Annotated in this window: 40 protein-coding genes, 2 pseudogenes and 1 riboswitch; of the genes and pseudogenes, 17 read left to right on the forward strand and 25 right to left on the reverse strand. The window is 72.7% G+C overall.

The window, feature by feature from the left end:
* The 3 genes and pseudogenes from G5C51_RS12540 to G5C51_RS12550 all read right to left on the reverse strand — a co-directional run.
* Positions 1 to 584: pseudogene (locus G5C51_RS12540) on the reverse strand (ArgS-related anticodon-binding protein NrtL); the annotation flags it as partial.
* Positions 585 to 641: 57 nt separating this feature from the next.
* Positions 642 to 1061: a response regulator gene (locus tag G5C51_RS12545; RefSeq protein ID WP_420824801.1), complete on the reverse strand. Its 420-nt coding sequence runs from the start codon at positions 1059 to 1061 to the stop codon at positions 642 to 644.
* Between the two features lie 119 nt (positions 1062 to 1180).
* Positions 1181 to 2086, reverse strand: coding sequence for a serine hydrolase (locus tag G5C51_RS12550; RefSeq protein WP_165236492.1), 906 nt, complete (start codon positions 2084 to 2086; stop codon positions 1181 to 1183).
* Positions 2087 to 2327: 241 nt separating this feature from the next.
* Positions 2328 to 2481: riboswitch (cyclic di-AMP (ydaO/yuaA leader) on the forward strand.
* Between the two features lie 2 nt (positions 2482 to 2483).
* On the opposite strand from G5C51_RS12550, the gene G5C51_RS12555 reads away from it, so the two are divergent.
* The gene (locus tag G5C51_RS12555) at positions 2484 to 3386 is read left to right on the forward strand and encodes an aggregation-promoting factor C-terminal-like domain-containing protein (protein ID WP_165236494.1); all 903 of its coding nucleotides are present in this window, start codon (positions 2484 to 2486) and stop codon (positions 3384 to 3386) included.
* Between the two features lie 25 nt (positions 3387 to 3411).
* On the opposite strand, the gene G5C51_RS12560 is transcribed toward G5C51_RS12555, so the two are convergent.
* From G5C51_RS12560 to G5C51_RS12585, 6 genes are all read right to left on the reverse strand, one after another.
* On the reverse strand, positions 3412 to 4011 hold the full coding sequence (locus G5C51_RS12560; protein WP_206313754.1) for a hypothetical protein: 600 nt from the start codon (positions 4009 to 4011) through the stop codon (positions 3412 to 3414).
* An 82-nt stretch (positions 4012 to 4093) separates the two neighbouring features.
* Positions 4094 to 4468 (reverse strand): fluoride efflux transporter CrcB, encoded by a 375-nt coding sequence (crcB, locus tag G5C51_RS12565; RefSeq protein WP_165236498.1) that lies wholly within the window; start codon positions 4466 to 4468, stop codon positions 4094 to 4096.
* Positions 4465 to 4815, reverse strand: coding sequence for a DUF190 domain-containing protein (locus G5C51_RS12570; RefSeq protein ID WP_165236500.1), 351 nt, complete (start codon positions 4813 to 4815; stop codon positions 4465 to 4467). The genes crcB (G5C51_RS12565) and G5C51_RS12570 overlap by 4 nt, the downstream gene beginning before the upstream one ends.
* Positions 4812 to 5315, reverse strand: a complete 504-nt coding sequence (gene crcB, locus G5C51_RS12575) for a fluoride efflux transporter CrcB (RefSeq protein ID WP_165236502.1) — start codon at positions 5313 to 5315, stop codon at positions 4812 to 4814. Before crcB (G5C51_RS12575) ends, G5C51_RS12570 begins: the two co-directional genes overlap by 4 nt.
* 66 nt (positions 5316 to 5381) lie before the next feature.
* Complete coding sequence (locus G5C51_RS12580) at positions 5382 to 6836, reverse strand: carboxylesterase/lipase family protein (protein WP_165236504.1); 1455 nt, start codon at positions 6834 to 6836, stop codon at positions 5382 to 5384.
* The gene (locus tag G5C51_RS12585) at positions 6833 to 8317 is read right to left on the reverse strand and encodes a long-chain-fatty-acid--CoA ligase (RefSeq protein ID WP_165236506.1); all 1485 of its coding nucleotides are present in this window, start codon (positions 8315 to 8317) and stop codon (positions 6833 to 6835) included. The genes G5C51_RS12580 and G5C51_RS12585 overlap by 4 nt, the downstream gene beginning before the upstream one ends.
* A 159-nt stretch (positions 8318 to 8476) precedes the next feature.
* On the opposite strand from G5C51_RS12585, the gene G5C51_RS12590 reads away from it, so the two are divergent.
* Positions 8477 to 9679, forward strand: a complete 1203-nt coding sequence (locus G5C51_RS12590) for a PucR family transcriptional regulator (RefSeq protein ID WP_165236508.1) — start codon at positions 8477 to 8479, stop codon at positions 9677 to 9679.
* 148 nt (positions 9680 to 9827) lie between these two features.
* Positions 9828 to 10691, forward strand: coding sequence for a poly(ethylene terephthalate) hydrolase family protein (locus tag G5C51_RS12595; protein WP_165236510.1), 864 nt, complete (start codon positions 9828 to 9830; stop codon positions 10689 to 10691).
* Here the strand turns inward: G5C51_RS12595 and G5C51_RS12600 are convergent.
* From G5C51_RS12600 to G5C51_RS12620, 5 genes are all read right to left on the reverse strand, one after another.
* Positions 10688 to 11578, reverse strand: a complete 891-nt coding sequence (locus tag G5C51_RS12600; RefSeq protein WP_165236512.1) for an alpha/beta hydrolase — start codon at positions 11576 to 11578, stop codon at positions 10688 to 10690. The two genes, G5C51_RS12595 and G5C51_RS12600, sit on opposite strands and share 4 nt — an antisense overlap.
* An 83-nt stretch (positions 11579 to 11661) precedes the next feature.
* Positions 11662 to 13389: a PrsW family intramembrane metalloprotease gene (locus tag G5C51_RS12605; RefSeq protein ID WP_165236514.1), complete on the reverse strand. Its 1728-nt coding sequence runs from the start codon at positions 13387 to 13389 to the stop codon at positions 11662 to 11664.
* Between the two features lie 50 nt (positions 13390 to 13439).
* Complete coding sequence (locus G5C51_RS12610) at positions 13440 to 13784, reverse strand: DUF4190 domain-containing protein (protein ID WP_165236516.1); 345 nt, start codon at positions 13782 to 13784, stop codon at positions 13440 to 13442.
* 198 nt (positions 13785 to 13982) lie between these two features.
* The gene (locus G5C51_RS12615; RefSeq protein ID WP_338118112.1) at positions 13983 to 15470 is read right to left on the reverse strand and encodes an MDR family MFS transporter; all 1488 of its coding nucleotides are present in this window, start codon (positions 15468 to 15470) and stop codon (positions 13983 to 13985) included.
* Positions 15471 to 15650: 180 nt separating this feature from the next.
* Positions 15651 to 17258 (reverse strand): serine/threonine-protein kinase, encoded by a 1608-nt coding sequence (locus G5C51_RS12620; protein ID WP_165236518.1) that lies wholly within the window; start codon positions 17256 to 17258, stop codon positions 15651 to 15653.
* A gap of 102 nt (positions 17259 to 17360) precedes the next feature.
* On the opposite strand from G5C51_RS12620, the gene G5C51_RS12625 reads away from it, so the two are divergent.
* Entirely contained in the window at positions 17361 to 18494 is a 1134-nt protein-coding gene (locus tag G5C51_RS12625) for a serine hydrolase domain-containing protein (RefSeq protein WP_165236520.1), read from the forward strand.
* A gap of 16 nt (positions 18495 to 18510) precedes the next feature.
* Here the strand turns inward: G5C51_RS12625 and G5C51_RS12630 are convergent, their stop codons facing one another.
* Positions 18511 to 19197, reverse strand: a complete 687-nt coding sequence (locus tag G5C51_RS12630) for an SDR family oxidoreductase (RefSeq protein WP_165236522.1) — start codon at positions 19195 to 19197, stop codon at positions 18511 to 18513.
* 97 nt (positions 19198 to 19294) lie between these two features.
* Between G5C51_RS12630 and G5C51_RS12635 the strand changes: the two genes are divergently transcribed.
* Together G5C51_RS12635 and G5C51_RS12640 are read left to right on the forward strand one after the other, a co-directional pair.
* Positions 19295 to 19861 (forward strand): TetR/AcrR family transcriptional regulator, encoded by a 567-nt coding sequence (locus tag G5C51_RS12635; protein WP_165236524.1) that lies wholly within the window; start codon positions 19295 to 19297, stop codon positions 19859 to 19861.
* Between the two features lies 1 nt (position 19862).
* A complete protein-coding gene (locus tag G5C51_RS12640; protein WP_165236526.1) occupies positions 19863 to 20864 on the forward strand; it encodes an NADP-dependent oxidoreductase in 1002 nt (333 codons plus the stop codon).
* Between the two features lie 6 nt (positions 20865 to 20870).
* Here G5C51_RS12640 and G5C51_RS12645 read toward each other — a convergent pair whose 3' ends face one another.
* Positions 20871 to 21503, reverse strand: a complete 633-nt coding sequence (locus G5C51_RS12645) for a TetR/AcrR family transcriptional regulator (protein ID WP_165236528.1) — start codon at positions 21501 to 21503, stop codon at positions 20871 to 20873.
* Positions 21504 to 21554: 51 nt separating this feature from the next.
* Here G5C51_RS12645 and G5C51_RS12650 point away from each other — a divergent pair, with 51 nt between their 5' ends.
* The 7 genes from G5C51_RS12650 to G5C51_RS12680 all read left to right on the forward strand — a co-directional run bounded on the left by G5C51_RS12650 (position 21555) and on the right by G5C51_RS12680 (position 32299).
* Positions 21555 to 22790, forward strand: a complete 1236-nt coding sequence (locus G5C51_RS12650) for a sensor histidine kinase (RefSeq protein WP_165236530.1) — start codon at positions 21555 to 21557, stop codon at positions 22788 to 22790.
* On the forward strand, positions 22787 to 23461 hold the full coding sequence (locus G5C51_RS12655; RefSeq protein ID WP_165236532.1) for a response regulator: 675 nt from the start codon (positions 22787 to 22789) through the stop codon (positions 23459 to 23461). Before G5C51_RS12650 ends, G5C51_RS12655 begins: the two co-directional genes overlap by 4 nt.
* Before the next feature lie 133 nt (positions 23462 to 23594).
* Entirely contained in the window at positions 23595 to 24413 is an 819-nt protein-coding gene (locus G5C51_RS12660) for an ABC transporter ATP-binding protein (RefSeq protein ID WP_165236534.1), read from the forward strand.
* On the forward strand, positions 24410 to 26896 hold the full coding sequence (locus G5C51_RS12665; protein ID WP_165236536.1) for an ABC transporter permease: 2487 nt from the start codon (positions 24410 to 24412) through the stop codon (positions 26894 to 26896). Before G5C51_RS12660 ends, G5C51_RS12665 begins: the two co-directional genes overlap by 4 nt.
* Before the next feature lie 89 nt (positions 26897 to 26985).
* Complete coding sequence (locus G5C51_RS12670) at positions 26986 to 28383, forward strand: MFS transporter (RefSeq protein ID WP_165236538.1); 1398 nt, start codon at positions 26986 to 26988, stop codon at positions 28381 to 28383.
* Entirely contained in the window at positions 28380 to 29591 is a 1212-nt protein-coding gene (locus G5C51_RS12675) for an FAD-dependent monooxygenase (RefSeq protein WP_165236540.1), read from the forward strand. Before G5C51_RS12670 ends, G5C51_RS12675 begins: the two co-directional genes overlap by 4 nt.
* A 62-nt stretch (positions 29592 to 29653) precedes the next feature.
* Positions 29654 to 32299: a PEP/pyruvate-binding domain-containing protein gene (locus G5C51_RS12680; RefSeq protein WP_206313755.1), complete on the forward strand. Its 2646-nt coding sequence runs from the start codon at positions 29654 to 29656 to the stop codon at positions 32297 to 32299.
* Between the two features lie 33 nt (positions 32300 to 32332).
* On the opposite strand, the gene G5C51_RS12685 is transcribed toward G5C51_RS12680, so the two are convergent.
* The 3 genes from G5C51_RS12685 to G5C51_RS12695 all read right to left on the reverse strand — a co-directional run bounded on the left by G5C51_RS12685 (position 32333) and on the right by G5C51_RS12695 (position 34190).
* Positions 32333 to 32587: a hypothetical protein gene (locus tag G5C51_RS12685; protein WP_165236544.1), complete on the reverse strand. Its 255-nt coding sequence runs from the start codon at positions 32585 to 32587 to the stop codon at positions 32333 to 32335.
* Positions 32588 to 32658: 71 nt separating this feature from the next.
* A complete protein-coding gene (locus tag G5C51_RS12690; RefSeq protein WP_165236546.1) occupies positions 32659 to 33279 on the reverse strand; it encodes a sigma-70 family RNA polymerase sigma factor in 621 nt (206 codons plus the stop codon).
* A 287-nt stretch (positions 33280 to 33566) separates the two neighbouring features.
* On the reverse strand, positions 33567 to 34190 hold the full coding sequence (locus G5C51_RS12695) for a hypothetical protein (protein WP_165236548.1): 624 nt from the start codon (positions 34188 to 34190) through the stop codon (positions 33567 to 33569).
* A 194-nt stretch (positions 34191 to 34384) separates the two neighbouring features.
* On the opposite strand from G5C51_RS12695, the gene G5C51_RS12700 reads away from it, so the two are divergent.
* Positions 34385 to 35839 (forward strand): PepSY-associated TM helix domain-containing protein, encoded by a 1455-nt coding sequence (locus G5C51_RS12700; protein WP_165236550.1) that lies wholly within the window; start codon positions 34385 to 34387, stop codon positions 35837 to 35839.
* A 149-nt stretch (positions 35840 to 35988) separates the two neighbouring features.
* On the opposite strand, the gene G5C51_RS12705 is transcribed toward G5C51_RS12700, so the two are convergent.
* From G5C51_RS12705 to G5C51_RS12715, 3 genes are all read right to left on the reverse strand, one after another.
* Positions 35989 to 36900 (reverse strand): YihY/virulence factor BrkB family protein, encoded by a 912-nt coding sequence (locus tag G5C51_RS12705; protein ID WP_165236552.1) that lies wholly within the window; start codon positions 36898 to 36900, stop codon positions 35989 to 35991.
* 93 nt (positions 36901 to 36993) lie between these two features.
* Positions 36994 to 37407 carry a DUF2267 domain-containing protein gene (locus G5C51_RS12710; protein WP_165236554.1) on the reverse strand — a complete coding sequence of 138 codons (414 nt, stop codon included), beginning with the start codon at positions 37405 to 37407 and terminating at the stop codon, positions 36994 to 36996.
* A 50-nt stretch (positions 37408 to 37457) separates the two neighbouring features.
* Positions 37458 to 38333, reverse strand: a complete 876-nt coding sequence (locus G5C51_RS12715) for a SigB/SigF/SigG family RNA polymerase sigma factor (RefSeq protein WP_165236556.1) — start codon at positions 38331 to 38333, stop codon at positions 37458 to 37460.
* A gap of 284 nt (positions 38334 to 38617) precedes the next feature.
* On the opposite strand from G5C51_RS12715, the gene G5C51_RS12720 reads away from it, so the two are divergent.
* A complete protein-coding gene (locus G5C51_RS12720) occupies positions 38618 to 39520 on the forward strand; it encodes a SigB/SigF/SigG family RNA polymerase sigma factor (RefSeq protein ID WP_165236557.1) in 903 nt (300 codons plus the stop codon).
* A gap of 60 nt (positions 39521 to 39580) precedes the next feature.
* A complete protein-coding gene (locus G5C51_RS12725) occupies positions 39581 to 39964 on the forward strand; it encodes a DUF3662 domain-containing protein (protein WP_165236559.1) in 384 nt (127 codons plus the stop codon).
* 269 nt (positions 39965 to 40233) lie between these two features.
* On the opposite strand, the gene G5C51_RS12730 is transcribed toward G5C51_RS12725, so the two are convergent.
* A complete protein-coding gene (locus tag G5C51_RS12730; RefSeq protein ID WP_206313756.1) occupies positions 40234 to 41226 on the reverse strand; it encodes a phosphotransferase family protein in 993 nt (330 codons plus the stop codon).
* Between the two features lie 81 nt (positions 41227 to 41307).
* On the opposite strand from G5C51_RS12730, the gene G5C51_RS12735 reads away from it, so the two are divergent.
* Entirely contained in the window at positions 41308 to 41871 is a 564-nt protein-coding gene (locus G5C51_RS12735; protein ID WP_165236561.1) for a VanZ family protein, read from the forward strand.
* Positions 41872 to 41957: 86 nt separating this feature from the next.
* Here the strand turns inward: G5C51_RS12735 and G5C51_RS12740 are convergent, their stop codons facing one another.
* Positions 41958 to 42770 (reverse strand): M23 family metallopeptidase, encoded by an 813-nt coding sequence (locus tag G5C51_RS12740; RefSeq protein WP_165236563.1) that lies wholly within the window; start codon positions 42768 to 42770, stop codon positions 41958 to 41960.
* A 19-nt stretch (positions 42771 to 42789) separates the two neighbouring features.
* A pseudogene (locus G5C51_RS42990) lies at positions 42790 to 42928 on the reverse strand (M23 family peptidase); the annotation flags it as partial.

Here is a 42928-nt window from a genome sequence, read left to right on the forward strand (position 1 = left end):
GTCTCGGTGCGGGCCGGGTGGGGCGGCTCGCGCAACGTCCCGGGCCAGCCCGTCCCGCCTTGCGGGATGCCCTCCCCCGGAGGGGCCTGGACGACCCGCTGCGCGGGTCGATCGTCCGGAGTTGCGGCCTCGGCGCCTGCGGTTCGCAGGACGTTCGCCAATGCCTCCGCCGCAGTCTTCGCTCGTACGTCCCCGGGTGTCGGCCGCAGAACGAAGGTCTCGCCCGCCAGGGTCTTTGAGTCCGCGTACGCGCCGCCCTCGCGCAGGGCCGCTGCGACCGCTTCCGCGTGTGGGTTCGCCGACAGGGTGAAGTTCAGGAAGCCGGGGCCTGTGATCTCGATCTTCGTGATGCCGGGTGTCTGTTCCAGGCGGTGCTGGAGGATCTCCGCCACTGCGCGTGGGGGGCGGTGGGCCGGGCCGGAGAGTTGTAGTGCGACGTTTGTCGCGAGGTCGCCTGCGCCGCCGGGGCGTGGTGGGGCCACCAGGACGTGGTCCGGCAGTGCGCCGGGAAGGGTGAGCTCGCCGTCCGCGATGGCTGCGCGCAGCGCGCAGCGCACGGTGCGGGAGAGCTCGGCGGGGGTCACGGGACAAGCGTATTTCAGGGACCCGGGGGCGGGGCCAACCGGTTTCGGCAGGTGGGATCAGCGGAGGGCGGTTCCGGCGGACTCCGCGTCGTCGGCCGCGGCGTCCTCCGCCGCTGCGCCGCGGCCCTCGCCTGCCAGGACCGTCAGCCGGCGGACCACCCTGACCAGCTCCGCCGGTTCGAACGGCTTCGACAGGAAGGCGTCGACCCGCGCCGCCCTGCCGACCTCGGCCTCGAGCTGGGTGCAGGCGCTGATGATCGCGATCGGCAGGTCCCGGGTGCGGGGGTCGGCGCGGAGCCGGGTGGCGGTGCAGAGGCCGTCGAGGCGCGGCATCGCGATGTCGAGCGTGATCACATCGGGCCGTACGCGGTGCACGACCTCCAGGCATTCGGCACCGTCAGCCGCGGTCACGACCTCGAAGCCCTCCAGCTCGAGATTGACCCTGATCAACTGCCGGATGACCTTGTTGTCGTCCACAACAAGGACCCGACCGGACAAGCCAGGCACAGGGAAAAGGGTAGGCGCGGGAGAGCCGCCGCGTCCCGGCTTTGCGCACTTCCCCGCGCGCGGGGAAGCCGGCGTGGAACCGTTTACTGCTATGTCGCTTCTGTATCGGCTGCCGCGTCGACGGCCGCGTCCGCGACCCGCTCGACCGTCTCGATGCCGGCCCCCCGGGTCGCATGCCCGTCGGACAGCACCGCGACCAGGTAGGTGTGGCCGTCGCGTTGGGCGCGGCCGATGCTGTTGACGTCCCAGCGGCCGGTGGTGGTGCGCGGCAGCCAGCCGTTCTTGAGCGCTACGGAGCCGTCCGCAACTCCCGCGACCGCCGCGGAGATTCCCCAGCGCTGCTCGGAGACGACGCGGCACATGAGGTCGTCGAGGACGGCGCGCGAGTCGGCCGACAGCGGGGAGTCGGCGGTGAACACGGCCTTCAGCAGGCGGAGCTGGTCCGCCGCGGTGGTGCGGGTCAGGCCCCAGTGACCGCCGCTGCCCGGGTCCGTATCGGTCAGGCCCAGGCGCTTGTTGGCGGCGGCGAGGCCCGCGGCGCCGCTGATGGAGCGCCAGAGGGTGTCGGCGGACGCGTTGTCGCTGCGGGTGATCATCGCTTCCGCGAGCCGCTTCTCCGAGGCGGTGAGCTTGCGGTGGTCGTCCTGGGCCTTGAGCAGCAGCGCGGCCAGGATGTCGACCTTGGCGATGCTGGCGGTGTCGTACGTGCCGGTGCCATGCCCGGCCTGCTCGCCGGTGGTGAGGTCCGTAACGGCTATGGCGTATCGGCCTGATGGGTCGGGGAGGGCCGCGAGGGCGGCGTCCACGGCCGCGTCGAGGTCGGGTGTCGGAGTGGGGGTCGGGGTCGGCGTCGGAGTCGACGAGCGCGTGGGCGAGGTCGTCCGGGACGGCTCCGCCGCCTCGGCCGTGCGGCCCGGTGACTGGCATGCCGCACTCGCCGCGAGAGCCAGCAGGGCGGCGGTGGTCGCTATCGGGATACGAGGTGAGCGGGTCACGTCGCGAAGCTAGGCAGCGCACTTCACAGACTCATGGGAGCTACCTCAACATCGGCTTAAAAACGGAAAGTCGGGAACGTGGGGACGGATGCGTACCCGAGTAGCGACAGAGGGTCAAGGGTCTGATGTTTGTCCGTGATGTGCTTGTGATCTACCGTCGCGATCTCTTAGTGTCGCGGCAGTTCGCACACGCGAGCACCGCGTCCCCCGATCCGCCGAATCCTGCCCGTCGGGGGCCGGCACCGTCGTCTTGCCACCGCAGGGCAGGAGCGGGGGAACCAACGTTCTCCGTCGGGGACTTTCCCGACTAGGGGTGCAGCCGCACCGATTGGCGCGGCCGGGCAGCTCCAGCCCGAACCCGACAGCTCACCTCGCAGGCGCCGGAGAAAGTCCCAGCATGGCCGGTACCGGCACACGCCGCGCTCCCAAACAGCACATCGCCGCCCGCCGCGTCGTCACCGTCGCGGGCATAGGCATCGCCCTCCCCGCCCTCGGCACGCTCGCGGCGTCGGCCGCCAACGCGTACACGGTGGAGAAGGGCGACACCCTCTCGGACATCGCGGCGGACCACGGGTACGGGTCCGACTGGCAGAAGTTGTACGAGGCCAATAAGAAGACGGTCGGCGACGATCCGGATCTGATCCTGCCCGGGCAGAACCTGGACATCGAGGGCCAGGCCAAGTCCGGCGCCGGTTCCGGCGGGACGGCCGATCAGACCGCGGACAAGGCCGCCGATTCCGACCAGCGTTACGTCACGCACACCGTCGCGGCCGGCGACTCGCTCGGGAAGATCGCGGAGAAGTACGACGTGCCGGGCGGCTGGCAGCGCGTCTACGCGGACAACAAGGACACGATCGGCTCGGATCCCGCCGCGCTGAAGGTGGGCACGAAGCTGAAGATCGACACCGAGGGCGGGAAGGTCGCGAACCCCGTTCAGCAGGCGTCGGATTCCTCGGGCTCGGACTCGGGCTCGGGCGGCTCCGGCTCCGGCTCCGGCTCGATCCCCACCACCGAAGCGGGCATCAAGGCCGCCGCGCAGAAGATGATGCCGGCGGATCAGTTCACCTGCTTCAGCAACATCGTGGAGCGCGAAAGCAGCTGGAACTACAAGGCGACGAACCCGACCTCGGGCGCGTACGGCCTGGTGCAGGCGCTGCCCGGCTCCAAGATGGCGTCGGCGGGCGACGACTGGCGGACGAACCCGATCACGCAGATCAAGTGGGGTCTGACCTACATGAACGAGCGCTACGACAGCCCGTGCGGCGCCTGGGAGTTCTGGCAGGCGAACCAGTGGTACTGAGTGAGCGCCTGACCCCTCGTACGCGCTACTCGTCGAGGTAGGCGTCCAGCGCCTCGTCCAGTGAGGTCGTCCACTCGTTGAGGGCGGCCTTGCTGGACGCGGTCACCTCGGCCGGGTATTCGCGCCGGCGGCGGGTGTGCACGGTGACGGTGAGCCGGCGGCCGAAACGCGCGGTGGCGTACTCGACGGCGCCGATCTCGTCCCAGCCGAAGTCCGCCTCGGTGTCGTCGAGGGTGAAGCGGACGCCGGTGGCGTCGATGGTGACGGAGCCGCGGCGGTCGGAGGCCTCGAAGACGGGACCGTCGCCGGGCTCGGCGTCGTCCTCGTCGTCCGTGGAGTCCTCGGCGTCCTCGCCCGCTTCGTCCTTCGCCTCGTCCGCGCCGCTGTCGTCCGCGCTCTCCGCGGCGGCATCGGCCTCGGCATCAGCCTCGGCATCAGCCTCGGCGCCGGTGTCCTCCGCGTCCGTGTCGACGTCCGTCTCCACGTCCGCGGCCCGCGCCTCGTCCGCCCCCTCGGGCCCGGCCTCCCGCTGTGCGGGCACGAGCCCCGGCACCGCGGCCGGGTCGGTGGCGGCGGCGTTCACGGTCGGTATGTTGGTGCCCTTCTTCGCGTCCACGGGGCGCATTATTGCGGATCACCCGCCCGTCCCGTCCAGCCCGGTCCGAATCGGGGACACCGCGCCTGGTCACGGAGGCGGGGACGCGGCGTCATCCCCAGAAGGACCGCGCCACCGCCACCCCGATAAACACCGCGCCGAGGCCCGCCACCACGCTCGCGACCGCGTTGGCCGCCGCGTAGAAGCGCGCCCCCTCCTCCGCCAGCCGCAGCGTCTCGTAGGAGAAGGTCGAATACGTGGTGAGGGCCCCGCACAGCCCGGTGCCGAGCAGCAGCTCCACCCGGTCCCCCGCCGCGCCGGCGACCGCCGCGCCCGTCAGCACGCCGAGGACGAGGCAGCCGGTCACGTTCACCGCCAGCGTGCCCCACGGGAAGACCGAGTCGTGGCGCAGCTGCACCGCGCGGTCGGTGACGTAGCGGAGGGGGGCGCCGACCATGGCGCCGGCGATGACGAGCAGCCAGTTCAACGGGAGTCCTCGCCGCGGCCGACGTAGCGGACCACCTCGACCTCGTCGAGGATGACGAGGCCCTCCCCCACCAGCTCGTCGAGCTCGGGCAGGAAGGCCCGTACCCGCTCCTCGGCGTCCACGATGATGATCGCGACCGGCAGGTCCTCGCTGAGCGAGAGCAGCCGGGAGGTGTGTATCACCGAGGAGGCGCCGAAGCCCTCGATGCCGCGCATGACGCTGGCGCCGGCGAGGCCTGCGGTGTGGGCGCGGCGGACGATTTCGGTGTAGAGCGGCTTGTGCCGCCACGTGTCGCTCTCGCCGATGAAGATCGTCACCCGCAGGGCGGGGCCGGTGAGCCTGGTCATCGCGTGCTTCCTCGGGGTCGCTTCGCGCGCCAACGGACCGCCCGGCGGGTGCCCGTCGCCGCCAGCCACGCGGCGAGCAGCGCGGCCACCAGTGTGAGCCCGAGATACGCCAGGCCCAAGGCGGCGCGGCCGCCGTCCACGAGGCGCTCGATGTCCACGGCGTACGTCGAGAAGGTGGTGAAGCCGCCGAGGACGCCGGTGCCGAAGAACGGGCGGACGAGGCGGTGCGCCGCCCACACGTCGGTGATCACGACCATGAAGACGCCGATGACCGCGCAGCCGACGACATTGACGGCGAGCGTGGTCCAGGGGAACGCGTCCGGCGGCGCCGTCGGCCACAGCAGCGAGGCCCCGTACCGGGCGGCGGCGCCGAGGCCGCCGCCGAGGGCGACCATGGCGATGACGGGACCCTGCCCGCGCCACGCGTGCCGGCGCGGGGCGGCCGGGGGCGTGTCGGGGTCGATGGGCTCCGCCAGATGCGGCCTCGGGGCGGCCGTCATGCGCTGTCTCCTCCTGCCCGCCGGTTGCCGTCGCGGCGATGCGGGGTGCGTCGGCAGGGCTTCAGGCTACGCAGCGCGGCGCGGGGCCACCAACCGCCGCTCGTCGTCCCGGGGCGCCCGCACCACGCGGGCGCCGTCGCGGCCGAAGGTCATCACCGGCCGGTCGCCGTTCCACCGGGCCCAGCCGGGGTCGCCGGTGGCCGCGAACGACACCCAGGCGGCGTGCATGGCGGCGGCCAGCTCCTGCGGGGCGTCGGGGCCCGCCAGCGCGTGCGCGTCCGGGGTGTCGAGGTTGTCGAAGACGAAGCCGATCTCCAGGGCGTGACAGGCGCCGAGCCCCTGGACGGGTGACGGCCAGGCGAACTCGTAGACGAAGGTGTGTCCTGGACCGGCGGACCGGGCGTCGGCCAGCCGATTGGCCGGGACGCGCAGCAGCAGGTCGGTGGCGAGGGCGCCGAGGATCTCCCCCGGCGAGGCGCCGGGCCGGGCGGCGCGGTAAATACGGGCGGCGCGCCACGGCACCCGGAACTTGACCATCGCCGCGCGCAGCGCGAGGCGGCCGATCCGCTCGACGTGGCCGCCGGGGACGAACCACAGCCGGTACTCCTCGGTGTTGCAGCCCACCAGCAGGTCGACGGCGTCGCCGGGGCCGCCCGGCGGTGCGGTCGCGGGGTCCCGCGGCAGCACGTCGCCGTCGACGACGAGGTGGAATCCCGCCCGCCCGGTGAGCGGGTTGCCGCCGGCGGTGACGGCGGCCTGCGCCGCGAGGAGGGCGGCGCGGTCGGCGGCGGCGAAGGCCTCGGCGGTCGCGTCGATGCCGAGGCGGCGGGCGATGGCGGTGGTCGTGGTCCTGGCCTTCGCGGGCGGGACCGCCATCGGGGCGCCGCTCTGGATCACCGCGCGGTGGAAGAGCCCCTCCGCGTACGGGCTGGTGAGCAGGGCGGCGATGCAGATGGCGCCCGCGGACTCGCCGAAGACCGTGACCTGGTCCGGGTCGCCGCCGAAGGCGTGGATGTTCTCCCGGACCCAGGCGAGTGCGGCCAGCTGGTCGCGCAGGCCGAGGTTGGCGGGGGCGTCGGGGAAGACGCCGAAGCCCTCGATGCCGAGGCGGTAGTTGAGGGAGACGAGGACGACGCCGTCGCGGGCGAAGGCGCGGCCGTCGTAGACCGGGAGGGAGGCGGAGCCGTTACGGAGGGAGCCGCCGTGGATCCAGACCATGACGGGCAGCGGGCTCGAACCGCCGCCGGGCGCCGGGGTCCAGACATTGAGGTTGAGGCAGTCGTCGCCGGGGATGTCCGGGTCGGGCAGCAGCGCGTCCATGGGCGGCCGGTACGGGTTCTTCGGCGCCGTCGGGCCGAAGGCGGTGGCGTCGCGGATCCCTTCCCACGGGGTGACCGGCGCGGGCGGGCGGAAGCGGTGTTCGCCGACCGGGGCGGCCGCGTACGGGATGCCGCGGAAGACGGCGATGCCGTCCTCGTCGGTGCCGCGCACTTTGCCGTGCGCGGTGGCCACGACCGTCATGCGCAGGCCTCCCTGAGTTCGCGCTTGAGGACCTTGCCGCTGGGGCCGAGCGGCAGATCGTCCAGGAGCCGCACGATACGCGGGTACTTGTGCTTTCCGAGCCGCTCGCGCGCCCAGTCGGCGAGATCGCCGGGGGTCGCCGCGGCACCCTGGCGCAGCACGACGGCGGCGCAGATCTCCTCGCCCCTGGACTCGTCGGGCAGGCCGATGACGGAGACCTGGGCGATGGCGGGGTGCCGGGCGAGGACCTCCTCGACCTCGCGGGGGTAGACGTTGAAGCCGCCTCGGATGATGAGGTCCTTCTTGCGGTCCACGATGCGCAGGAAGCCGTCCGGGTCGCGGACGCCGAGGTCGCCCGTACGGAACCAGCCGTCGACGACCGCGGCGGCGGTGGCGTCCGGGTCGTCGAGGTAGCCGGCGAAGATGTTGTGGCCGCGCAGCACCACCTCGCCGGTCGAGCCGTCGGGCAGCAGCGCGATCCGCTTGTCGTCGGCGGCGTCGGCGATGCCGGCCTCGACGCCCCAGACGGGGTGGCCGACGGTGCCGGGGCGGCGCCCGGTGGCGTGCTGGTTGAAGGTGGCGACCGGGGAGGTCTCGGTGAGGCCGTAGCCCTCCAGGATCACCGTGTCGAAGGCCGCCTCGAAGCGCTCCAGCAGCGCCACGGGCAGCGCCGCGCCGCCGGAGACGGCCACCCGGAGCGCCGCGGGCCTGCGCGGCTCCGCGGCCGCGGCCTCGGTGAGCGCGTGGTACATCGTGGGCACCCCCATGAAGACCGTGACCTCCTCCTCGGCCAGCAGCCGCAGGGCGCCGGGGCCGGTGAAGCGCGGGGTGAGGACGAGGGTGGCGGCGGCGCGCAGGGCGGCGTTCATGGCGCAGGACTGCCCGTAGCTGTGGAAGAGCGGGAGGCAGCCGAGGACGACGTCGTCGGGGGTGAGGCCGAGCAGGTCCTGGGCGCAGACGGCGGCGTTCATGGTCAGGTTGAGGTGGGTCAGCTGCGCGCCCTTCGGCCGCCCGGTGGTGCCGCTGGTGTAGAGGATCGCGGCGATGTCGTCGGGGCGGCGCGGCTCGGGCAGCGGGAGCGGCGCGCGGTCGGTCCTGACGTCGAGGACGTCGATGCCCACGGCCGCGGCGGCCTCCTCGGCGACCGGGCGCAGCGGCCCGCCGCTGACGACGGCCGCGCAGCCGCTGTGCCGGAGCACGTACGCCACCTCGTCGGCGACCAGCAGCGCGTGCACCGGGACGACCGTGCCGCCGGCGACCAGCACGGCGTAATAAGCGCGCGGGAAGTCGGCGGTGTTGGGCAGCAGCACGGCGACCCGGTCCCCCGGCCGTACGCCCCGGGCCCGCAGCTCGGCGGCAAAGCCGAGCACCTCCTGCCACAGCTCGCGGTAGCTGATCCGGTCGCCGTCCTCGACGACCGCCGTGCGGTCGGGATGGCGGGTGGCGGAGTCCTGCAGGATGGTGGCGACGCTCAGCTGCATGGCGGCTCCCATGGGCGGCGAGGGGGCGGTGGCTGCCGCCAGCATCAGCCATCCGGCCCGCCGCGGACCATGTGCAGATGCCCATCCCGTACGGGCCCCACCTGGGCAGCAGCACGCGGAGCTTCCCCGGCCGCGGTGCAGCGGCCTAATCTGCGCCCCATGACAGCGACAGGGACGGGCGCGCCGGCCGAAGCGGAGCGCGCGCTGCGCCGCCGCCTGGCGCAGACGCTGCTCGCGGACATCGACGCGCTCACCGGCCGGGTGGTCGCGGACATCCGCGCGCACAGCCAGGCCTACGCCTCCGGGCGCCCGGTCTCGCTCAGCGACCTGCACGGCATCTGCCGGGAGAACCTGGTCCTCGCCCTGGAGGACTTCGGCGAACTACCGGCCAGCGCCGGCGACATCACGGCCGCCGCCACCGAGACCGGCCGGCGGCGGGCCGAGCAGGGCATGCCGCTGGCCACCGTGCTGCTCGCGTACCGCCGCGGCGGCCGGGTGCTGTGGCAGGCCATGACCGAGCCGCTGCGCGGTCGGTCCGCGGCCGAGCAGGATCTGGGCCTGGAGGTGGCCGGGGCGCTCTGGGAGACCATCGACCGGTTCTCGACGGTGATGTCCGACGCGTACCGCCGCACCCAGCTGGAACTGCACCACCGCCAGGACTCCCGCCGCGGCGCCCTCTTCGAGGCGCTGCTGGAGGGCCGCGGCAGCGATCCCGCGGTGGCGGCGGACGCGGCCGCGGCCCTGGGCATCCCGCCGCGGGACCGGTACGCGGTGGTCGTCGTGGACCAGGACCCGGCGGCGCCACCGAATCCGGGTCCGGCGCTGCGCGATGCGGGCATGTGGTCGTTCTGGCGTCCGCGGGCGGAGCGGTATGCCGGTGTCGTACGGCTCGGCGGCCTGGAACCGGACGAGCTGGCGGCGGTGCTGCGCAAGGAGCTGGGCGGCACCGCGGGGGTCTCGCCGCCGTTCGAGGAGCTGGCGGAGGCGGATACGGCGCTGCGGCTGGCGGAGCGTGCGCTGCGCACGCTGCCGCCGGGCAGCGGACGGGTGGCGGCGCTGGACGAACGCCTCGTGGAGGCGGTGCTGACCCGCGACCCGGAGATCGCCGAGCGGCTGCTCTGCCGCTATCTCGACGGCGTGCTGCGCAGCGGCTCCGAGGGCCCGGTGCTGCTGGAGACGCTGCGGGTGTGGCTGGACGCCGGCTGCTCGGCGTCCCGCGCGGCCGAGCTGCTCTACTGCCACCGCAATACGGTGCTCAACCGGATCGCCAGGGTCGCCGAACTGACCGGCAGGCCGCAGGAGTCGGGCGAGGCCCGGCTCGGCTGGGCGCTGGCGCTGCGGGCGGCGGAGGTGCCGCGCTGACGGTCGCGGCTTGGCCAACGGCTTGGGCCAACGCCCAAGCGGGCCGGGGCGGTTCCTGTGCAGCTGCCGCCGGACGGCGCCGCGGGCTCGCTCCGGCGCGGGTGATCAGCCACATTCGGTGCGAGCCGCCTGACGCCTGGGAGCCCCGATGCCAAGGACAACCCGCCGCACCCTCCACAGCCTCATCCTCGCCGCACTCCTCGCGGTCGGCGCCGTCCCCGGTACGGCGGGCGCCGCCGCCGAGACCGAGATCGCCTCGATCCCGTCGGTCGGTACGGCGTGGGGGCAGCCCGGCCCGTACGAGGTGAAGGTCGATATCGAGGTCGCGCACACCTTCTACTACCCGCGGACCATGGGGCAGTCGGGCGAGCGCCACCCGGTGATCATCTGGGGCAACGGCACCGGCGCGGTGCCGGGGATCTACAGCGACCTGCTGCGCCACTGGGCGAGCCACGGCTTCATCGTGGCCGCCGCCAACACCCCCACCTCCAACTTCGCGATCAGCATGCGCGCCGGCATCGACGTCCTGGAGCGCCGCAACGCCGACGGCGCCAGCGCCTTCCACCAGAAGGTCGACCTCGAGCACATCGGCTCCGCCGGCCACTCCCAGGGCGGCGCCGCCGCCATCAACGCCGCCGCCGACCCGCGGGTGGACACGGCCGTCCCCATCCAGCCGGGGCCGCTCGCCGATCCCGACCGGATGGACGAGCCGGTCTTCTACCTGGCCGGGGAGCGCGATCTGACCGTCCCACCGGTGCTGGTACGGGCGTTCCACGACGACTCGGACCATGTGCCGTCCGTCTACGGCGAGATCCGCGGTGCGGGGCATCTCGGCTCGATCGGGGACGGCGGGGCGTTCCGGGCGCCGGCCACGGCGTGGCTGCGCTTCTGGCTGATGGGCGACGCGAACGCCCGCGCCGCGTTCTTCGGGCCGCAGTGCGGCTACTGCACGGACACCACGCTGTGGTCGGACTGGCGGCGCAACGCCGGGGCGGAGGCGCTGCCGGGCTAGGCCGCTCGCAGCAGGCCCCGCACCGTGGCCAGCGCCCGGCGCGCCTCCGGGGTGCGTACGGCGCCGGGGTAGACGTGGATGCCGGTCGGTGCGTAATGGAAGCTGCCTTTGTTCCCCGCCTCGGTCAGGCGGGCGGCGAAGGTGAAGGTGTCCGGGGCGAGGATGTCGCGGCCGCCCTGGAAGAGGTGGACCGGGGGCAGCCCGGCGGGGTCGGCGTGCAGAGGGCTGAGGCGGGGGTCGCGGAGGTCGTTGCCCGCCGCCCACAACGTGCCCGCGCCGACGAGGCGTTCGGCCTGCAGCATGACGTCGTGCGGCTGCACCGCGGCGATCCCGGGGTGGGTGAGGGAGAGGTCGAGCCACGGGGCGAGGGCCACCACCTGGCGGGGCGGCGGCAGGCCGCGGTCGCGGTAGGCGACCGCCTGGCCGACGGCGAGCCCGCCGCCGGCGGAGTCGCCGGCCAGGGTGACGCCGCGGTCGCCCGCCTCGGCGGCGGTCTTCTCGTAGACGGTCTGCAGGAAGTCGTACGCCTCGTCGACACTGCCCTCCGGCGCGAGCCGGTAGAGCGGGACGGTGACGGTGGCGCCGGTGTCCCGGGCGATGCCCTCCACGATCCGCCAGTGGGCGGCCTGGAGCGCGAGGACGTAGCCGCCGCCGTGGGTGTAGATCATGTGGTGGCCGGTCGCGCGGGCGGCGCCGCGGGGCGTGAGGCGGAGGACCGGGCGGTCGGCGACGGTCGTCTCGGTGATGTCGTACTGGCGGCGCAGTGCGGGCGGGATGGGTGCGGGCTCGGGGTATTCCCGGTTGAAGAGGTCGACGGGCCCGCGGAGCTGCGCCCGCCAGGTCTTCAGCCGGATCAGCGCGCTGGTGGCCCCCATGGACAGACTCATCCGTCGCTCCTGCTCTCTGTGTACGGCACCGCTCGATCCTGCAGCCTTTTGATCGCTGTGACCAGGGGGGATGCCGGACTTGATCAGTCCGCGGAGCGGTCCCGTACGCCGATGCCGTCCTTGGGGCGGGTCTCGTCCGGTACGGAGTCGGAGTACTCGAAGAAGAGCAGCATCCCGATCGCGGACAGCACCACGGCGGCGCCGCCGAGGCCGACGGCGGTGCGACTGACGCCGCGGGCCGTGGAACGTCCGGCGCGCACCCGGGCGATCGCACCGGCGCCGAAGCCGAGGGCGGCGGCGCCGAGCGGATAGGCGAGCCAGAAGAGCTGCATGGCGGCACCGGCGAGGACACCGGCGATGCCGAGGACGAGGGCGGTGGTGGCGAGCGCGTCACCACGACCGGCCGGCTTCGCGAGCGGCGGCTGAGTCGGCGGCTGCATCGGCGGCGCGGCCCCAGGCCCCGGACCGCCGACCGGCACCGGAACCCAGCGCCCGCGGCGGCTGGCCGCGTAGAGCAGCGCGGGCCGGATGAGATGGCGCCGCTGGTAGATGGCGTCGAGGTACTGCCGCTCCTGGCGGGCGAGCTCAGGCACCGCCACGGCGCCGTTGACAGCTACGGCGGGCACCCCTGCGGAGGTGGACTCCCCGCCGGAGGCGTCCGGGGCCGGAGCCGCCTCCCCGAAGTGCTGTGCTCCGCCGGCGTCCGCCCGTGGCACCGCCTCGCCGAAGGCCTCCGCATGTCCCGCCCGCAGTCGCGCCAGCCTGGTCGCCGCGCGGACGTACGCGTCGTACTCCTTGCCCGCCTGCTTGCCGTGCCAGCCCGTGATGAACTCGCGGCCCGTGCGGCGCGCCGCGCGGGAGCCCAGGGCGGCTATCTCCATCGGTTCGAGCCAGCCCGCTGCCGCGTAGCGCGGGAGTTGCTCGCGGACCGCCGCCAGCACCCGCTGCCGGTCCCAGACCGCGAGCCAGATCACGCCGCCCAGCGTCGGCGCGAAGAGCAGCGCGTACAGCAGCATGAAGGCGGCCTGGTGCACCATCGCGCCGGCGTTCCACAGCGCGTGCAGCAGCATCGCGCCGCCGAGGCCGGCCAGCGGCCACAGCACCCGGCCCGAGCGCCGCCGCGAGCGCACGGCCAGCGCGATGCCGATGCCGGTCATCGCGGTGAAGAGCGGATGCGCGAACGGCGACAGGGCCCCGCGCGCGAAGAAGATCAGCAGCGCGCCCGGCGCCTGGCCCTCCTCGTCCCCGGCCTCGTTCACGTCGTCGACGAAGCCGGAGCCGATGTAGAGGATGTTCTCCACGAAAGCGAATCCCGCCGCGGACGCGCCCGCCAGCACGATGCCGTCCGTAATGCCGCGCAGCTCCCGCCGCCGGAACCACAGCACCAGCAGCACCACGACGGCCTTGCCGGTCTCCTCCACCACCGGCGCCCCGACGATCGCGGTGAGCCGGTCCGCGTCATGCGCGGACACCGGCGACAGGTCCGCGATCTGCACCCGGAACCACGAGTTGAGCAGCATCGCGGTCAGCGTCGCCGCGCAGGCGCCCCAGGCGAAGGAGAGCACCACATTGCGTACGGGCCCGGGGTCAGGCCGGTCGAGCCACACCAGCCCCCACAGCACCAGCGGCACCGGCACCGCGGCAAAAAGCATGCCGCCGATGAAGCCGCCGAGGCCGACCTCGCTCTGCAGCACGTAGAGCGTGGTGGCGCCGGTGGCACACAGCACGACGATGAAGAGGACGAGCCAGACCTTGGGACGGCGCCACAAGGCGGGCCGCTTCGGCGGGGCGGCCGGGATGACGTGGTCCATGGGCGGCGCCTCTGCCTCTGCCTCTGCGGATGAGGGCTGATAGGCCGGGGTCATCGGCTGCCGCCCGATTCGGCTTCGTTCAGCAGGTCGGGGTGGAGCACGAGGTAGATGATGACCGCCAGCCAGATCGCGCTCACGAGCACGCCGATCGCCCCGACGATGATGGCGGCGAGGGCCATCCCGCCGTTGGTGGCCGTGCCCCGCCGCGCCTGCCGGCGGGCGACGGCGCCGCAGATCACGCCCGCGGCGGACAGCGGCAGCCCGGCGAAGGCGATCAGCCACAGCACCAGACCGGAGATGGAGAACACCAGCCCGGCGATCCCGAGCCCATTGCGCGCGGGCTCCCGCAGCTGCCAGCTCCAGGGCTGCGGCGGCACACCCCACGAGGCTGTCATTGACCGCACCCCTTCCCTGCCTGGATCTACGTCGAACAATTATCCAATACCGGTCACCCACTCCACTCAGCGCTGTGCGCGACCAAGACATCACACTGCTCAGAATCCGAGTAGCACCGCACGTGGACGTAAAAACGGGTCCCCCGGCGCACATCACACGCGCCGGGGGACCCGTTTTCCTACGTCATCCGCACCCCGTCACGGCTGGCCGGCCTTGACCGGCTCGTCGTCCTCGTCCGTGGTGTCGTGGCCAGGCCCCTCGGCCGGCGCGACGCGCTGCGGGAGGCGGGCCGCCAGGGCGACCGTCACCAGGGCCAGCGCCGCCGCCACGATGAAGGCCAGCCGCAGGCCGCTGACCTGCGCGGCCGCGGGGGCGGCGCCCGCCTCGATCTCGCTCGTGGTGCGCGCGGTCATCACCGTCACCATCAGCGCGGTGCCGAAGGCCGCGGCGACCTGCTGCAGGGTGCCGAGCATCGAGCTGCCGTGGGAGTACAGCTGCGGGGGCAGCGCGCCCATGCCGAGCGAGAAGAGCGGGGTGAACGTCGTCGCCAGGCTCACCATGAGCAGCACGTGCAGCCCCAGGATCTGCCAGTACGGCATGTCCATCGAGATCTGCGTGTAGCCGACCAGCGCGATCACGATGCCGATCGAGCCCGGCAGCACCAGCGGCCGACTGCCGACGCGGTCGAAGATCTTGCCGACCTGCGGCCCCAGCACACCCATCGCCAGACCGCCCGGCATCACCAGCAGGCCGGTCTCCAGCGGGCTGAGCCCGCGCAGGTTCTGCAGGTAGAGCGGCAGCAGGATCATCGCGCCCATCATGGTCAGGAACCCGATGGACATGAGCGCCAGCGACAGCGCGTACGTGCCGTGCCGCAGGGTGCGCAGGTCCATCAGCGGCGTGCCGCCCCGCTGCAGCTTGAGCTGCCGCAGCACGAAGATCCCGATCATCAGCAGCCCGGCGACGCCGATGCCGATGCCGAGCGCGCGCTTGTCCTCGCCCTCGCCGAAGAGGCTCAGGCCGTAGACCAGACCGCCGAAGCCGAGCGCGGCCACGCCGACGCTGAACCAGTCGATCTCGCTGACCTGCGGCTCACCGATGTTCTCGACCTTGCGCAGACCGAAGTACGTGACCAGCGCCGCGATCGGCAGCACCACGACGAACAGCAGCCGCCAGGAACCCATCTGCAGGATCACGCCGGACACGGCGGGGCCGAGCGCGGGCGCCACCGAGATGGCGAGGGTGACGTTGCCCATCACGCGGCCGCGGTCCTGCTCCGGTACGACGACCATCAGCGTGGTCATCAGCAGCGGCATCATCACCGCGGTGCCCGCGGCCTGGATCACGCGGCCGACCAGCAGCACGGAGAAGAGCGGCGCGACGGCGCACAGGACCGTACCGACGAGGAAGATCCCCATGGCTATGCCGTACGCCTGCTTGGTGGTCACCCGCTGCAGGAACCAGCCGGTGACCGGAATCACAGCGGCCATGGTGAGCATGAAGACGGTGGACACCCACTGCGCCGACTGCTCGGTGACGTCCAGCGACTCCATCAGCCGCGGGATGGCGTTGACCATGATGGTCTCGTTGAGGATCACCACGAACGTGGCCAGCACCAGCAGCCGCACCACCAGCGGCGTGCGGCCCGGTTTCGCGAGCGTGGGTTCCGGGGTCGCAGCAGACACGACAAGCTCCTAGCTGAGGTTTCTGGTCGCAGTCGCCTCACAGCCAGGGGGCCGCCGGCGCGGACGTCGGTTGGTTACACGAGTGCAGACCGACGCTTCTGCCATAACTCATCGGTCGGCCCGGATGCTTCCTTATCCGCGTTCGATTCTCCACGCATTTTCCGGCGGCACCGACCACTCTCAGTACAGCTTGAGGCCCTTCAGCACGTCGTCGTACAGCTCCTCCCCCTTGGGCCGCGCCCAGCCCTCGGCCGGCATCGACACCCGGATCCGCCAGTACTTGGAGCCGTCGGGCACCAGCAGCTCCTGCCAGCGATACCGGTACGTATCGTCCGAGGTGCTGCTGTAGGGGACGTAGTCGACGTTGGTCACCCAGCCCTCCCTGCCGTCGACGGTCGCCTTCTCCTGCGTCACCTTCGCGTCCTTGATCTCCGTACCGTTGCTCCCGCCCTTGCGGTAGTGGTCGGCCCACTCCGGACCCTTGGGCTTGAGCGCGTCGGTGTCTTCCGCGGTGTCGTACCGCTCGACCATGACCGTGAAGACCGCGCTCGGGTCGCGGAAATTGATCAGGCCGTCGTGAGAGGTGCTCACCTCGCGTTTGTAGTCCTTCGGCACCGCCACCTCGGCCTGCAGCGCCTCCCGCTCGACGCGGACCTCCCAGCCCTCCGGCAGCCCGCCGCCGCCGAACGGGTTCGCGAAGATCAGCACCAGCGCGACCGCGACGGCGACGAGGCCGCCGAGGAACCCGTACTGCCGCTTGCGGCTGCCGGCCAGCACCGGCGGCACCCACTGGCTGCCGGCGACGGTGGGCGCCAGCCCGGGGTCGTACGCCATGGTGGGCGCGGGCGCCGCCAGCGACCGCAGCGTGCGGCGCACCTCGGCGGCGTCCGGGCGGGCCGCCGGGTCCTTGCGCAGCAGCTGCATGATCACGCCGGCCAGCGGCCCGGCGGCCCTGGCCGGCGTCTGCGGCTCGGTGGAGAGCACGGACTGCAGGGTGGCCGGGGTGTTGGTGCGGCGGAACGGCGAGACGCCCTCGGTCGCGGCGTACAGCACCACGCCCAGCGACCACAGGTCGGACGCGGGCCCGGGGCGCTGCCCGAGCACCCGCTCGGGCGCGATGAACTCCGGCGACCCGACGAACCCGCCGGTGTCGGTCAGCGACGTCTCGCCCTCGATCTGCGCGATCCCGAAGTCGGTGAGGATGACGCGGTCGTGCCGCCCGAGCATGACGTTGTCCGGTTTTACGTCCCGGTGCAGGATGCCCGCCGCGTGCGCGGCCTCGAGCGCGCCCAGCACCTCGGCCCCGATCCGGGCGGCCTCGACCGCACTGACCGTGCCCTCCCGCAATACGTCCCCGAGCGAGCGCCCCTGCACGAACTCCATGACGATCCAGGGCTGCCCGTCCTCGACGGCCACGTCATGGACGTTGACCACCGCGGGATGGTCGAGCCGGGCCGCGGCGCGCGCCTCGCGCCGCATCCGCTCGAACATCTTCTCCCGCTCCCGCTCGGTGAGATGGTCCGGAACCCGCGGCTCCTTGACCGCCACCTCCCGGTCGACGGTCTCGTCCTGCGCCCGCCACACGGTCCCCATGCCCCCGTGCCCGAGCTTGGCGAGCAGCCGGTACCGCCCGGCGATCAGCCGCCCGGTGCCGGGCGCGGGCGGCTCCTGCGGCACGACCTGCGTCGGCACGTGCGCCGCCTGCTCGGTGGGCGCATCGGGCTCGTACGGAACCTGCCCTAACTCCCCGGGCTGCGGCGGCTGTTGCGGTCCCCCATGGTTCGTCATGCGCACATCCTTACGCAGCCTTCACCGGTGGCCGCAGGTGGAATACGGGAGCGATACACCTCCGTGACACGGTCGCCGCAGGGGGATTAAGGTCCGGGATCCATGACAGTCCAGGGCACGGTGGCGGCCGGTTTCGAAGCGGTGCGGGACGAGCTCGCCGCCTTCCTCGCGGGCGCGGAGCACGCGCCGGGCGCGCAGCTGGTGGTGCACCGCGGCGGCGAGCGGGTGGTGGATCTGTGGTCGGACGGGGTGAGCGGGGAGTCGCTGCTCGGGGTCTTCTCGTCGACCAAGGGCGCGGCGTATCTGGTGACCGCGCTCCTCGTCCAGGACGGCGTGCTGGATCTGGACCGGACCGTAGCCTCGTACTGGCCGGAGTTCGCCGCCGAGGGCAAGGGTGGGGTCACGCTGCGCGAGCTGCTCGCGCACCGGGCCGGGGTGGTCGGCCTTGACGCCGGCTTCTCCCAGGAGGAGCTGGCCGACGACCGGGCGATCGCGGCGCTGCTGGCCGGGCAGCGGCCGTTCTGGCAGCCGGGGCGGTTCTTCGGCTATCACGGGTACGTGATCGGGGCGCTGGTCGGCGAGGTGGTGTTCCGGGCCACCGGGCGCACGCTGCAGGAGTGGTACGAGGAGCGGATCCGCGCCCCGTATGGCCTCGATCTGTGGCTCGGCCTCCCGGAGTCGGAGGAGCCGCGCTTCCTCTCCACGCTGCCGATGCTGCCGACGCCGGAGCAGCGGGCCGAGATCAAGGCAGCGGCGTACACCCCGTACAGCCTGACCGGTATCGCCTACAACGAGCACGCGCCCGGCAGCGTAGCCCTGGAGGACTTCCCCAACTCCCGTACGGTGCGGGCGAACGGCCAGGCGTCGGTGGGCGGCATCGGCTCCGCGCGCGGGCTGTCCGGCATGTACGCGGCGGCCGTCTTCGGGCTGGATGGCCGGGACCCCTTCCTGAAGCCGGACACCGCCGCCGAGTTCGCCCGCATCCACTCCGAGGGCAAGGACCTGGTGAGCGGCACCCCGAAGGCCTTCGGCCTCGGCTTCCACAGCTTCGCCACCCACTTCTCCTCCATCGCCGCCGACGCCTTCGGCCACAGCGGCGCCTCAGGCTCCCTCGCCTTCGCCGACCCGCGCCAGGGCTTCACCTACGCCTATACGCGCCGCCGTTACGCCTATCCGGGCGGCGCGGCACCGGAGAACGAGCGTCTGTTGTGGGCGGTGGTGAGGTCGCTCGGCTGACGAAAGCGGGCGTGCCTCACGCCGCGTTCGACCCGGCGGACAGCGTCTGCTTGACGTACCGCGTCGTCTCGTCGGCGAGGATCTCGCCCAGGCCCGTCTCCAGGCCGCGCAGGGCCTGGGCCGCGACCTCGGCGGGGTCGGCCTTCTGGTCGGCGGGGACGGCCGCGGCCATGTCGGTGTCCATGTAACCGACGTGCAGCGCCGAGATGTTGATGCCGCGGGGTGCCAGTTCCTCGCGGGTGGCGTTGGTCAGCGCCCAGGCCGCGGCCTTCGCGGCGGCGTAGGAGCCGAGGCCTGCCGGGTGCAGCCAGGACAGGACGGAGAGGACGTTGAGTACGTCGCCGCCGCCGTTGCGCTCGATGACGGGGGCGAAGGCGCGGGTCACGGCGAGCGGGCCGAAGAAGTTCGTCTCCATCTCCAGCCGGACCGCGGCCGGGTCGCCCGCGATGAGCGGCGTGGCGGTGGAGATGCCCGCGTTGTTCACCAGCAGCGTCGCGTCGGCGGCGGTACGGGCCGCGGCCAGGATCGACTCCTCGTCGGTCACGTCCAGCCGCAGCGGCGTGACGCCCGGCAGGTCCACTGTCCCGGGACGGCGGGCCGCCGCGTAGACCTTCGCGCCGCGCTCCACGAGCTGGGCGGACAGGTGCCGGCCAAGCCCCCGGTTGGCGCCGGTGACCACCGCTACCGCGTTCTTGAGCTCCATGATCACGTGCTCCATTCACTTTTAGATGATGGACACCATCTAAAACCCGGTCTAGAATAGATGTCAAGTGACATCCAATCGAGAGGTGGCCGGGCTCATGGGACGCGTATCGCAGGCGCAGGCGGAGGAGAACCGCCGACGGGTGGTGGAGACCGCGTCGCGGCTGTTCCGCGAGCAGGGCACCCACGTCAGCGTCGCCGACCTGATGAAGGCGGCCGGGCTGACCCACGGCGGCTTCTACAAGCAGTTCCCCTCCAAGGAAGCGCTCGTCGACGAGGCCACCACCCACGCCTTCGACGAGCTCACCCGGCTCCATCAGGACGGGCTCGAACGGCACGCCGGACGGCGCGACACCGCCCAGCGGGCGCTGATCGACGCCTACCTCTCCACCGAGCACCGCGACAGCGTGGCGGACGGGTGCCCCGTCGCCGCGCTCGCCACCGACATGGCGCGCGACGGCGGAGACCGCGCGGCCCGCCGCGTATACACCGAGGGGGTGGGCGACTTCGCCGAGCTGCTCGCCACCGACGACGAGGACGGCATCACGCGGCTGTGCACCATGCTCGGCGCCCTGGTCCTGTCCCGCGCCACCAAGGGCTCCCCGCTCTCCGAGGAGATCCTCACCGCCGCGCACGCGGCGCTGACCGCACAGAAAGCCGGCTGACATGAAGGCATTCGTCGTCGACTCGTACGGCAAGGACGGCCTGCACGCCGCCGACGTACCCGAACCCGCGGTCGGGGCCGGGGACGTCCTGGTCCGGGTACGGGCGGCCGGCATCAACCCGCTGGACAAGATGGTCCGCGACGGCGAGTTCAAGCAGCTGCTGAAGTACCGCACCCCGTTCGTGCTCGGCCACGACGTCGCCGGCGTCGTGACCCGAGTCGGCGCCGATGTCCGGGACTTCAAGGCAGGTGACGAGGTCTACGCCCGCCCCCGCGATCTGCGCATCGGCACCTTCGCCGAGTACATCGCCATCGACCGGGCCGACGTCGCCCTCAAGCCGAGCTCACTCACCATGGAAGAAGCCGCCGCCGTCCCGCTGGTCGCGCTCGCCGCCTGGCAGGCACTGGTCGATGTCGCGCAGATCAAGCCCGGCCGGCAGGTCCTCGTCCACGCCGGCGCGGGCGGCCTGGGCTCGACCGTGATCCAGCTCGCCAAGCACCTCGGCGCCTCGGTCACCACCACCGTGAACGGCAAGGACGCGGACAAGGCCCGCACCCTCGGCGCGGACCACGTCATCGACTACACGACGACCGACTTCGCCGAGCAGCCCGCCGCGTACGACCTTGTGCTCGACTCCCTCGGCGGCGAGAACCTGACGAAGTCCCTGACGGTCCTCAAGCCGGGCGGCCTGGCGATCAGCGTCGTCGGCCCGCCGGACCCCGCCTTCGCCGCGCAGGTCGGCAAGCCGCTGCTGAAGCCGGTCATGGGACTGCTGAGCCGCAAGGTCCGGGCGCGGGCCAGGAAGCTCGGGGTCCGCTACGCGTTCTTCTTCATGCGCGCCGACGGCGCTCAACTGAAGGCGCTCGCCGCGCTGTACGACGCGGGGACCCTGGTCCCGGTACTCGACCGCACCTTCCCCTTCGACGAGACCCTCGACGCCATGGCGTACGTCGAGAACGGCCGCGCCAAGGGCAAGATCGTCGTCACCCTCCCCACCAGCTGACGGTCTCTACGCGCTCCGGTACGCCCGCAGAAAGGTGTGCACGCCCGCGACGATGAGCGGCCGGACGCGGGCGTCCTCCGCGGCGTTCGCGGAGCCGAGCCGGTCCAGCGCGACGCCGAAGGTCAGCGCGATGAACTGGTCGGCCGCGAGCCGGGGGTCGGGCACCTCGAGCAGCCCGGCCGCGGCAAAGGCGGCGAACCGCTCGGCGAGCGCCTCGTCGGGGGCGTCGGCCATCGAGCTGTAGCCCTGCCGCTGCAGCCGGCCGGACTCCGCCCGGACCAGCCGCTGCAGCGTCGCGTACTCCGCCGAGCCGAGCATGTCGGTCGCGATCCGCATCGCGAACGTGACCAGGGCGTCCTCGAGACCCGCGGCCCGGGTGCGGTCGGTCAGGGTGTCGTCGAGGGTGCGCCGGATCGTGGTGATCAGCGACTGGCCGACGTCGTCGACGACCGCTTTGAGCAGCGTCCGCTTGTCGCCGAAGTAGTCGTAGACGGTCCGCTTGGACACCCCGGCCTTGGCGGCGACCGCGTCGACGCTGGTCCGGTCGAAGCCGTCGGCGAGAAACAGGTCCCGGGCCGCGGAGAGGATGGCGGCCCGTTTCCGCGTGGACCCCTCGCGCAGTGTCTTCGTGGCCGGCATGGTCACATCGTAACCGAACTACACTGCACGGTGTAGTGTAATCTGGAAGTCATGACGTCACTGGAGAAGGAGGCTCCGCGGGCGCTGCTCGCGGGGGCTTCGCGCCGGTGGATACGTCTGCTGCCGTGGGGCCTGGCCTTCGTGCTGTGCGTCGCGCTGCTGCCCACCACCATCCAGGTGCTCAGCGTCGATTACGGCCTGAACGGCGGCCTCGCGAGCGCCCTGGCGGTGGCGCAGGCGGCGCCGCTGCTGCTCGCCGTCGTCCGCCCGCTGCAGGCCTGGTACGTGATCTTCGCCGCGGATGTGGCCGGGGCGCTGGCCCTGCTCACCGTCGATCTGGCGGCACCTCAGGTGTGGCCGTTCCCGCCGATGGAGATCGTCGGGTACGTCGGCCTCTGCCTCGCCCTCGGTCTGCGCGAGCCGCGCCGGCGGCTGGTGCTGGTGTGGCTGGCGACGGCGGGCGCGGGCGTCGGCCTGGAGTTCGTCGCGCCCGACGGCACGCGGGGCAACGGCACGCTGCTCACCATCCTCAGCGGCGTCGCCCTCGTGCTGGCGGCCGCGCTCCGCGAGCGCTACGAGGCGCAGCGCAGGCTGGCCGAGCAGGAAACGATCAGCGAGGCCGAGCGCGGCCGGCGGACGCTGCTGGAGGAGCGCGCCCGTATCGCGCGCGAGCTGCACGACGTGGTGGCGCACCACATGTCCGTCATCACGGTGCAGGCGGACACCGCCGCGTACCGCCACGACCTCGGCGGCCTGCCGCCGGACGTGCGGGCGGAGTTCACCTCGATCGCGGCGACCGCGCGCGAGTCGCTCGGCGAGATGCGGCGGCTCCTCGGCGTCCTGCGCAACGAGGAGACGCGCGGCGAGCTCGCGCCCCAGCCGGGCCTGCCGCAGATCGCGCAGCTGGTGGAGGCGACCGCGAGGGCCGGCGGGTCCGTGGAGTTCACCCCCTGCGACGCCGACGTGCCCGAGGCGGTGGGCCTCTCCGCGTACCGCATCGTCCAGGAGGCGCTCGCGAACGTCGTCCGGCACGCGCCGGGCGCCCCGACCCACGTGTCAGTGGCGGCGGACGGCGAGCGGCTCACCGTCCGCGTCGTCAACGGGCCGCCACCGAAGCCGCCCGCCGCGCCGCTCGAGGAGCGCGGCACCGGGCACGGCCTGGTCGGCATGCGCGAGCGGGTGCGGCTGGTGGGCGGCGAGCTGGACACCGGGCCGCTGCCGGACGGCGGCTTCCGGGTGGCGGCGCGGCTGCCGGTGACAGCGAACGACAACGAGGGGACGCCATGACGATCCGGGTGATCATCGTCGACGACCAGGCCATGGTGCGGGCCGGCTTCGCCGCGCTGCTGGCCGCGCAGAGCGACATCGACGTGGTGGGCGAGGCCCCCGACGGCGTGCGGGGCGTCGAGCTGAGCCGGCGGACGCATCCCGACATCGTGCTGATGGACGTCCGTATGCCGGAGATGGACGGCCTGGAGGCCGCGCGCCGCCTGCTTACGCCACCGGCGGGCGTGACGCACCGGCCGCGGGTCCTGATGCTCACCACCTTCGACGTCGACGACTACGTCTACGAGGCGCTGCGGGCGGGCGCCAGCGGCTTCCTGCTCAAGGACGCGCCCCCGGACGATCTCATCGCGGCGGTCCGCGTCGTGGCCTCGGGCGACGCGCTGCTCGCCCCCTCGGTGACCCGCCGCCTCATCGCGGACTTCGCCCGGCAGACCCCGGCCGCCCGGGGCAAGCCCACGCTGCGGCTCAAGGCCCTGACGCAGCGCGAGACCGAGGTCCTCACCCTGGTGGCCCGCGGCCGGTCCAATACGGAGATCGCGGAGAGCCTGGTGCTGGCCGAGCAGACAGTGAAAACGCACGTCAGCCGCGTCCTCACCAAGCTCGGCCTGCGCGACCGCGCCCAGGCGGTGGTCTTCGCGTACGAGTCGGGGCTGGTGGCCGCGGGCGAGTAGGGGTGGGGCCTGCCCCTCCTCCGCCCCCTACCCCGGTAGCACGTCCACATCGGCTCCCCCGTATGACGACTGGCGTACAGCCGTCCTCGCACACTCCATCCCATCAGCAGGAGAGATCGCGAAAGGGCGGATCATGAGGCTACGCAGCGGCAGGCGACAGAAGGCGGACCAGGGGCCGGAGGTCGTGGGTGACCCCGGTTTCGCCGTCGAGCTGCGGGGTGTCCGGCGGCAGTACGGGCGGGGCGCGGGCGTCGTGCACGCCTTGGCGGGTGTTGACCTGGCGCTGCCGCGAGGCACCTTTACGGCCGTGATGGGTCCTTCGGGGTCGGGCAAGTCCACGTTCCTGCAGTGCGCGGCCGGGCTGGACCGGCCGACTGCCGGGTCGGTGCGGCTGGGTGGCACGGAGATCACCGGGATGAGCGAGAACGAGCTCACTGAACTCCGGCGCAGCCGACTCGGGTTCGTCTTCCAGGCTTTCAATCTGCTGCCGTCGCTGACAGTTGAGCAGAATGTGCTGCTGCCGATGCGGCTGGCCGGGCAACGGCAGGACCACCGCCGGGCGGCGGAGGTGCTGGGCCGGGTCGGGCTCGCCGACAAGGCGCGGCGGCGTCCCGGCGAGCTGTCCGGTGGTCAGCAGCAGCGCGTCGCCATTGCCCGCGCGCTGGTGACCAGCCCCGATGTGGTCTTCGCCGACGAGCCGACGGGTGCCCTCGACACCGGCACCGCCGCCGAGGTCCTCGGCCTGCTGCGGCACGCCGTCGACCAGCTCGGCGCCACCGTGGTGATGGTGACGCACGACCCGGCCGCCGCGGCCTGGGCGGACCGCGTGCTCTTTCTCGCCGACGGCACCTTCGCCGGCGGTCTGGAGCGCGGCTCCGCGGAGCGGATCGCGGCCCGGATGACGGCACTGACCGCCCGTAACACGCACGCCATGGCAGGGGTGGCGGCATGAAGCTCAAGCCCAATGGACTCGCCCGCGCGGCGGTCCGCTTCAAGCCCGCGTCCTTCGCGGGGACCTTCATCGCGCTGATGATGTCCGCGCTGATCGTCACGGCCTGCGGCATTCTCCTCGAGACCGGCCTGCGCGCCTCGGTGCCCGCGGAGCGGTACGCCAAGGCGCCGGTCGTCGCGGCGGCCGACCAGTACAAGTACGTCGTCACGGGCAGCGGCGAGGACCGCGAGAAGGAAGCGGTGCCGCTGCCGGACACCGCCCGGGTCGACGCCGGGCTGGCCGCGAAGGCCGCCCAGGCGCCGGGCGCGAAGGCGGCGGTGGCCGACTTCACCTTCCCGGTACGGACCGGGGACGGCTCGCTCACCGCGCACGGCTGGGGCTCGCACGCCTTCACCGGCAGCGCGCTGACCAACGGCTCCGCGCCGGGCGCGGGCGAGGTCGTGCTCGACGCCGACGCGGCGCGCTCCGCGAAGGCGGCAGTCGGCGACACCGTCGCACTGCAAACCGCCGCCGGGCAGCGGGACTTCCGCGTCGCGGGCATCGCCAAGGCCGGACCCGGGGACACCGCCCGGGATGCCGGCCCCACCGCCTGGTTCGCCGACGCCCAGGCCCCCGCCCTCGCCGGACACCCCGGCAAGGCGGACGCCATCGCCGTGCTGCCCAAGGACGGCACGAAGACCGACGCCCTTTCCGACTCCGTGCAGAAGGCCCTGTCCGGCTCCGGCGCCCAGGTGCACACCGGCACCGACCGCGGCGCCGTCGAGGACCCAGGTCTCGCCTACGCCAAGGACACGCTCTTCGGGATCGGCGGCCCCTTCGGCGGCATCGCCGCCATCGTGGCGGTCTTCACCGCGGCCGGCACCGTGGCCCTGTCGGTATCCCAACGGGCCCGCGAATACGCGCTGCTGCGCGCCATCGGCGCCACCCCGCGGCAGATCCGCCGCGCCGTCGCCTCCGAAGCCCTGCTCGTCGCGCCGCTCGCCGGCATCCTCGGCACCCTGCCCGGCATCGGGCTCGCGCACTGGTGGTTCGGGCAGCTGCAGGACCGCGGCGCCATCCCCGACGCCGTCCAGGTGCACGTCTCAGGTATCCCCCTGCTCATCGCCGTCGGTGCCGGACTGCTCACCGCGCTCGGTGCCGGCTGGATCGCCGGACGGCGGCCCGCGAAGATCAAGCCCGGGCAGGCGCTGTCGGAAGCGTCGGTGGAGCGGCTGCGGCCGGGCATCATCCGTACCGGACTCGGCCTGCTGGCCCTCGTCGGCGGCGCGACGCTCACCGGCGTCGCGGCCGGCTCGACCGGTGACAATGCCGCCGGTGCCGCCCTCGGCGTCGTCATGTGCTTCATGCTCGCCGTCGGGCTGCTCGGTCCGCTGGTGGCCAGGCTGTGCGCGGGCCTCTTCGGCCTGCCGCTGCGCGGCGCGGGGCCTGCCGCCTCACTCGCGGCGGCCAACTCCCGTACCAACGCCCGCCGTCTCGCCTCCGCGATCACCCCGATCGTCCTCGCGACCGCCTTCGCCTCGACGTTGGTCTTCATGAATACGAGCGAGCGCCACGTCGCCGACAAGCAGCTGCGGGCGGGCATCACCGCGGACCATGTCATCACCGACCCGGCCGGGGACGCGGCGGAGCGCGCCGCCCGGGCACCGGGTGTGGACACGGCCGTCGGCGTGCTGAATGCGCAGGTGCTCGTGCCGACCGGCTCCGGCGAGTTCAAGGCGCTGCAGGGCGCGGCGGCCCAGGGGGTCAGCGGCTCGGCCGCCGAGCTCGCCGAGGTGCAGGACCTGGACGTGACGGAAGGCAGCCTGGACCGGCTCGGCAGCGGCCGTATCGCCGTCGACAAGACGCTGGCGGCCTCGGCGGACGTCGGCGTCGGTGACCGGATGCCGCTCTACCTCCCCGACGGCACCAAGGAGAGCCCCGAGGTCGTCGCGGTCTACGGCCGCGGGCTCGGCCTCGGCACGGTGACCATGGACCGCGCGTCGCTGGCCGGGCACGTCACCTCGGAATTCGACAGCACGCTGCTGGTGAGCGGCGGCTCGGACAAGTCGCTGGCCGCCCTCGGCCAGGTCACCGACGCCTCCGGCTACGCCACCGAGCAGAGCCTCGACGCCAAGACCGGCGCGTGGATGAACAACACCATGGCCGCGGTCCTCGGCGGCTTCGCCGCCGTCGCCGCGCTCAACACCCTGGTGATGACCGTCCTCGACCGCCGCCGCGAGCTGGGCACGCTGCGCCTCGTCGGCTCCACCCGGCGCCAGGTCATGCAAATGCTCCGCTGGGAAGGCCTGCTGGTCTCCGCCGCGGGCGTCATCCTCGGCACCGCGATCGCCGCCGCCACGCTCATCCCGATGATGCACGGCATGACCGGCGAGGCGCCGTACGTGCCCCCGCTGCTCTACGGCTCCTTCGCGGCCGCCGCCGGCGGGCTGACGCTGCTGGCGATCACGCTGCCGGCGCGCGGAGCGCTGCGCCGCTGGTCCTAGCGCACCGGTACGGGGCGGCGAGTCCGGCATCGCGCCGGCCCCCGCCCCGTACGACCCCCAACTCGCCCGGAAACGACGGAAGGACGTCCATGACCACCACCCTGGCTCCCCCGGCCCGTATCGGGAGAGCCGCTGTCGGGGCCCTCGGCCTGCTGGCGGTCGCCACCGGTGCCCTGGAGTCGGTGGTGACGCCGACGCTGCCGCTCCTGCAGCGCGAGCTGGACCTGAGTCCGGCCGAAGGGGCGCTGCTCAGCATCGTGCTCCTCATCACCGGGGCGCTCATCACGCCGGTCGCGGGCAAGTTCGGCGACCGCTACGGCGGGAAGCGGGTCCTGATCCGGCTGATGGCGGTGGTCTCGGCCGGCGGACTGGTGTCCGCCCTGGCGCCGAATCTGCCGGTGCTGCTGCTCGGCCAGGTGCTGCAAGGGGCGATGGTGGGCGCGCTGCCCCTGTCGTTCATCCTGGTGCGCAAGCACCTCCCCGCGGGCGATTCCAAAGTGGCCATCGGGGTGGTCAGCGGTCTGTTCGTGGGCGGCGGGATGGCGGGCACGCTCGCGGCCGGGCCGGTGGCGGAAGGGCTGTCCCGGCACTGGATGTTCGCGCTGCCGACGATCGCGGTCATCGGCTCCACCCTGCTGGTGAACCGGCTGATGCCGGACGATCCGCCGGGCCGGGCGGACGGTTCCGGGATCGACTGGCCCGGGCTGGTGCTGCTGAGCGGGACGCTGGTCACGCTCATGCTGGTGCTCGCGCTGGCGCCCGACATCGCCTCGCAGCCGCTCGTGCTCGGTGGCCTCGTGGTGGTGCTGGCCGCCTTCGTGACCGGATGGATAGCCGTCGAGCGGCGGGCGGCCGCGCCGATGGTCGATCTGCGCATGCTGGCACGGCCGGCGATCTGGAAGGCGTGCGTGCTGACCTTCGTGATCTGCGTCGGTACGTCGATGGCGGTCTATCTCGTCCCGCAGCTGTTCGCGGTGCCCACCGGCGCGTACGGCTTCGGGGCCGGTGCCACCGAGATCGGCTTCTTCCTGCTGCCCGGCGCCGTGGCCGCGTCGCTGGCCGGGCCGATCGGGGGGCTCGGGGCGCGGCGCTTCGGCTCGCGCGCCGTGGTCACCGCCGGGGTCCTCATGATGGCCGGCGCCCTGCTCGTACTGGCGGCAGTGCACTCCGAGGTCTGGCACCTGATCGTCGGCAAGGCGCTGATCGCGCTGGCCAACGGCCTGTGCGTCACGGCGATGATGACCAGCACCGCCACCTCCGTAGACCAAGGCGACACCGGCATCGCCACCAGCCTGGTCCTGGTCACGCGCGTGGTCGGCTACGCCGTGGGCGCGCAGGCCGGTGGCGCGCTCCTCACCGCCGGGACCCCCTCCGGGTCGGATGTCCCGGCCCCATCGGCCTTCGTCACCGGCTTTATCGTCGCCGGCGCCGTCACGGCGCTGTCCCTGCTGGTCACGCGCACCATGAGCAAAGGAGTCAAGGAATGAACCGCACCACGCCGCGGCGCACGGTCCTGATATCCGGGGCCGGCGTCGCCGGGCCGGCCCTCGCGTACTGGCTGAACCGCCACGGATTCGCCGTCACGGTGGTCGAGAAGACGGCCGCCTTGCGCAGCGGTGGTTACCCCATCGACGTGCGCGGCACCGCGCTCGAGGTCATCCGGCGGATGGGAATCCTGCCGCGGCTGCGGGACGCGCACATCGACTCGCGCCGCCTGACCTTCCTCGACGGGGACGGCAGCGAGATCGCCGCGCTCAACCCGCACACCGTGGCCGGCAGTGTCGCGGGACAGGATCTCGAGGTGCGACGCGGGGATCTGACCGACGCTCTGCACACGGCGGTCCGGGACGACGTGGAGTTCTTGTTCAACGACTCCATCGACACCCTCGATCAGTCCGGGCACGGGGCCGACGTCACCTTCCGCGGGGGCGGCCGGCGGACGTTCGACATCGTGATCGGCGCGGACGGGATGCACTCCCGCACCCGCGAGCTGCTGTTCGGCGCAGAAAAGCAGTTCCACCGGTACCTCGGCTACTGCTTCGCCGTGTTCACCATGCCCAACACCTTCGGGCTCTCCCACGAGGTCACGATGTGGAACACCCCCGGCAGGGCCGCGGCCCTCTACGCCGTCGGGGACAGCGACGACGTGCACGCCTTCCTGAACTTCGCCCGGCCGGCGCCGCCCCTCGACACCTTCCGGGACCCCGGCGCTCAACGGGACCTGGTCGCCAAGGTCTTCGCCGACGCGGGGTGGGAAGTCCCCGGCATGCTCGACGCGATGCACACGGCGGACGACCTGTTCTTCGACGCCGTCGGCCAGATCCGCATGCCGCGCTGGTCCAGCGGGAGGGTCGCGCTGGTGGGCGACGCCGCGTACGCGCCCTCGTTCCTCACCGGCCAGGGCACCAGCCTCGCGCTCGTCGGCGCCTACATGCTCGCCGGTGCGCTGGCCGACCACGACGGCGATCACACCGCGGCCTTCGCGGCCTACGAGCACACCACCCGCGAGTTCGTGACCATGAACCAGGACCTGGTCGGCGAGGGCGGCGCCGCCCTCTTCCCCACCACCGCCCGGGCCCTGGAACAGCGCAACGCCAGGCTGCGCGGCCTCAGCACCATGCCGCCCGCGGAAGGCAAACCGGCGCACTCCGCCCTCACCCTGCCCGACTTCACGTCAGGCCCCCGCCAGCGGTGACGTTCCTTCGTCCGGGCGTCCTCGCAAGGCGCCCGGGCCCGGCGCGCCGGATGATCACAGCTATGGGAAATGCGCTGGTGCTCCCCTTTGCCGAGATCACCGATGACATGCTGCCGCTGGTCGGCGGCAAGGGTCTCAATCTCGGGCTGATGACCCGGGCCGGGCTGCCGGTCCCGGACGGCGTCTGCGTCACCACCGAGGCCTACCGGCGGGTGGCGGAGAACGCCGGCCTCGGGCCCGTACTCGACGAGCTGGCGGCGGCCGGGCCCGACGATCTGGCGCCGCTTGCCGAGCGGGCCAGGGACCTCGTCCGTAAGGCCGAGGTGCCGGCGGACATCGCGGCCGCGGTCCGGGAGACGGCCGGGCACGGGCCGGTGGCGGTACGCTCCTCCGCCACCGCCGAGGACCTGCCCACCGCCAGCTTCGCCGGCCAGCAGGACACCTACCTCAACGTCCTCGGGCCCGACGCGGTGCTGCGGGCGGTGCGCGACTGCTGGGCGTCGCTGTGGACCGACCGGGCCGTGGCCTACCGCGCCGCGAACGGCATCGACCACGCCGCGGTGCGGCTGTGCGTCGTGGTGCAGCAGATGGTGCCGGCCGAGGTCGCCGGGGTGATGTTCACCGCGAACCCGGTCACCGGGCGCCGGCACGAGACCGTCATCGACGCCGCACCGGGACTCGGCGAATCGGTGGTCTCCGGCGCGGTCAACCCCGATCACTTCGTGGTGGACACCGCCACCGGCCGGATCACCGAGCGGCGGGTCGCCGACCGCACCACCCTGATCCGCGGCCTGCCCGAGGGCGGCACCGAGCAGATCGCCGCGGACGCGGGCGGCGGTGCCTGCCTCACCGACGAGCAGCTGGTGGCGCTGGCCGGACTCGGCGCCCGGGTGGAGGAGCACTACGGCGCGCCGCAGGACACCGAGTGGGCGATCGACGCGGACGGCGGCCTCTGGCTGACCCAGGCCCGGCCCATCACCACGCTCTACCCGGTCCCGGCGAGCGACCTGCCGGGCCTGCGGGTGTATCTCTCGGTCAACGTCGCGCAGGGCATGTACCGGCCGTTCACCCCTATGGGCATCGAGGCCTTCGGCTTCCTGACCCGCCAGGGCAGCGGCGCCGGCGCGACCCAGAACCTGGCCGGGGCCCTGCGCGCCCCCGGCCTCGCCGTCGCCGGCCGCCGGGTCTTCGTCGACGTCACCGGGGCGGTGCGCAGCGGCGTCGGCCGCCGCGTGCTGCCGCGGCTGCTCGACGTCGGCGAAGCCCGCTCCGCCACCGTCATCCGCGGCCTGCTCGACGACCCCAGGCTGCGCCCGCAGCCCGTCTCACCGCGGGCGATCCTGCGCGCGCTGGCCCAGTCGGCGGCCGGCGGCCACCGGGTGCCGCTGCAGATCGCGCAGACGATCGCCGACCCCGCCGCCGCGCTGCGCCGGGCCCAGCGCCTCCGCGACCAGCTCGGCCGGCTGCTGCCGCTGCCCGCGGACGCCACCGCGCAGACCCGCCTCGACCACGTCGAGCGGGTCCTCGGCCGCGAGACCTTCCCGATCGTCTACGCCACCGTGCCGGACTTCATCGCCGGTTACCTGATGCTGGGGCTGGCCCGGCTGCTGCTGCCCGACCCGGCCGACCGGGCCCGGCTGCAGAACGTGCTGCGCAGCCTGCCGCACAACCCCACCACCGAGATGGACCTCGCCCTCTGGCAGGCGGCGACCCGGATCAAGGCGGACCCGGAGGCCGCCCGGCTCCTCCGCGACACCCCCGCGGACAACCTCGCCCGCTCGCCCCTGCCGGCGACCGTCCAGGCCGAACTGAACGCGTTCCTCGCCGAGTACGGCCACCGCGCGGTCGCCGAGATCGACATCGGCATGCCCCGCTGGTCCGACGGCCCCGCCCACATCCTCGGCGTGCTCGCGAACTACCTGCGGCTGGACGACCCCGCCCTCGCCCCCGCCGCGCTCTTCGCGAAGGGCGCCGAGGAAGCGGACCGTACGATCGCCGAACTCGCCGCCGGGGCGGGCGGCGTGCGCGGCTCGGTGATCGGCTTCGCCCTCGGCCGCACCCGGCAGCTGGCCGGGCTGCGCGAGCTGCCGAAATTCAACCTGGTCCGGATCTTCGCCGGACTGCGCGTCCACCTGACCGCCGTCGGCGCCGAACTCACCGGCCGCGGGGTCCTGGACCGGCCCGACGACATCTACTTCACCACCCTCGCCGAAGCCCGCGACGGACTGCGCGGCACCGATCTGAAGCCGCTGGTGGCAGAGCGCCGCGCCGATTACGAGCGCGAGCTGGGGCGTCGGCACATCCCGCGCGTGCTCCTCTCGGACGGCACCGAGCCGGAGGCGGTGGGCCTGCCCGCGGGCCCGCCGTCCGCCGCGACCGCCCCCGGAACCCTCACCGGCACGCCCGCCTCGGCCGGTACGGTCACCGGCACGGCCCGCGTCATCCACGATCCGACGGGCGCCCACCTCAACCCGGGCGAGATCCTGGTCTGCCCCTCCACCGACCCCGGCTGGACCCCGCTGTTCCTCACCGCGGGCGGCCTGGTCATGGAGATGGGCGGCGCGATCTCGCACGGCGCGGTGGTGGCCCGCGAGTACGGCATCCCCGCGGTGGTGGGAGTCGCGGGCGCGACCGAGCGCATCGAGGACGGCGCCCGCATCTCGGTGGACGGCGCGGCGGGGACGGTCACGGCTGAGCCCGGCGACTGATCCGCATCCCTAATTCCGATAAAGTCGGGCACATTACGCAAACCGCCCGAAGGATTTCGGATCGAAAGGCTCCACCATGACCACCGCCACGGCCACCTGCGCCTGTGCCGACTGCGCCGGCGACGTCTGCGCCAACTGCACCTGTACGAACTGCGCCTGCGCCTCGTGCGCCCACAAGGCGACCGAACTGGCCACCTGCTCGTGCACCGACTGCGGCGGCGACCTGTGCGCCACCTGCACCTGCTCCTCCTGCTCGTGCCGGACCTGCCACCACTGACGCGCGAGCACAGCGTTCCGACGCACCTCGGCCCGCCCCGGGCAGTCCCGTATCCGGGCACCTGGAGCGGGCCGCGTCGCGCCTACGCGGACGGCGCCGTACCGCCGCCGGCGGACTCCGCCTCCCGCAGCAGCGCCGTCAGGTCCGCCCGCGCCCTGGCCACCCGGGAGCGCACGGTGCCCAGCGGGCAGCCGAGCACCGCGGCGGCCCGCTCGTACGGCAGCCCGGCCAGCTGCGTGAGGACGAAGGCCTCGCGGCGCGAGGCGTTCAGCGCCCGCAGCAGTTCCAGCAGCGCCACCCGCTCCTCGAAGCCGGGCAGTCCGCACGGCTGGGACCGCTCGGCGGCCGTCTGCCAGTCGCAGGCGGAGGCGATCCGCGGGCGCGCCGCCGTGTGCCGGTAGCGGTCCACCACCACCCGGCGGGCGATCGACAGCAGCCAGGTGCGGGCGCACGAGCGGCCCGCGAACCGCGGCAGCCCGGTGAGCGCCCGCAGATACGTCTCCTGGGTCAGGTCGTCGGCACCGTGCAGGTCGGCGCTGAGGTGGGCGACGAACCGCCACACATCGCGCTGGGTGGCGCGGACGAACCGGTCCACCGCCTCCGGGTCGCCGCTCCGGGCGGCCAGCGCCCAGGCGGTCACTTCGGTGTCGTTATGTCGTCTTGCCGATGGGCCGCGCGGGGCCTGGGTCAGGGCAGGAGTCATCGTGTCGTGTCCTTCGCACGCGGGCAGACCGCGCCGCAGCGGACGCGGGCCTGCCGGGGAAGCGGCGTCGCGGGCGCGCCGGGCCCGTAGGGGCGTCGACGGCATCGCGGGCCGCGAGTTGGTGGGGGCGGCGCGCGGACGAGCGCGCCGGACCGCGGCGCCGCCGCCGGGTGCCAGACCCGGGTGCGGCGCCGTACTGGCACTGCCGGCTCCCACGAAGTGCGGGCAAGCCGGGCCGCCGCCGGTCGCAGCGACGCGATAGGCGGTCGCCGGACAGCGGTCGGTGGTCAGTGCAGAGCGAAGAACGCGGCAGGCGGGCCGCGGCGGGAGACGACGTACTGCAGCAGCGGCTCGCGCGGCCGCGCCGGCGGCTCGGCGCCGACGGCCGGCGACGGCCGCGACGGAGCGGATACGACCCCGGCGAGCACCCGGCGGGCCAGCCGCAGCGGCACGAAGACGAAGGCGGCCAGCGCCCGGCCGGTGCGGTACGCCGCCGCCTCACCGCGCCACAGCCACAGCCCGCACACCAGGGCGGCGAGCGCGTGCGCCGCGACCATGCCGGGCGAACTGCCGTGCCCGGCATGGGCCATGGCGCCCTCGGCCGCGGCGTGCCCGGCGTGTGGGGGCAGCTGTCCGGCGGGCTCCGGCGGCGTCGCCAGCCACTGCGCCCCGGTGAACACCCCGTGCAGCGCCAGCTGCGCCACCACCGTGGCGCCGGTGACCGCGACCGCCCCGCGCTCGCGGCCGGTCAGCCACCACGCGGCGGCGGTGGTCGCCGCGAACGCGTACGCCACGCCCCACGCGGGCAGCGGACGCCCGGACATGAGCGCGTGGCCCAGACCCGTGGCCACTACACACACGGCCGCGAAGACCGCGGCGCGCGCGATGCGGAAGGCGGGCCCCGAGGTCATGGCGGTCATGGTGCCAGCCGGCTCCCGTTCCGACGAGGGTGGGTGATCGATGCCTCATGAACACTTCCCGCGCGTGTGCTCCGGCTCACCCGCAGATCCCGGGAACTCGCACGGCCCTTCGCCCGACTCCCTGAATGCCGCGGTCGCCGCGCCCGCGGCAGGTCCCTTCCGTCCCCGCCCCAGGAGAGCCGCCGATGTCCGTCGAACCACCGCCGCCCGCCGCGCCGGAGGCCCCGCCCGCCGCTGCCGCACCTCCGTCACCGGCCCGCCGGGCCACCTGGTCCGCGCTGCGCCCGCTGGTGCTCCGGCTGCACTTCTACGCCGGGCTGATCGTCGCTCCGTTCCTGCTCATTGCCGCCGTGACCGGGCTGCTGTACGCCGCGTCGTACCAGATCGAGAAGGTCGTCTACGACCACGAGCTGCGGGTGCCGGCCGGCGAGCGCGAGCTGCCGCTGGCCGTGCAGATCGCGGCCGCCCGCGAGGCGTATCCGGACGGCGAGGTCAGCGGGGTGCGCCCGGCCCCGGAGCCGGGCGACACCACCCGGGTGCTGCTCGCCGGCGCCCCGGGGGTGCCCGAGGACCGCAGCCTCGCGGTGTTCGTGAACCCGCACGACGGCGAGGTGCGCGGCGCGCTCGAGCAGTACGGCTCCACCGGCGCCCTGCCCGTACGCGCCTGGATCTCCGAGCTGCACCGCAGCCTGCACCTCGGCGAGACCGGCCGGCTCTACAGCGAGCTGGCCGCCAGCTGGCTGTGGGTGATCACCGGGGCCGGCCTGGTGCTCTGGCTGGCCCGCCGCCGGGGACGCGGGAAGCTGCGCTCCGCCACGCTGCCCGACCGCAGTGCCACCGGCCGGAAGCGCACCATGAGCCTGCACGCCTCGGTCGGCGTGTGGGCGGCGGCCGGCTTGTTCTTCCTGTCCGCGACGGGCCTGACCTGGTCCACGTACGCAGGTGAATCCGTAACGAAACTGCGCGAATCCCTCGGCCAGCTGACGCCGGAGGTCAACGCCGCCGTCGCCGGCGGCGCCCAGGCCCCCGCCGGCGACCACGCGGAACACGGCGGCCACGGCTCGCACGGCGCGAACGCGCAGCACGCGGTCGGCGCCGCCGAAGCGCTGCGCATCGCCCGCGCCCACGGCATCGGCGACCCGGCCGAGGTGACGCTGCCCGCGGACGCCTCCTCCGGCTACGTCGTCAAGGAGGTCCAGCGGGCCTGGCCGGTGAAGCAGGACGCCGTCACCATCCACCCGGAGTCCGGCAAGGTCACCAGCAGCCTGCCCTTCGCCGACTACCCGATGCTCGCAAAGCTCACCAACTGGGGCATCGCCCTGCACATGGGCATCCTCTTCGGCCTCGTCAACCAAATCGCCCTGGCGGCCCTGATGGTCGCCCTGATCCTGCTCATCGTCTGGGGCTATCGCATGTGGTGGCAGCGCGGCCGCGACACCGCCTTCGGCCGCCCGATGCCGCGCGGGGCGTGGCAGGCGGTGCCGTGGTACGTACTGGCACCGCTGGCGGGCGCGACCGCCATGCTCGGCTGGTATCTCCCGCTCCTCGGCATCCCGCTCCTCGCCTTCCTGGCCGCGGACGCCGCCTACGGGGTGTACGCCCGCCGGCGCCGCGACACCCGGGAGGCGGCGGCAGGGTGAGCTGACGGGTGTACCACTCGGCCGCGGCCGGCATCCCGAACTCCCCGACCCCGTCTCGCGCTCGCTCGTCCGCGGCACCGGAGCATCGTGTACGGCCGGGGCAGCCCGGTGCCCCCGCCCGCAACTCGACACCACCGGTGTGAAGGAACTCAGACCGAGCCGCCGGACCGCTGCCGCTTCGCCTTGGCGATTTCGGCGTTGAACTGCGCCCCGGTGAGCAGCGCGAAGTTGGACAGCCAGAGCCAGATCAGGAAGACGACGGCACCGGCCAGCGACCCGTAAAGGCGGCTGACGGTGTGGAAGGCGCCCAGATAGAGCGCGAAGCCGGCCGACACGGCCAGCCACAGCACGATGGCGAGCAGCCCGCCGGGCGCGGTGCGGCGCACGGTGCGTGCGGCGGGAGGCCCCGAGTGGAAGAGGATCAGGACGAGCAGCCCGGCCAGGACCAGCAGCAACGGCCAGCGCAACACACTCCATACCGCCGTGGCTTGATCGGCCAGCCCCAGCGCCTGCCCGAGCGAGCGGGCCAGCGGCCCGGAGACGATGAGGGCGAACGCCGTCGCGAGCAGCAGGGCCAGGAGAATCAGGGCGGTCCCCAGGATGCGGGGTGCCTTGCGCCAGGCGGGCCGGTTGTCGTGGATGCCGTACATGGCGTGCAGCGCCCGGCGGAACACCGCCAGATAGCTGCACGAGGACCACAGCGCGCTGACCACGCCCACGACGGTCAGCAGCCACGCCGCGGAGCGATGCCGGGTGATGGCTGTCAGGGTCCGTTCCAGCGCGTTCCCGGACTCGCCGGGAGCGACCTCGATGAGGTAGCCCGCGAGGCGGGACAGCCCGGCGGGGTCGGCCAGGCTGACGGCCGAGACGGTGACGAGCATGGCGGGCAGCAGGGCGAGCATCGCGTAATAGGTCAGCGCGGCGGCCCAGTCGGAGATGTCGTCATTCCACAGCGACAGCGGGGTGCGCCGCAGCGCCTGCCGGTACGAAGCCCACGGAGCCGTGCGCAGCCGGCCGAGCGGTTGCCATGTCCGCGGGTCGACGAGCTGCGATCGTGTCATGGCCGCTCTCCTTCCGCCGCCGGCTCCCGGGGCCCGGGTCGGGGGCGGGCCCCGGGAGCGGCCGCGCTGTGGATTGTCCTCTCGGTGCCGCCGCTACGCCCTGCCGCTGCCCGCGATCGCCGGCTCCGCTTTCGGCAGCGAGAACAGCTCGCGGTAGCCGGGCGGCAGTTGCGTGATCAGGCGGCGTACGAGCGTGGGCTCGGCCACGGTGGCGATGGCGCCGAGGACCGCGCCGGTATGCCGGCGTCCGGTCAGCGGATCACTGCGGGTGAGCATGGCCACCGCGGCGACGAAACCGTCCGGCGTCAGCGGCACGCTCGCGGGCGCGGTGCCCACCAGGACGGGCGTGCACTGGGCGGGCAGCAGATTGGCCAGGTCGGTGAGGTCGTCGCCGACCAGATGGGAGCCGAGCACCTCGAGGACCGCCTGGGTGGCCTGGGCGGCACTCGCGGGAGTGTCGTAACCGCCGCGGAAGTGCACCAGGTCGAGAAACTCCTCTACGCGCATGTCAGTTGACCTCCGGGTCGGGGTGGGGGGGCCGTTCGTTTCGAAGCCGCTCAGCGTCCGGGGCGGACGCGCAGCCGCGTGCGCAGCCGGTTCAGGATCCGGGCGAGCAGGCGCGAGACGTGCATCTGGGAGAGGCCGAGCTCTGCGCCGATCTCGCTCTGCGTCATCTCGGCACCGAACCGCATCGCGAGGATCCTCCGGTCCCGGGCCGGGAGTTCGGCGAGTACGGGCTGCAGCATCTGCCGCTCCTCGACCTTGACCAGGTCCTCGTCCTCGTAACCGAGCCGCTCGGTGAGCGCACTGTCGGGATCCTCGTCCGCAAGGCGGGAGTCCAGCGAGGCGGCGGTGTAGGCGTTCGCCGCGGCGAGGCCCTCGGCGACGGCCTGCGGAGTGCGGCCGAGGCGGACGGCGAGCTCATCCGTGCTCGGCGGCCGCCCGAGGTCCTGCTCGAGCTCCTCGGCGGCGGCGGCGAGCTCGCCGCGCAACTCCTGCAGCCGGCGCGGGACATGCACGTCCCAGGAGGTGTCGCGGAAGTGGCGCTTGATCTCGCCGTTGATGGTCGGCAGCGCGAAGGTGTTGAAGGCGAGGCCGCGGGCCACCTCGTAGCGGTTGATGGCCTTGATCAGGCCGATGGCGCCGACCTGGATGACGTCGTCGGCCGATTCGGTACGGGCGCGGAAGCGGCGGGCGGCGAAGCGCACCAGGGGCATGTTCAGTTCGACGAGGGTGTTGCGCACGTAGGAGTAGTCGGCGGTGCCTTCCTCCAGGCTTGCCAGGCGGGTGAAGAGCACCTGGGAGAGCGCGCGGGCGTCGTCGGTGGTGGCGGTGCCGGCGGTGGTCGGGGCGGGGTCCTGCCCCGCGGTATGTCGGTGGACCACCGGGTGGGTGTCGATGCCGCTCGGGGTGACCAGTTCGGTGATCGTCATCGTCTTCGTCCTTTCCGTTTGTGGCGTCCCGGACGATCAGACGCTCGGTGTGAACAGGCAGTTACCCCGCGCCTCCGGGGGCAATCAAAGTGCCCCCCGTTGAGCCATCACCGCAGGTGAGAGCAGCTGTCACAGTTGGTCCGATCGAGTGCCCGGCTGATCTTCCGAACACCACCCGGCAGATCACGGATGTATAACGGGCCGCCCTCCGGGTAACAGGGGGACACGACGCGCTCCCGGCCGGTCGAAGCCCTCCGGGGGCGCCTGATCGCAGGGGTGAGACGATGCACAGCGCACGAGCAGCCCGTACGGACACCGCGTCCTCCGAGCGAGATACGCCGGGGCAGCACCCCGCCCCGCCCCCCACGCCGAGCGCGGCACCCGCAGACCTGCGGGCGCTGCTGCAGTCCGAGCACCTCACGCCCGCCGACGCGCGCGCCGTATCCAAGCCGCTCTTCGTCCGCCTGAACGAGGTGGAGGAAGGCACCGCCGAGTACTCGTACGTCCGCAACACCCTGGTCGAGCTGAACCTGCCCCTGGTCCGCTACGCCGCCCGGCGCTACTTCTCGCGCCCGGAGCCGAGCGAGGACGTGATTCAGGTCGGCATCATCGGCCTGATCAAGGCGATCAACCGCTTCGATCCCGAACGCGGCGTCGAATTCCCCACGTTCGCGCTGCCCACCATCTTCGGCGAGATCAAACGCCACTTCCGCGACGGCTCATGGGCCGTACGCGTCCCGCGCGCCCTGCAGGAGCGCCGCCTGCTCCTCGCGTCCGCGACCAGCACCCTGGAACAGCGCCTCGGCCGCCGCCCGACCACCCCGGAACTCGCCGACCACCTCGACCTCACCCCCGACGAGGTGGCCGAGGGCCTACGCGCCGGCAACGGCTATACCGCCACCTCCCTCGACGCCCCCGGAGAACACGGCAGAACCGACGACACCCTGGCCGACCACCTCGGCCGCGAGGACCCCGACCTGGAAAAGGTCGAAAACCTGGTCGCCCTGCAACCGGCCCTCGACGAACTACCGGAACAGGACCGCCGAATCCTCTCCATGCATTACGGCCAGGAGATGACCCAGGCCGAAATCGGCGCGGAACTAGGCATCTCACAAACCCACGTATCCCGCGTACTGACCCGAATCCTCAACCGGCTCCGCCGACGGCTGAATGTCCCCGAACGCTGAGACGGCAGCCCACCCCATTGAGGGAACATGCTTCCGGCACCGCCGGGGCACGCGCCCCTCATGGGTTTCGTAGGCACTATCGAAGGAACCGTCGAACGCTGGACCTCACATTTCTGGACCGCGATGACGCGCCCGGACAAAGAATCCGTAGAAATCGTCGCGGTGCTGCGCCGGGAATGCGACGCACATCTCATGATCATCGGCCCCGGGCGGACGCTCGTACCGAATCACTTCACGGTGGAACTCCCCGAGGACTGCTTTCACGCCTTGACCCAGCAGCAAGCCGAAGTGGAACGCCACCTGGCCCTGCTCATCCGACGCCACGCGGCGGAACAGCACTACAGCTTCGCCGGCCCGGTAACGGTGAACCTGCAACCCACCCCGACTCCCGACACACGCCGCTACCGCGTCCTCAGCCGCATCCTGCCGGTCGGCCTGATGTGATCTCCGATGCATGGTTTCCGCGGCGACGGGTTAAACGCGGATCATGACAAAACAGCAGGAGCCGAACCCCCCACCCTCCAAGGCCGCACCCCCTGGCACCCACTCTCCTCCCCCAGCGGCAAACGGCCCGACGCGAACGGTGCGGGGAACGGCCGCAGTGAGCCCGGGCCGCATCGCGGGACGCGGCTAGCACGGGGCATTCCCGCACGGAGGCCGCACCGGAGCTGCACCGGCGCGGCCTCCGCTGCGCAGCGCTCACCTCGCGTCGCTCAACCCAGCGCATCCATCAGGGCGGTGACATAGTCGTCCAACCGCTCCTCAACAGCTCGCGCCGTAAGCTCCGCCCTCCCCGCTTCCCGCCATGGCTGCGCCACCAAGTGCACTTCTTCCGAAAACGCCAGCGCGTCCCGCACCTGCCAGTACAGCCGCTCACTCGCGACCGCGGCCAGCACCCCGCCGGCCTCCTCATACGCCGCAACGAACCGCAGACCCCACACCGGCCCGTGCAGCAGCGCGAGATTGGTGGAGCAGTGCGCCACATCGAGATCCGCCGGCCCCCAGGAGGCCCCGGCCCAGTCGACGACGCCGGTTACCCGGGGCGCCGCGTCGAACAGCACATTTCCGGGGTGGAAGTCCCGGTGCAGGAAGCGCCCTTCGTAGGCCGGCGCAGGCTTGCGGATCACGTCGATCGCCGCGGCCCATGCCACCGCGTCGGCGCGCTTCGGAACCACGACGGTGTCGGCGGTAGTCAAGGCCACATACTCCCGGGGCCGCTCGGCGGGCCGCACCGCGTGGATCGCCACGAGCTGACGGGCCAACAGCGGAACGCGCGCCTCCAGTCCCTCGTCACCAAGGACCGTCCGCCCCGGCACATGCGACATCAGGAGCGACGGATACTCGCAATGCGCGGCGGTCGGATCAACGGCGACCAGTGCAGGAGCCGGCACACCGGCGGCCCCCGGAAGCAGCGTCAGAGCGCCGGCCTCCCGGTCCAGCAAGTCCTCGGCGCGCTCCACGAAGAACGGGTCGACGTAGGTCCGTAGCACCAGGTCACGGGTACTTCCGTCCCGCGCACCGATGGTCAGCCGCCGCATTTCGGCAGTGACACCACCACGCAGCACCTGGAATCCGACGATCCGCTCCCCGACCTCCAGATGCCGCCTCACCCACTCCAGGGTCAACGGTCGGACAGCCGCCGCCTCATCGCGATTTACCACCAGGCCACCCCACCATCCGGACGACGGCCCGCGCAGAAGATCCATGGGATCACCGATTCATACGCCGCCGATATGTGGCGCCGGTGAGACTGCTGACGACAACAAGCTGGAAGCGGGGGTGGAAGGGTGCGCCTCGAAGGGTGGCACGGCTGGCTCGGCACGTTCACCGGGGTAGCGCTCCTCACGGTGACCGCGCTGCCGGTGGCAGCGCTCGCGGCCTGGGCTCTGACCCGCCGACGAAGACTCGCCGGCGCCCCGGCGCCGAGGGCACGGCGCATATCGCTCGCCGAGGTCGGCATCGTCTACGGGACGGTGCCGGTGGTCTGGTTGATCCTGCTGCCGGGCGACGAGGGTGGGGCGGTCGTAAATCTGGTGCCGCTACGGGACCTGCTCACGATGAACACGGGCCAGATCGTCGGCAATCTGCTGGTCTTCGCGGCGCTGGGCTCCCTCGCCCCACTGCGGTTCGCGGCGCTGGCATCGGTACGGCGAGTGCTGGCGCTCGGAGCCGGCTGCTCGATCCTGGTCGAATCAGCGCAGTACGCCCTCCACCTGGACCGAGTGTCGTCCGTAGACGACGTACTGCTCAACACCGCCGGCGCCGGCCTCGCCGCCCTGACGTCCCGCCACTGGTGGCGCGCCGCCAGCAGTCCGCTACCCGCGGCGTGCTGTCCGACCGCCACGCAGTGAGGCGAGGGCGCCCCGGGAGCTCGGCGCACCTTCATGACAGTGGCCCCGCTGCCCGGATATCGGCAGCGGGACCAATGCTGCATTCCTCAGCAGTCGGGGATGACGGTGCCGTTGTTGTCGCGCGCTTCGTCGTTGCCCCAGCGGGACAGGTAGTACGCCGATACGTACTGATTGGCCGGGCCCACATCCGGGTCGGTCTTCAGCCACCAGTGGTTGTAGTTGCCCGCACCGTCACGGATCTCGCGGCCCCACGCCTTGCAATAGACGTAGTTGGTGGCCTTGTAGAGCGTGCCGGTCTGCGACGTCGACGTCGGCGAGGCGAACACCGGCGCATCAGCGAAGGTATCCACCCAGTATTTGCCGTCGCCACCGCAGCCGTTGTCGCTGGTGATCGACCGCTGCCCGTACGAGCCCGGGTAGGGGGCGAGGGACTGGCCGTTGATGTGGATGGTCTGCCCGGCGCCGTTGTAGAGCTGCTCGTAGTGGATGTGCGCACCGGAGCTGTTGCCGGTGGAGCCCGTGTAGCCGATGGTCTGGCCCTGGCTCACCGATTGGCCGTGGCTGATCGCGAACGACGACAGGTGGAAGTAGTACGTCTTCCAGCCGCCGCCGTGGTCGATGACGACATAGTTGCCGGCGCCGTTCGCCTCGTAGTAGCGGTATGCGGTGCCGGCGGCGGAGGCCAGGTTCGGCTGGCCGGCGGTGCCTCCGCCGTTCTTGATGAAGTCCAGCGCCAGCCGGACCTCCTGCGAATGATGGCTGTACGTCCAGGACTGGCCGCACGGGAACGGCGCCTTGAAGTTCGGCGCCGCATGCGCCGAGGGTGCCGTGAGGAGCCCGGCGAGAAGGGCGGCAATGGTCGCCGTCACCGCCACCAAGGCATTGCGCAGATGACGCATGAGAACCTCCATGGGGATGTCAGCAGTCGGGGATGACGGTGCCGTTGTTGTCGCGCGCTTCGTCGTTGCCCCAGCGGGACAGGTAGTACGCCGATACGTACTGATTGGCCGGGCCCACATCCGGGTCGGTCTTCAGCCACCAGTGGTTGTAGTAGTGG

The organism is Streptomyces coryli, assembly GCF_011044975.1.
Lineage (GTDB): Bacteria > Actinomycetota > Actinomycetes > Streptomycetales > Streptomycetaceae > Streptomyces > Streptomyces coryli.

Bases quoted from the DNA above. Each gene is read 5' to 3' on its own strand.
- G5C51_RS12645 (WP_165236528.1), bottom strand. From the start codon at position 21,503: ATGCCGGCCACGAAGACACTGCGCGAGGGGTCCACGCGGAAACGGGCC.
- G5C51_RS12630 (WP_165236522.1), bottom strand. From the start codon at position 19,197: ATGGAGCTCAAGAACGCGGTAGCGGTGGTCACCGGCGCCAACCGGGGG.
- G5C51_RS12610 (WP_165236516.1), bottom strand. From the start codon at position 13,784: ATGACAGCCTCGTGGGGTGTGCCGCCGCAGCCCTGGAGCTGGCAGCTG.
- G5C51_RS12705 (WP_165236552.1), bottom strand. From the start codon at position 36,900: ATGACACGATCGCAGCTCGTCGACCCGCGGACATGGCAACCGCTCGGC.
- G5C51_RS12670 (WP_165236538.1), top strand. From the start codon at position 26,986: ATGACCACCACCCTGGCTCCCCCGGCCCGTATCGGGAGAGCCGCTGTC.
- G5C51_RS12650 (WP_165236530.1), top strand. From the start codon at position 21,555: ATGACGTCACTGGAGAAGGAGGCTCCGCGGGCGCTGCTCGCGGGGGCT.
- G5C51_RS12590 (WP_165236508.1), top strand. From the start codon at position 8,477: ATGACAGCGACAGGGACGGGCGCGCCGGCCGAAGCGGAGCGCGCGCTG.
- G5C51_RS12585 (WP_165236506.1), bottom strand. From the start codon at position 8,317: ATGCAGCTGAGCGTCGCCACCATCCTGCAGGACTCCGCCACCCGCCAT.
- G5C51_RS12595 (WP_165236510.1), top strand. From the start codon at position 9,828: ATGCCAAGGACAACCCGCCGCACCCTCCACAGCCTCATCCTCGCCGCA.
- G5C51_RS12580 (WP_165236504.1), bottom strand. From the start codon at position 6,836: ATGACGGTCGTGGCCACCGCGCACGGCAAAGTGCGCGGCACCGACGAG.
- G5C51_RS12600 (WP_165236512.1), bottom strand. From the start codon at position 11,578: ATGAGTCTGTCCATGGGGGCCACCAGCGCGCTGATCCGGCTGAAGACC.
- G5C51_RS12710 (WP_165236554.1), bottom strand. From the start codon at position 37,407: ATGCGCGTAGAGGAGTTTCTCGACCTGGTGCACTTCCGCGGCGGTTAC.
- G5C51_RS12665 (WP_165236536.1), top strand. From the start codon at position 24,410: ATGAAGCTCAAGCCCAATGGACTCGCCCGCGCGGCGGTCCGCTTCAAG.
- G5C51_RS12555 (WP_165236494.1), top strand. From the start codon at position 2,484: ATGGCCGGTACCGGCACACGCCGCGCTCCCAAACAGCACATCGCCGCC.
- G5C51_RS12720 (WP_165236557.1), top strand. From the start codon at position 38,618: ATGCACAGCGCACGAGCAGCCCGTACGGACACCGCGTCCTCCGAGCGA.
- G5C51_RS12740 (WP_165236563.1), bottom strand. From the start codon at position 42,770: ATGCGTCATCTGCGCAATGCCTTGGTGGCGGTGACGGCGACCATTGCC.
- G5C51_RS12620 (WP_165236518.1), bottom strand. From the start codon at position 17,258: ATGACGAACCATGGGGGACCGCAACAGCCGCCGCAGCCCGGGGAGTTA.
- G5C51_RS12640 (WP_165236526.1), top strand. From the start codon at position 19,863: ATGAAGGCATTCGTCGTCGACTCGTACGGCAAGGACGGCCTGCACGCC.
- G5C51_RS12570 (WP_165236500.1), bottom strand. From the start codon at position 4,815: ATGACCAGGCTCACCGGCCCCGCCCTGCGGGTGACGATCTTCATCGGC.
- G5C51_RS12560 (WP_206313754.1), bottom strand. From the start codon at position 4,011: ATGCGCCCCGTGGACGCGAAGAAGGGCACCAACATACCGACCGTGAAC.
- G5C51_RS12680 (WP_206313755.1), top strand. From the start codon at position 29,654: ATGGGAAATGCGCTGGTGCTCCCCTTTGCCGAGATCACCGATGACATG.
- G5C51_RS12690 (WP_165236546.1), bottom strand. From the start codon at position 33,279: ATGACTCCTGCCCTGACCCAGGCCCCGCGCGGCCCATCGGCAAGACGA.
- G5C51_RS12715 (WP_165236556.1), bottom strand. From the start codon at position 38,333: ATGACGATCACCGAACTGGTCACCCCGAGCGGCATCGACACCCACCCG.
- crcB (WP_165236502.1), bottom strand. From the start codon at position 5,315: ATGACGGCCGCCCCGAGGCCGCATCTGGCGGAGCCCATCGACCCCGAC.
- G5C51_RS12635 (WP_165236524.1), top strand. From the start codon at position 19,295: ATGGGACGCGTATCGCAGGCGCAGGCGGAGGAGAACCGCCGACGGGTG.
- G5C51_RS12675 (WP_165236540.1), top strand. From the start codon at position 28,380: ATGAACCGCACCACGCCGCGGCGCACGGTCCTGATATCCGGGGCCGGC.
- G5C51_RS12730 (WP_206313756.1), bottom strand. From the start codon at position 41,226: ATGGATCTTCTGCGCGGGCCGTCGTCCGGATGGTGGGGTGGCCTGGTG.
- G5C51_RS12605 (WP_165236514.1), bottom strand. From the start codon at position 13,389: ATGGACCACGTCATCCCGGCCGCCCCGCCGAAGCGGCCCGCCTTGTGG.
- G5C51_RS12695 (WP_165236548.1), bottom strand. From the start codon at position 34,190: ATGACCTCGGGGCCCGCCTTCCGCATCGCGCGCGCCGCGGTCTTCGCG.
- G5C51_RS12700 (WP_165236550.1), top strand. From the start codon at position 34,385: ATGTCCGTCGAACCACCGCCGCCCGCCGCGCCGGAGGCCCCGCCCGCC.
- G5C51_RS12625 (WP_165236520.1), top strand. From the start codon at position 17,361: ATGACAGTCCAGGGCACGGTGGCGGCCGGTTTCGAAGCGGTGCGGGAC.
- G5C51_RS12655 (WP_165236532.1), top strand. From the start codon at position 22,787: ATGACGATCCGGGTGATCATCGTCGACGACCAGGCCATGGTGCGGGCC.
- G5C51_RS12660 (WP_165236534.1), top strand. From the start codon at position 23,595: ATGAGGCTACGCAGCGGCAGGCGACAGAAGGCGGACCAGGGGCCGGAG.
- G5C51_RS12725 (WP_165236559.1), top strand. From the start codon at position 39,581: ATGGGTTTCGTAGGCACTATCGAAGGAACCGTCGAACGCTGGACCTCA.